The sequence below is a fragment of the Mycobacterium yunnanensis genome (assembly GCF_025823185.1).
Taxonomy (GTDB): Bacteria; Actinomycetota; Actinomycetes; order Mycobacteriales; family Mycobacteriaceae; genus Mycobacterium; species Mycobacterium yunnanensis.
This window is the reverse complement of the sequence record NZ_JACKVK010000008.1, coordinates 1,070,126-1,127,096: the sequence shown is the minus strand read 5'-3', so window position 1 is coordinate 1,127,096 and position 56,971 is coordinate 1,070,126. Positions and strand designations below refer to the sequence as shown.

Below are 56,971 nucleotides of genomic sequence, written 5' to 3'. Positions count from 1 at the left end.
GGTTCGGGCAGGACGTCGGCGACGTCGTCTTCGATGACGGCGGTGGTGGGCCTTTCGAGCATGGGGCGGACGCGAGGAGCATTCAAGGTGGCGGTCATGGCGAACTCCTTCTCGGTTAGGTGGGCTTTTAGAGGGCGAGTTCGACGTCGCCGACGGGAACGGAGACGCAGATCTGCACGTCTTCCTCGTCGGCTGCCGAGACGGCGCCGGTGATGCGGTTCTTGACCGCGCCGCTGGTCTTGCGACGCGTACAGGTGTGGCAGATGCCCATGCGGCATCCGTTTTCCGGCGAGAGACCTGCGGCCTCGGCCTGCTCGAGCAGCGAGCGTCCGTCGTCGATGACCTCGACGTCGCTCTCGGCGAATGACACCGTCCCGCCGGAGGCCTCTTCGGGCACCTCGAACACCGGTGGGACGAAGCTCTCGAAGTTGGCGTCCGGGTAGTACTCGCGGACCGCGTCGACCAGCGCGGGCGGGCCGCAGACGTACACCGCGTCGGGAGCCGGGGTATCGGCCACGTGTGCGCGTCCGAAGTAGCCGGTCACGTCGCCGTCGGTCGCCGACCGCGAGTAGCCGTGGAGAACCCGCACGCCGGTCATCGCGCCCAGCTCCTTGCGATAGCAGGCCTCCTCGGGGGTGCGGGCGTAATGAATGAAGGTGATGTCGGCGTCCGACCCCTCCGCGACGAGCGTGCGCACCATCGACAGCACCGGAGTGATGCCGCTGCCGCCGGAGACGAACAGGACGTTCTTGGGCCGGACGGCCGGGAGCGTGAAGTCGCCGCCAACCCCGTCGAGCCCGACGACCATGCCGGTTCGGGCGTGGCGGAAGAGGTGCTCGGAGACCCGGCCGTCGTCGTGGACGCCGACGGTGAGTTCGATGAGCCGGTCGCCCTCGCGGTTGGCCGGCGAATAGCAGCGGGTCTGCCTGCGTCCGTCCACCTCGACGGTGACGTTGACGTGCTGGCCGGCCCGCAGGGCGGGTCCGGCGGTGAAGGCGGCGTTGGGTTCGAGGGTGAGGGTCACGCTGCGAGGCGTCTGCCGACGGACCGCGACGACCTTGGCGCGGGAGTCCCCCAGCGTCCAGGTGGGCTCGACGAGCTCCGTGTAGCGATCGACGCCGTGCGGTCCGGTGAGCAGGTCCACCAGGGGCGACCGCAGCACTCTGTTCCGCAGGCTCAGCGTCTTCGTTTGAGTGAACATGTGTATACCGTGCGCCACTTCTGCCGCGAGCGTCAATGACTTTGACCAGGTTGTGGTAGGTTTCACAACGGTGAACGAACGTACGCCCAGTTCACGATCCTCCCGTTCGGGACGGTCGGGATCCTCCCGTTCCTCCCGCGACCCGCGGTCTCGTGAGGAACGCAAGGAGGAGACCAGGCGGGCAATCGTGGCCGGCGCCCTGCGACTGCTCGAAGAACGCAGCTTTAGCGCGCTGAGCCTGCGCGAGGTGACTCGCGAGGCCGGCATCGTGCCCGCCGCCTTCTACCGGCACTTCGACTCGATGGAAGCCCTTGGCTTGGTGCTGATCGACGAGTCGTTCCGCGCGCTTCGAGACATGTTGCGCGGTGCGAGAGCCGGCAAGCTCGACCCCAGCCGAGTCATCGAGTCGACTGTGGACATCCTCATCGCCGGGGTGAACGAGCGCCGCGAGCACTGGCGCTTCATCGGCCGCGAACGCAACAGCGGCGTCACCGTCCTGCGCTACGCGATTCGCACCGAGATCCGTCTGATCACCTCCGAGCTGGCCATCGACCTGACGCGCTTTCCGGGTCTCAACTCGTGGAGTTCCGAGGACCTCAACATGTTGGCCAGCCTGTTCGTCAACGCGATGATTTCGATCGCAGAGGCCATCGAGGATTCGACGGATGCGAACTCCATGGAGGAGATCCGGCAGACGGCGGTCAAGCAACTGCGGTTGATCATCGTGGGGATCAGCGGATGGCACAGTAGCGACTGATGACCGGGCATCCTGAGGTCGAGCCGTACGCCTCGGGCCTGCTGGAGGTGGGCGACGGCAACCAGATCCATTGGGAGACAGCCGGTAACCCCGACGGAATACCGGCCCTTCTCGTCCACGGCGGTCCGGGATCGGGATGCGTGCCGGGGATGCGTCGGCCGTTCGACCCGGAGGTCTACCGCATCATCGCCTTCGACCAACGCGGATGCGGCCGCAGCACTCCCCACGCCGGTGATGCGGCGGTCGGCTTGGCCCACAACACGACTCATCACCTGGTCGCAGACATGGAACTGCTCAGGGAGCACCTCGGGGTGCGGCGCTGGCTGCTCGCGGGCTGGTCGTGGGGTACGACGCTGTCGCTGGCCTACGCGCAACGACACCCCGACCGCGTCACGGCCCTCGCACTGACGGCCGTCACCACCACGGGGCCAGCCGACGTCGAGTGGATCACGCGGGACGTGGGCCGATTGTTTCCCGAAGCCTGGGCTCGCTTTCGCGATCAAGTGCCCCTAGAGGATCGCGACGGCAGTCTCGCCGACGCCTACGCCCGATTGCTCGCCGACCCCGACCCGGGTGTGCGGGACAAGGCCGCCCGAGATTGGTGCGATTGGGAGGCCAGCCACGTCGACGTCGACGGCACGCGGCCGCCGCCGACCCGGTATGCCGACCCGGTCTACCGAATGTGCTTCGCGCGGTTGGTCACTCACTACTGGCGGCACGCTGCCTGGTTGCCCGACGGGGAGTTGCTGCGCAACGTGGGACGTATCGCCGACCTGCCGGCCGTGCTGATCCACGGTCGGCTGGACCTCAGCTGCCCGTCCGACGTCGCCTGGCGGCTGGCGCAGGGATGGCCGGCCGCGCGACTGCACCTCGTCCATGGGGCGGGCCACAGCTCGGGTGGAGTGATGGCCGATCACCTCGCCGAGTTCCTCGACGAGTTCAGCCGTCGGGCGAGACGAGGAGCCGTTCGGGGTGGTGGAGGTAGTTGACGCGGGCTTGGCCCACGTCGAGTTCCGGCGGTGGGATCCACTGAACCACCCCATCCAGAAGCTCGACCGTCCAGCCGTTTTCGGCCAGGCGATTGTCCCCGCCGCAGGCCAGGGTGACGTCGTCGACGTCGGTCAACCCGTTCTTCGCCCACCCCGTCATGTGGTGTACCTGCGCGCCGTACCCGGGCACGGTGCACCCGGGTTTCGTGCAGCCGCGGTCGCGGGCGTGCAGGACGATCCGCTGCCCCACCGAGGCGAGGCGCTTCGTCCGACCCAGGTACAGGGCTTCGTTGGTGTGCTTGTCGAACACCGCCAGGTAATGATGCGCGTGGGACGCCATCCGGATCAGGTCGGGCATCGGCAACAGTGAACCACCGCCGGTGACCCCGGACCCGGTTCCCGATTCCAGATCCTGCAACGTCGTCGAGACGATGACGGTGACGGGTAACCCGTTCTGCTGACCCAACTCACCCGACGACAGCACCGACCGACCGATCGCGACCAACGCGTCGTGATTGCGCTGGGTCGCCGTGCGGTCGTCGGTGTCGATCTGTTCCTGGGTCGGTGTGCCGGTGGTGCGGGGCTCGTGGTCGGCCGGGTTGCACATCCCGGGGGCCGCGTACTTGGACAGGATCGGTTCGATGGTGGCGCGGGCTTCAGGATCCAACAGCCCGGTGAAAGGGGTCATCCCGTCGGCTTGCTGCTTGCCCAGCCGGAAGAACCGCTTCCTGGCGCGTTCGACGTCGTCGGGTTTGGGGCCGTCCTGGTCGATGGCGGTCATGAGTTTCTTGGCCGTGTTGCCCAGTCCCGTCGGCTTGCTGCTTGCCCAGCCGGAAGAACCGCTTCCTGGCGCGTTCGACGTCGTCGGGTTTGGGGCCGTCCTGGTCGATGGCGGTCATGAGTTTCTTGGCCGTGTTGCCCAGTTCCTCAGGGCCGACGCCGGACCCGATGTGCACCAACGTCTTCTCCGACAGTTCCCGGACCTCGGGATCCACCCACGTCGGGAGCTTGTCGAGGAAGCCTCGGATCACCGACACGTGCTCGGGCCCCAGCACCCCGTGGGCTTGGGCGTCGGCGGTCGGGGCCAGTTTCGGGTCCAGCGGCTGCCCCGTCACGGTCGCCCGCGGGCCGAGATCTTCTGCCTCGTGAAGCCGTCGGCGGACTTCCTTGCCGGAGATGCGAAGTCGCTGGGTCAACACGCTTCCCAACGACTTCGCGCCCAGTTCGGTGGGGCAGGCTTCGCGCTGCAATCGGGCGATCATCCGATGCCCGACCGCGGGCAGCTGCCAGGTCACGGTCTCCAATTCCCCCAACAACTCGACCAGTTCGAGGTGGGTGAACCGATCACAATCCAGGGTGACGAGGTCGGCGACGGCAGCACGGATTCCCGCGACTGCTGCGGTGACCCGATCCGAACTCATACCCGAACACTAGTACGAACCACCGACAAGACAGCCGGCGATGTGACGGCTGAAACCACTGTGTCACAAAGGTTTCACCCAATTCGGAGACCCTAGCGGGGTGTCCCGCCACCGTCGACGATGACCACCGTTCCGGTCATGAAACTGCCTGCGTCCGAGCACAACAGCAGTGCGGCACCGACCAACTCGTCGGGAGTTCCCAACCGCTTCATCAGCGTCCCGCGCGTCATGGCGTCGATCGCCTCCTGCGGATTGTTGCGCATCATGTCGGTGTCGACCGGTCCAGGAGCGATTGCGTTGACCCTGATGCCGTCCCCGACGAAGGCCGCCGCCATCGACCGGGTGTAGGACAACAGCGCCGCCTTGCCCGCGGCGTACATCGACAGGTCCGCCGCGAATCCGAACGCACCCACCGACACCATGTGCAGCACCGCCGCATGCTGGCTGTTCTTCAGGTGCGGCAACGCCTTCTGCGTCAGGAACACTGGCCCGCGGACGTTGACGTCGTTGGACTTGGCCCACGCCTCGGGCGTCATCTCCCCCAGCGGCTGAGCCAACGCGTTGGCGGCGTTGTTCACCAGTACGTCGAGACCGCCGAACTCGGACACCGTGCGCTCCACCACGACCTCGAGCCCCTCGACGTCACCCGCATGGACGGGGACGCCGATCGCCTGTCCGCCGAGGCCTCGCAGATGGGCGGCCGCCTCCTCACAGGCGTCTGCCTTTCGGCTGGCCACCACGACGTTGGCACCGGCGAGCACGAAGCCCTCGGCCAGCGCCAGTCCGATACCCCTCGTGCCACCCGTCACGATCACGGCGCGGCCGGTCATGTCGAATAGTGCGTCGAATGCAGTGCGATCCACGACGGTCAGTAGACCACGTCGCCCCGCAGAGTCCGGGCACTCTCGAACGAACGGTGCACCGCGGTCACCGGATCGACGAACTCCAGCCGCCACGCCAGCAGCTGCAACGGACGCGTGAAGTCGTCTGCCGGAACGTCGACCACCTCGGGGTATAGGGGATCATCGAAGATCGGGACACCCAGCGACGCCATGTGCACGCGCAGTTGGTGAGTGCGTCCCGTGCGCGGCGTCAGCCGATACAGCCCCTCCCCCAGATGCTCCACCAGCGTCTCGGCGTTCGGCTCGCCCGGCTCTTCGAACGCCTGCAACCGACTGCGCTCCTTCACGATTCGGCTCCGAACGGTCCGGGGCAGGTCCAGCGACGGATCGATCGGCGCCCGCGCCAGATAGGTCTTGCCCACCTCACCGCGGGCGAACATCGTCTGGTACGCCCCGCGTACCTCGCGGCGCGCCGTGAACAACAGCACGCCCGCCGTCAGCCGATCCAGCCGGTGGGCGGGCGACAGCTCGGGCAGCTGCAGCGACCGCCGCAGCCGCACCAAAGCGGTCTCGGCGACGTGACCGCCGCGCGGCATGGTGGCCAGGAAGTGCGGCTTGTCGACGACGACGATGTCGTCGTCGCGGTAGAGGATCTCGACGTCGAACGGCACGGGAACCTCGTCGGGCAGATCCCGATAGAGCCACACGTCGGCGTTCGGCGGCAGTATCGTCGTCGCGTCGACGGCCGAACCGTCCGCGCAGACCACCTCTCCGGCAAGCACTTTGGCTGCCGCATTCTCGCCGAACCGGCTGGCGAGCTCCACCAGCACGGCGCCCCCACGCAACCGCACCCGCGTCGGCCCGAGTCCGTCACGGTCCGGCAGCGGCACAGCACCACTCCCCCGGGTCGCTGCGCTCCTGCCCCCAGGACGAATCACGTCAAGGGCACCGGTTCGAGGATCTCGGCCCGCGCCTCGGGCGCGGCGGCACGAAGAGCGTCGGCCGACTGGTCGTCCGGCCGGGTCTGCGACAGCACCTCGGCCTCGACCCGGGCGGTGTACGTGTTCACCTCGCGGTCGACGTCCTCGACACTCCAACCCAGCACGGGCGCAACGACTTCGGCGACCTCGCGGGCACAGTCGACCCCGCGGTGCGGGTACTCGATCGAAATTCGCATGCGGCGCGCCAGGATGTCCTCGAGGTGCAGAGCCCCCTCGGCAGCGGCTGCGTAGTACGCCTCCACCTTGAGGTAGACCGGCGCGTCGGTGATCGGCGTCAACAGATCCGGCCGGCCCTCGGCCATCGCGAGCACCTCGCCGATCAGCGAGCCGTAACGGTCCAGAAGGTGCCGCACGCGGTACGGATGCAGGTCGTAGTGTGCACCGACGTGCTCGGTCTGGTTGATCAGGGCGAAGTACCCGTCGGCACCCATCAGCGGCACCTTCTCGGTGATCGACGGTGCCACGCGCGTGGGGACGAACTCCGCCGCGGCGTCGATGGCGTCCTCCCCCATCACCCGGTAGGTCGTGTACTTTCCGCCGGCGATGGCGACGAGGCCTGGCGACGGCGTGGCCACGGCGTGTTCCCGCGACAGCTTGGAGGTCTCCTCGCTCTCTCCGGCGAGTAGCGGCCGCAGGCCGGCGTATACGCCGTCGATGTCGTCGTGGTTCAACGGAGTTGCGAGCACCGTGTTGACGGTCTCGAGGATGTAGTCGATGTCGGCCTTGGTCGCGGCGGGATGCGCCAGGTCGAGATTCCAATCGGTGTCGGTGGTGCCGATGATCCAGTGCGTGCCCCACGGGATGACGAAGAGCACCGACTTCTCGGTCCGCAGGATGATCGCCACCTCGCTGACGATGCGATCGCGGGGCACCACGACGTGCACGCCCTTCGATGCGCGCACCCGAAAACGACCACGCTGCTTGGAGAGGGCCTGAATCTCGTCGGTCCACACGCCGGTGGCGTTGACCACGACGTGGCCGCGGACCTCGGTCGTGGCCCCGTCCTCGGAGTCGCGCACGCGCACACCGGTCACCCGGTCACCCTCGCGCAACAACGACACCACCTGTGTCGAGGTCCGCACCACCGCGCCGTAATGCGCGGCCGTGCGGGCCACCATCATGGTGTGCCGGGCGTCGTCGACGACGGTGTCGTAGTAGCGGATTCCGCCGATCAGGGAGCTGCGCTTGAGGCCGGGCGCCAGGCGCAGCGCACCCGCCTTGAGCAGATGTTTCTGTGCCGGCACCGATTTGGCGCCGCCCAGTTGGTCGTACAGGAAGATGCCTGCCGCGACGTAGGGCCGCTCCCACAAGCGGTGGGTCAACGGGAACAGGAACGGTAGCGGCTTGACGAGGTGCGGGGCGAGCGTGGTGAGGGACAACTCGCGTTCGTGCAGCGCTTCCCGGACCAGACCGAACTCCAGCTGCTCGAGGTAGCGCAGGCCGCCGTGGAACATCTTCGACGAGCGGCTCGACGTGCCGGAGGCGAAGTCGCGCGCCTCGACCAGTGCCACCTTCAACCCACGGGTGGCGGCGTCCAGGGCCGCCCCGGCGCCGACCACGCCACCGCCGATGACGACGACGTCGAATTGCTCGCTGCCAAGACGTTCCCAGGCCTGAGCGCGCCATTCGGGACCAAGGAGGGTCTGGCCGTTGCCTGGGCCGGGGATGGGGTCGACTACGCCGATGGTTCGCTCACGAGCGTCGCTCACGGCCATGCACCTTCTCGTTACTCGTCGGTAGGGGTACGGCTCCGAGCCTACGTGTGTTCAGTCCAGGTCGTCGTGAGCCATCAACCGGCGGGCCGCCTCGACGGTCGACCCGGACAACGACGGATACACCGACAACGTCTGTGCGAGGTCGGTCACCGATATCCGGTTTTGGACCGCGAGCGCAATCGGCAGGATCAGCTCGGAGGCAATGGGCGCGACGACGACGCCGCCGATGACGACACCGGTGGCCGGGCGGCAGAAGATCTTCACGAAGCCGCGGCGCAGAAGAGACATCTTCGCCCTGGCATTGGTGGTCAGCGGCAACATCAGGGTGCGGGCCGGCACCGTCCCGTTGTCGATCGAGGTCTGCGGAACACCGACCGCGGCGATCTCCGGCCTGGTGAACACCGCGGCGGCGACGGTGCGCAGCCGGATCGGCGAGACGCCCTCGCCGAGTGCGTGGTACATCGCGATGCGGCCCTGCATCGCAGCCACCGAGGCGAGCGGCAGGAGCCCCGTGCAGTCGCCCGCGGCGTAGATGCCGGCCGCCGAGGTTCGCGAGACCCGATCCACCGAGAGGTAGTTGCCCCGGCTCAGCTCGATTCCGACCTTCCCGAGACCGAGGCCCTCGGTGTTGGGCACCGAGCCGACCGTCATCAGGGCGTGGCTGCCCTCGACCGTGCGGCCGTCGGCCATCGCGACCACGACGCCCGACTCGGTACGCGTCACCGAGTCCGCGCGGGCGTTCTTCACCAGCTTCACGCCGCGTTCGTTGAACGCCTCCTCGAGCACGGCGGCGGCGTCGGAGTCCTCGTGCGGCAGGATCTGATCGCGGCTCGCCACGACGGTGACCTTGACACCCAACTCCGTGTAGGCGCTGCAGAACTCGGCCCCCGTGACACCGGAGCCGACGATGACGAGGTGTTCGGGTAGCTCGGAGAGGTCGTAGAGCTGCCGCCAGTTGAGGATTCGTTCGCCGTCGGGGGCGGCGTTGGGCAGCACGCGGGGCCTGGCGCCGGTGGCGATCAGGACGACGTCGGCCTTGAGGACGCCGATCTTGCCGTCGGGGGTGGTGACCTTGACCCGGTGGTGCGCCATACCAGGAAGGTCGTCGACGAGCTCGCCGCGGCCGTGCACGATGGTCACGCCTTCGCGCAGCAGGTTGGAGCCGATGTCGGCGGACTGCGACCGGGCCAGCGTCTTCACCCGGTTGTGAATCTGGGGCAGCGAGATCTTCGCGTCCTCGATCTTGATGTCGAAGCCGAGCCCGTCGGCGCGCCGGAGTTCGGTGCGGACGCCGGTGGAGGCGATGAACGTCTTGGAGGGGACGCAGTCCCACAGCACGCACGCGCCGCCGATGCCGTCGGAGTCGACGATGGTCACCTGCGCCACGTCGGGGCCGCGGCCCGCGGCGACGAGTGCAGCCTCATACCCGGCGGGCCCGCCGCCGATGATCACGATGCGGGTAGCCACGGGACCAACCTAGTCTGCTGTGTCCAACTCAACCCGGTGGTTAGGCGACTGGCCCTAGATGTACCCCTTAGGCTTACCGCCGTGCCGATCTACGCCGCCTACGGATCGAACATGCATCCGGAGCAGATGTTGCAGCGTGCACCCCACTCGCCCATGGCGGGCACGGGGTGGATTCATGGGTGGCGACTCACCTTCGGTGGCGAGGATCTCAGCTGGGAGGGCGCGCTCGCGACCCTGGTGGAGGATCCGCTGTCCAAGGTCTTCGTCGTCCTCTACGACATGACCAAGGAGGACGAGGAGAACCTCGACCGCTGGGAGGGCTCGGAGCTCGGCTTCCACAAGAAGATCCGCTGCCGGGTGGTCCGCGAAACCTCCGACACCAGCACGGATCCGGTGTTGGCCTGGCTGTACGTCGTCGACGCATGGGAGGGCGGGATCCCGTCCGCGCGCTACCTCGGCGTCATGGCGGAGGCGGCCGAAATCGCAGGTGCGCCAACAGAATACGTCCACGATTTGCGCACCAGACCGGCACGCAACATCGGCCCGGGGCCCAGTCTGGGTAGTTAGAGCCCGACGCTCTGCTCGACGATATTGGCGAACACCTGGACACCCACGCCCAGCGCCCTCTCGTCGAGGTCGAACGTCGGCTGGTGCAGGTCGAGTTGCGGGCCGACTCCCGGCCAAACGCCCAGTCGAGCCATCGCGCCGGGGACGTCCTCGAGGTACCAGGAGAAGTCTTCACCACCGCCGGACTGGCGGGTGTCGGTGAGGACGTCGGGGCCGATGGCCTCGATCGCGTGGGTGAAGATCCGGGTGGACACCGACTCGTTGACCACCGGCGGCACACCGCGTCGATAGTGCACGCCGTACTGCACCTGCAGCGGAGCCAGAAGAGACGCCACGATCTCGCGGACGAGTTCCTCCATCGCCACCCACGCTTCGCGGCTCGCGGTGCGAATGGTGCCTGCGATGCTTCCGGTCTGCGGGATGGCGTTGGCGGCGACGCCTGCGTTGACCGCGCCCCACACCATGACGGTGCTGTTGCGTGGGTCGAGCCGCCGGGACAGGATGCCCGGCACGCCCGTGATCAAGGTGCCCAGCGCGTAGACCAGATCACCGGTCAGATGGGGGCGCGAGGTGTGCCCGCCCGGTGAGTGCAACGTGATCTCGACCTGATCGGCCGCCGAGGTGATCGGCCCCGGCCGGATGGCGACCTTGCCGACCTCCAGGCGCGGGTCGCAGTGCAGCGCGAAGATTCGCGACACCCCGTTCAGCGCCCCCGCGGCGATCGCGTCGATGGCGCCGCCGGGCATCAGCTCCTCGGCGGGCTGGAAGAGCAGTCGCACCCCGACGGGCAGTGCCGGCACCGATGCGAGCGCCAGTCCCGCGCCCAGCAGGACGGCGGTGTGGCCGTCGTGACCGCAGGCGTGCGCGACGCCCGGCGTGGACGACGCGAAGGGCAGCCCCGTGCGCTCGGCCATCGGCAAGGCGTCCATGTCGGCGCGTAGCGCAATCCTCGGCCCGTGCTCCTGGCCGAAGTCACACGTCAGGCCGGTACCGCCCGGCAACACCTTCGGGTTGAGTCCGGCATCGGCCAGCCGCGACGCCACGAACTGAGTCGTGTCGAACTCTTGGCGTCCCAGCTCGGGGTGCTGATGGATGTGTCGGCGCCAGGCCACCAGCTGGTCGTAGTTGGCGGCGAGCCACGCGTTGGTCGAATCCTGAACGCTCACAGTCGAACCCGCCTCGTCTTGAGCTCGCCGACCCTGTCGCGCTGAGCAGGTGTCTCGGCAAGCTCGACGACGGTGCGGGCCAGCATGACGGCTCCCTCGATGACGGCCTTGTCGGCGCTCGGTCCCGCGGCCGCCGTCGCGAACCCCTGCTGATGGATGGACGCGCCGTCGGCGTCGATGCCGACGATCGGATGGATGCCGGGCATCACGTGGGTGACGTTGCCCATGTCGGTGCTACCCAGCGGCAACGCCGCCTCGATCTCCGCGGCGACGGGGTTGCGCCCGAGCCGCACCATCTCGGCGCGGAACACGTCGGCGAGCCACCTGTCGGGCGTCAGCTCAAGATAGGAGGGTTCCGTCGCCTCGACGTGATGGCTGCAGCCCGTGGCCTGCGCGCCGGCCAGGAAGCAGTCGGCCATTCTGGCCTCCAGCTCTCGCAGCGAGGTCGAGTCGTTGGCGCGCATCGTGTACTGCATCTCGGTGCGGGCCGGGATCACGTTGGTGGCCTGACCGCCGTCGGTCACGATGCCGTGCGCCATCTGGCCGGGGGCGAACTGCTGGCGCAGCAGCCCGATGGCCACCTGCGACACGGTGATGGCGTCGGCGGCGTTGAGTCCGAGATAGGGGGCGACGGCGGCGTGCGCTTCCCGGCCGACGTACTCCACGGCGACCTGAGACAGCGCAAGCGACCGGGCGCGGGCGATGTCGATCGGTCCTGCGTGCAGCATCACCGTGGCCGCGACGTCGTCGAACACCCCGGCGTCGAGCATCAGGGCCTTGCCGCCACCGGCCTCCTCGGCAGGGGTGCCCAGCAGTACCACGGTCATGTCCAGCTGGTCGGCGACCTCGGCGAGCGCAAGCGCCGTGCCGACTGCGGAGGCCGCGATGATGTTGTGCCCGCAGGCGTGGCCGATGCCGGGAAGCGCATCGTACTCGGCGCAGATGCCGACGACCAGCGAACCGCTGCCGAAGACGGCGCGAAAGGCGGTGTCCAGTCCCCCGGCCGCCCCGGTGACCTCGAAGCCCCGCTCGGCGACCAACGCCTGGGTCTTCGCGCAGCTGCGGTGCTCGTCGAACGCCAACTCCGGTTCGGCGTGAATCGAGTGGGACAGCTCGACGAGGTCGCCACGGCGTCGGCTGACGACGTCCTCGACGATCGTCGACGCTGTGGCGGCGGGCATCGAAGCAGTATCTCACCGGGACCGCCGAGACTGCGCTCACGGTCACGGCTACTCGCACTTCGTCGCAGTGAGTGCAGTCTCGGCGCCGCCGGTACGCTCATCCGGCGTGACCACCGAACCGAGCGAACCGCAGGCCGTCGCCGACGAGGCCGCGGCCGTCCTGCTGAACCGCCTCGGCGTCGACGCGGTCGACGTCGCCGTCGTGCTTGGCTCGGGGTGGGCACCCGCCGCCGCCGCGCTGGGAGAACCGTCGGCCGTCGTGCCGATGGCCGAGCTCCCGGGGTTCACGCCACCGTCGGCCGCCGGACACGGCGGACAGGCGCAGGTCGTGACGGTCGGCGGCAGGCGAGTCTTGGTGCTGCTCGGCCGGATTCACGCCTACGAGGGTCATGACCTGCGTCACGTCGTCCATCCGGTCCGGACGGCGTGCGCGGCCGGCGCACGCAGCGTCGTGCTGACCAACGCCGCCGGCGGGCTCCGCGAGGACTACGCGGTGGGGCAGCCGGTGCTCATCGCCGACCACCTCAACCTGACGGCGCGCTCACCGTTGGTGGGTGCGCAGTTCGTCGACCTGGTCGACGCCTACTCGCCGCGACTTCGGGCGCTGGCCCGCGAGGCCGACTCGACCCTGGCCGAAGGGGTCTACGCCGGCCTGCCCGGCCCGCACTACGAAACGCCTGCCGAGATCCGCATGCTCCGGACGCTCGGCGCCGACCTGGTGGGCATGTCGACCGTGCACGAGACGATCGCCGCGCGCGCAGCCGGGGCCGAGGTGCTGGGGGTCTCGCTGGTGACCAATCTGGCGGCAGGCATGACCGGTGAGCCGCTCAGTCACACCGAGGTGCTCGAGGCGGGACGTCAGTCGGCGACGCGGATGGGTTCCCTGCTCTCGGAGGTGTTGGCGCTCGTCTGACGTCCTCGCGTCAGCGTGGCCAGCCCCCGGGCGATCAGCGGTGCGGCGAACAGCATCAGCAGCACCCGGACCACCTGGGCGGCCACGATGAAGGTGACGTTCGACCCGGTCTCGACGGCCGTGGCCAGCACGGCGTAGATCCCGCCGGGGCTCGTCGACAGATACCCCTCGAGCATGCTGATGCCGGTGACGTGGGCCAGGAGGACGCCAAGGCCCGCGCACGCCACGTTGAGCACGACGATCAGGCTGAGCGCCGCCGGAAGGGCGCGCCCGATCGCGCGCATGGACTCACGGGTGAAGGCGACGCCCGCCTGCCACCCGATCACCGCGTAGCCGAGCTGCACCAGTGCCATCGGCACCGAGAGCCCGAAGGAGGTGCCGGTCAGCTCGAGGGCGATGGTGACGGCCATCGGGCCGAGCAGCCCCGCCCCGGGCATCCGCGCGAGCCGGCCTGCGGTGACGCCGACGAGCACGATGACCACGAGCATCGCTAAGCTCAGATACCAAGGGGCCGTGTCGCTTTGAGTCGGCGCGGCGGCGTGTCCCGACTTTGCGGCGTGGTAGACGAGGGTCACCACGACGGGCATGGACGAGGTGATCAGAGCCACCCGCAGGTACTGCACCACGGCCACGACGCGGTCGTCGCCGCCCAGCTCCCGGGCTATCGCCACCAGACCGGAGGCACCGCCCGCCACCAGGGCGAGCGACCCGGTGAGTGGACTGATGTCGCGATGCAATCCCAGCAGGGCGCCCGCTCCGATGCTGAGCACCAGCGTGGACACCGCGACACCAAGGACGATCGGCCAGTCCGAGCCAAGCGCGGTGAGTGCGTCACGGTGAACCATCGTGCCGATGTAGACGCCGAGCACGCCTTGAGCGGCGACGCCTGCCTTGCGGGGAACGCCTGCCGGTGCGAGGGAGACCAACGCAAGCACGATGCCGACGATCAGCGCGGCGAACAGTGCCGCGGAGGGAACACCGATGAGATCCAGCGGCACGGTAACCGCGACCGTGACCACTACCAGCAGCACCCATTTCCACATAAGACAAGTATGCGCTTGTCTTTTCATGATCTCAAACTGGTACGAATGCAGGTGATGCCAAGGTATAACTTGGTAATGAGCACGACGACGCTGCATCAGAGCACCAGCCCGACGGCCAACGCGACCGAGCTGCGGGAATCGATCATGGCGCTGACCCGTCAGCTGCGAAGGCACCGCAGCGACAACGGCCTCACCCTGAGCCAGCAGCAGGTCCTCGGCGAGGTCAGCCGCGCGGGCGTCACCACCCCGGCCGAACTCGCCGCCCGCATGCACGTCCGGGTCCAGTCGCTGACCGACGGCATCAACCACTTGGAGTCCCGCGGCCTGGTGGCCCGCCGCACCGACGACGACGACCGTCGCCGTCAGCTGATCGAGGTGACCACCGACGGCATGCGCCTGCTCGAACAGGACAGAGCCGAGCGTGACGAGTGGCTCAACTCGGCGATGCGCGAGACGCTGACCGAGTTGGAGTTCAACCTGCTGATGTTGGTGGCTCCGGTGCTGCGCAAACTCGCTGATGGCGATGAGAAGCGGGAGCGCTTGCGCGACGAGCGGTAAGGCACGATGAGCGCATGGCGTCACCGTCCGACGAGACCCCTCCCGAGCGTCTGACCTTCGGCACGGCCGGGCTGCGCGGACCCATGGGGCCGGGACCGGCCGCGATGAACGTGGAGACCGTGACGGCGGCGACGTGGGCGCTGGCGACCGTCCTGCACGACCGCGGCCTTGGCGGCTCGACCATCGTGGTGGGTCGCGACGCCCGCCACCACTCCGACGAATTCGCCTTGGCCGCCGCCGAAGTACTTGCCGCCGAGGGGTTCTCCGTCGTCCTGCTCCCCGATCCGGCCCCGACGCCGGTCGTCGCGTTCGGCGTGCGGCGCTTCACGGCCGCGGCCGGGGTGCAGATCACGGCGTCGCACAATCCGCCGGCGGACAACGGCTACAAGGTCTACCTGGACGGCGGCTTGCAGATCGTCCCGCCGACCGATCGCGAGATCGAGGCGGCCATGACCCGCGCCCCGGCCGACGTCACGCGTACCGAGGTCAGCCCGGCCACCACCGATCTGATCGCCGACTACGTGCGCCGGGCGTCCAGTGTGCGACGCGGCACCGGCAACGTGCGGATCGCCCTGACCCCGATGCACGGCGTCGGCGGCGAACCCGCGCTGATGACGTTGCGGGAGGCGGGTTTCGACGACGTGCACGTCGTCGCCGAGCAGTACTCCCCCGATCCCGACTTTCCGACCGTGCGGTTTCCCAATCCCGCGGAGCCGGGTGCCACCGATCTGCTGTTGGCCCTGGCCGCAGACGTCGACGCCGACGTGGCGATCGCCCTGGACCCCGACGCCGACCGGTGCGCCGTTGGCATTCCCACGGACAGCGGATGGCGGATGCTCTCCGGTGACGAAACGGGTTGGCTGCTCGGCGAATACATGCTCTCCCAGATCGATCCCGGTGAGGTCGCGGCGGCCTGCATGGTTGCCAGCACCGTGGTGTCGTCGCGCATGCTGGCCTCGATCGCGGCCCACCACGGCGCGCGGCACGCCGAGACCCTGACCGGCTTCAAGTGGTTGGCGCGCGCCGACGACGAGCCGGGGTGCACGTTGGTCTACGCGTACGAGGAGGCGATCGGTCACTGCGTCGACCCCGGTGCGGTCCGGGACAAGGACGGCATCAGCGCGGCCGTGCTGGCGTGCGACCTGGTCTCGGTGCTTCACCAGGAAGGTCGTACGGTGCCCGACGCGCTGGACGCGTTGGCCCGCCGGCACGGCGTGCACGCCACCGCGGCGATGTCGGTACCCGCCGATGCGGCCCTCGTCGACCACGTCCGCACCCATCCGCCCACCAGTTTGGCCGGTGAGGCGGTCGACGTCGTCGACCTGCTCGACCGCAGCGGCCTGGAGCGAACGGACGCCCTGATCTACACGGGTGAGTCGGTGCGGGTGGCGGTCCGGCCGTCGGGAACGGAGCCGAAGGTCAAGGCGTACCTGGAGATTCGGCTACCGCCGGGTGACGACGTGGTCGCCGCGCGCGCCGATGCGGCGGGGCGGCTGGACGCCCTGCGCGGTGACGTGGTCGCGCTGCTTCAGCGCGGTCCGAACTGACGATCGCCGGCGTCGCCCAGCCCCGGCATGATGTAGGACACCTCGTTGAGACCGTCGTCGATCGCCGCGGTGTAGAGCTTCAGGTCGGGTGACACCCGCTCCAGTGCCGCGATGCCCTCCGGCGCGCAGACGACGCACACCGCGGTGACGTCGGTCGCGTTGCGGTCGTGCAGCAGACCCAGGGTGTGCGCCATCGAACCCCCGGTGGCCAACATCGGATCGAGCACGAGCACCGGGGTGGAGCTCAGGTCGTCGGGCAGCGACTCCAGGTAGGGCGTCGGCAACGCCGTCTCCTCGTCGCGGGCCATGCCGACGAAGCCCACCTTGGCCTCCGGGATGAGCTGATGGGCCTTCTCGACCATCCCCAGGCCGGCGCGCAGCACCGGCACCAGCAGCGGGGGCGACGCGAGGCGTGAGCCGACGGTCGCGGCCATCGGCGTGCGGATCGGCACGGGCGTCGAGACGGCGTCGCGCGTCGCCTCGTAGACGAGCATCAGGGCGAGATCGCACAGTGCGGCGCGGAACCCGGCGTTGTCGGTGCGCTCGTCGCGCAGCGTGGTCAACCGGGCAGCGGCGAGGGGGTGATCGACAACGCGGACGTCCATTCGGCGAACCCTAGTGGAACCTCGCCGCTCTGGCCGACGTCATACCTCCCGTGATCGCCGACACCTCCGACATCGCGGGGCTCAGCACTGCCCACCGCGCTCACGCCGACGAACTGGCCGCGGTGGCCGCCGACCTGCACGCCACCCGGGTGACCTCCGACGCGTTCGGGACGGTCGGGGCGGACTTCCTCGCCGCGCTCAACGATGCGCTGGCGCAGGAGGCGCGCCTGGCGACCCAGCTCGCCGAGCGGCTGACTGCGGCCACGCACGTCGCCGGCGCGTCGGCGCAGGCCTATTCGACCGCCGAACATCATGCCGGACAATCCATCTCGCGACTCGGGCGGTGACCGGTGGCAAGCGCCCTCGTGGACGGGCTGACGGCACCGCTGCGAGACCTGCAGGCCACGCTTGGCGCCGGCACGCCCGACACCGCGTCGGCACTGGCCGGGGTCCGCAGCGCCTTGGACGACGTGGCCGTCGCCACCTCCCGGTCGGGGCAGGCGACGCGATGGGAGGGTGACGCCGGCACCGCGGCCGCATCGTTTGCCGAAGCGACCGCCGCGACCGTGCAGGCCATGGCGGCGCGGGCCGATCGGCTCGCCGCCGCCTCGGCGAGCGCCGTCGACGCCGTGTCGCGCGCCAGGGCGCGTCTGCAGCAGATCGTCTCCGAGTTCGAGGCCCGTGCCGCAGAGCTGGAGTCACGGCTCGACGAACCAGGGGTCGCCGAGGAACTCGTCGGCGAGGCGCGGCGAGCCCGCGACGACGCCGAGGCCGTCGTCGACGATCTGCGCACCGACCTCGACGGGCACACAGCGGCGGTCGACGCATCCGCCCCACCGTCGGCGCAGCCGTCGGGCATGTCGTCGCCCGCGTCGATGCCGACCATCCCGATGGGCGCCGTTCCCGGCCTCGGCGGACGTGGCGCCGGATCGGGATCCGGTGCGGCCGTGGGCTCGGCGTCCGGTCCCAGATCGGGCGGCCCCAGCGCCGGTGGCCACCTTGCCACCGGCACCGAGGGCCATCGGGCCGGCGGGACGCAACCGCTCCCCGACCCGGGCATGTTCGGCAGCGGCGTGGAAGTCGGCCTCCCCGACGGAAGTACGGCCACCGCACCCAACGAGACTGCCGCCAGCGCCGTCCGCCACGCCCTGACCCAGCTGGGCGTCCCGTACGACTGGGGTGGCACTACGCCGGGCGTCGGCCTCGACTGCAGCGGCCTCACGCAATGGGCCTATCACGAAGCTGGGCTGGACCTTCCGCGATTGGCCCAGGAGCAGGACGTCGGCTCCGCGGTCACCCAGGCCACGGTGCGCCCGGGTGACCTGGCGGTGTGGGACGGCCACGTCGCGATGGTGGTCGGCAACGGCCTCATGGTCGAAGCGGGTGATCCCGTTCAACTCTCCGCCATCCGAATCACCAACGCGGGCCAAGGGTTTCAGGGGTTTTGGCGGCCCACGGCGTGACCGATGGTCAGCGGTGCACGACCACCTTGCCGACCATGCGACCGGACTCGACCAGCCGATGGGCCTCCCGCAGCCCGGCGGCGTCGAAGCCGTGGATCGCCGTCGTCACCGTCGTCTTGAGGTCACCGGCGTCGACCATCTTCGCGGCCTCGGCAAGCAGGCGCCCCTGAAACTCCATGTCGTAACCGAACATCGACCGGGTGAACATCAGCTCCCAGTGCCACGCGATGCTCTTGGCCTTGAGCCCCACCAGGTCGAGGCCCTCGGGTTCGTCGATCGCCGTGACGTGCCCGAACGGCCGCGTGATCTCGGCGTAGGTGGCGACGTTGCCGGCCGAGTGGGGCGAGAACACGAAGTCGACGCCGTTGGGCGCGACGTCGAGGACCTGCTCGCGAAGGTGGTGGTGGTCGACCACTGCGTCGGCGCCCATGGCCTCAGCCCACCGGCGGGAGTCCTCACGGCTGGCGGTGCCGATCACCCGCACGCCCGTACGCCTCTTCGCCAGCTGGATCAGCACCGATCCGACACCGCCTGCCGCTCCCAGCACGAGCAGGTCGCCCGTGGTGTCGGCGTTCATCGCGAACCGCTCGAACAGGGTCTCCCACGCAGTGATGGTGGTCAGCGGGAGCGCCGCGGCGTCGGCGAACCCCAGCGACGTCGGTTTGCGCGAGACGATGCGTTCGTCGACGGCCTGGAATTCGGCGTTGCTGCCCTGGCGGGTGACGTCGCCGGCGTACCAGACCTCGTCCCCCTCGGCGAATGAGGTGACCTCCGATCCGACGGCGTGCACCACCCCGGCCGCGTCGAAACCGAGGATCGTGGGTTCGGCCGACGGGCTCAGGCTCGACCGTCTCTTGACGTCCACCGGGTTGACCGACACGGCCTCAACGCGCACCAGGAGGTCACGCGGCCCGACCTCGGGCACCGGCACCTCGAGGTCTTGCAACGCGTCGGGCGAGTCGATCGGCAAGCTGGCATGGGCGCCCACTGCGGTCATCGTTGCCATGTTTGTGTCGTCCTCTGCTGTGGTCAGGAAGCGTGTGACAAATGAAAGGTTTCAACGCCTCTCGCAGGTTAACGCCGAAGGGCCACTGTCACGCAAGGGCGGTTGCTTCCCTCGAGGGAAGCCTTGCCGGTCGCACCTGGCGAATGGACGCATGCGTCACCCAGGTCAACCGCAGCCGTTACCATCCGTAACGAAAACTGTGCGGGTCAAGGGCTTCAGGAGGACCAATGGCACGGCCATGCCCGAGCGGTCGCCACGATCATCACGACGTCTACTCGGCGACCTGCCCGTGTCGTACGCTGCTCGACCTGCTGGCGAACAAGTGGTCGGCGTTGATCATCGGCCTGCTCGACGAGCAGGGGGCGTTGCGGTTCACCGCCATCCAAGCGGCGCTGCCGGGCATCGGCGCGAAGATGCTCACCCAGACCCTCCGCCGACTCGAGGCCGCGTCGCTGGTGACTCGGACCATCTACGCCGAGGTGCCGCCCCGGGTGGAGTACGAGTTGACCGAGTTGGGCTCCAGCGTCGCCGAACCGCTTGGCGCACTGCGCAGCTGGGCCGAGGACAACGTCGACCGCATCGAGGTGCTCAACGGCGACTGGGCCGTGTAGGGACTGTCAGGGCAGGCGGGGATCGATGAGGGTCACCCCGACCGGGGCGGCGGTGTCCAAGACGGGCAGCAGTCGAGCACCCTCGGTCAGGTCGACGACGCGCTCGACGAGATCTCGTGGTCGAAGGGTGCCCTGCTCGACCAGTCGGAGCATGTCCGGATAGTCGACGCTCGCCATGCCATGACTGCCCAGAACGTCTAGCTCCCAACCGATTACGCGATCCATCGGAACGGCGGGGTGCCCGTCGACGCTTGGCAGTAGACCGACCTGGACGTGCCTGCCGTGGCGTCGCAAGCTGTGGATGGCGTCGGCACAGGTGTCCGGCGACCCCACGGCGTCGACCGCGACGTGGCTGCCACCGCCGGTGAGGTCGTGCACCTGCGCGGCGACGTCGCCCTCGCCCGCCAGCACCGTGTGCGTCGCGCCCAGGCGGCGCGCCAGTTCCAGTGCCGCCGGAGTGCGGTCTACCGCGATGGCGTTCGCGCCGGCGGCCACGGCGATCTGCACGGCGCTCAGACCCACGCCGCCGGCCCCGACGACAGTGACCCACTCGCCCGGGCGCAGGCCGGCGCGGGCGTGCAGCGCCCGGTAGGCGGTCGCGAACCGGCAGCCCAGCGCTGCGGCGGACGCGTCGTCGACCTGGTCGCCGACCGCCACCAGGTTGGTGTCGGCCTCGTGCAGGGCGACGAGCTCGGCGAACGACCCCCAGTGGGTGAAGCCGGGCTGGGTCTGGTCGGGGCACACCTGGGCCTGTCCGCTGCGGCACCACTCGCACGAGCCGCAACCGCACACGAACGGAGTCGTGACGCGGTCGCCCACCGACCACCGCCGCACGTCGGCGCCGGTCTCCACGACCACGCCGACGAGTTCGTGCCCGGGGACGTGCGGCAGCGCGACCCCGTCGTCGTGACCCGCCCAGGCGTGCCAGTCGCTGCGACACAGCCCCGTGGCGTGCACCTCGACGACGACGCCGCCCGGCGACGGAGTCGGGTCGGGCACCGACCGGACGTCCACGGACCCGCCGAACCGATCGAAGACCATTGCGTGCACGACCACATCGTGCCGTGCATGCTGTGGGCATGGCACGTTGGTACCCGCTCGAATCCGCCGACGCACGCACCTTCACCTCGGCGCCGTACGTGTTCCGCTACGTCAGGACGCTCGCCGCGCCGCCGGCGACGGTGTGGGAATCCCTGGCGTCCGACGAGTCGCTGTCGGCGTGGAGTTCGACGGTCAGCGAGATCACCTGGTCCAGTCCCCGGCCGTTTGGCGTGGGCACCACGCGGGAGGTGGTCCTGGCGCCCGGGTTGGCCCGCGTTCGCGAGCGCTTCTTCCGGTGGGATGAGGGGCACGGCTACTCGTTCATCGTCGACGAGGCCAACCTCCCGGTGTTCAAGACCTTCGCCGAGGACTACGTCGTCGAGCCGCACGGGGCCGACGGCGCCACGACGCAATTCACCTGGACCGTCGCGATCGAACCCAAGCGTGCGTTCGCGTTGCCGTTCGCGGCACTGGCCCCCGTGCTCAGGCTGGCGTTCGGCCGGATGGCCGCCGACGGGGAGCGTCACTTCGCCCGCACCGGGTGACGAGGAACTACCCAGACGGCGTCGCCTACGCTGTGCCGCATGGCTGCTGACATCGTGCCCGTGAGGCTCGGCCTGACCAAGGGTGACCTGTACACGCTGTGGGCTCCGTCGTGGCGGGACGCCGACGACGAGTGGCAGGCGTTCCTCGGCAAGGACGACGATCTCTACGGCTTCGAAAGCGTGGCTGACCTGGCGGCCTTCATCAGGACCAACACAGACAACGACCTGACCGACCACCCCGCGTACGCCGCGCTGACCGAGTCGTCGGCCCACCGGCTGGATCCGGGTGAGGACCGTCAGCACGACCTGATCGGCGTGCCGGAGGTGGCCGCGGAGAAGCCCAGCGAGGAATCGGTGGCGACGCTGCTCGGCGCGCTGGCGGTGGTGCAGGCGATCGGCTCGGTCTGCGATCTGCCGGTCGTGTCGAAGTTCTTCAACGGCAACCCCGTCCTGGGGTCCCTTGGCGGCGGCCTCGAGGCATTCGAAGGTCGAGGCGGCCGTAAGCGGTGGGCCGAGATCGAGGGCGTGATCGCCCGCGGGTGGGACGGCGTGGTCGACGCGATCGACGCGATCGTCACGATCCCCGACGTGGACGCCGCGGCGTCGGAGAAGGCCGCTGCCGAACTCGCCGAGCCGGCCCCCGAGCCGGAGGTCGAGGACGAGGCCGTCGACGACGTGGTGATCTCCGACGAGGTCGACACCGACGACGAGGAGGCCGCCCTCGCGGTGCAGGCCACCCAGCAGGTGCTGGGCAGCGACGAGGACTTCTGGGCGCACGTCGGGATCGACCCCGTCCGGCTGCTGACCCGCGGCGGCACGTTCTACACGCTGCGGTGCTATTTGGACGACCAGCCGATCTTCCTCGGCCGCAACGGCCGCATCAGCGTGTTCGGCTCGGAGCGGGCACTGGCGCGCTACCTCGCCGACGAGCACGAGAGCGACCTGTCCGACCTCGCCACCTTCGACGACATCAAGACCGCCGCCACCGACGGCTCGTTGCAGATTCGGGTCACCGACGACAACGTCTACGTGCTGCGGACGCTGTCGGACGACATCGCCGACGGGCCGGAAGCCGTGGACGTCGAACAGCTCGAACTCGCGGTGGAGTTGATCCGCGACGTCGGCGACTACGCCGAGGACAGCACCGTCGAGGACGCCCTCGACACCGATCAACCCTTCGGGCGCTTCGTGGGGCACGTGCTGAACCCCGACGAGGTCGACGAGCCGCCCGCCCCCTACGCCTCGGCCGTCGCCCAGTGGGAGAAGGTCGAGAACTTCGTGGAGTCCCGCCTGCGCGAGGAGTGAGCGCGGGCTTAGAAGTCGGCCGGGTCCGGACGTTCGATCGACCGCGGCGTCAGGCCCAGCCCGCGCACGTGCTCGGCGATCGCGCCGAGGTGGGTCACCCACACGTCGTCCAGCGAGCAGGCATGGGCGATCACGTTCTCCAGCGCCGCCGCGCGTGACGGTCGCCCCGTCAGGAACGGGTGATTGGTCAGGACGAAGCACCCGCCGTCGGGCCGTTGGGCGTCGAACTCCAGGCGCCACATCTCCTCGACCTTGGCGGGGCTCTCGATGAGCCCGGTGCCCGAGAAGTCCGGGATGAAGCAGTACTGCTCCCAATCGTCGAGCGCCCACTGAATCGGGATCTCCACCAGCGAGGTCGCTCCGACGGCCAGCTCGTAGGGGTGATCGGCGTCCATCAGCGAGCTGTCGTAGAAAAAACCCCTGTCCGACAACAGTTTCGGTGAATGCCAGTTGAGCTCCCACATGGGCGCCCGATACCCCACCGGCCTGACGCCGGCGACCTTCTCCAGCGCCTCGAGGCCGCGGTCGAGGATGGCGGCCTCCTCGGCGGCGGACAGACCGGCCATCGCCTCGTGGAGGTAGCCGTGATGGGCGATTTCGTGTCCGCCGTCGACGATGCTGCGGACGACGTCCGGGTAGCGAAGCGCGGTGTAGCCGGGCACGAAGAAGGTCGAGGTGATCTCGTGGCGGGCCAGGATCGCCAAGATGCGCGGGACGCCGACGAGCGGCCCGTAGGCCTGGTGACTGATGGCCGACATCCGGTTCGCGTGAGCGTGGTCGACGGCCAGCATCGCCGACTCCGCGTCGACGTCGAAGCTGAAGGACGCGGCGGACCGGGCTCCTTCGGGCCAGGAGACCGGGGCGGCGGGCACGGTCACGCGGGCCGATTCCTTGCGAGCAACGAGATGAGTTCGTAGGCGAGGTTGGCTGCGACCACACCGGTGATCTCGGCGTGGTCGTAGGCCGGCGACACTTCCACGATGTCCGCGCCCACCAGGTTGGCACCGTCGAGACCGCGAAGGACTTCCAGCAGTTCGCGACTGGTCATGCCCCCGGCCTCCGGCGTGCCCGTCGCGGGTGCGTGGGCGGGGTCGAGCACGTCGACGTCGATCGACACGTAGAGCGGGCGGTCACCGATCGCCGAACGCAACTGGCCGATGACGTCGTCGACCGACCGGCGGACGAAATCCGCGCAGCGCACCACGGTGAAGCCGAAACCCGCGTCCTCGACGAGATCGTCCGGACTGTAGAGCGATCCCCGGATGCCCACGTGCGCACTGTGTCCCGGTACGAACAACCCCTCCTCGGCGGCCCGCCGGAAGGGCGTCCCGTGAGTCATCGGTGCGTTGAAGTAGGTGTCCCAGGTGTCGAGGTGGGCGTCGAAGTGCAGCAGCGCCACCGGGCCGTACCGTCGATGGTGGGCGCGCAGCAGCGGATAGGCGATGGTGTGGTCACCCCCCAGGGTGATCAACTTCGCCCCTGCGTCGATCAATTCGTCTGCGGCGGACTCGATCTCGCGGACGGCGGCGGCGATGTCGAAGGGATTGGCGGGGACGTCCCCGGCGTCGACGACCTGCTGACCGGCGAACGGTGACACGTCGAGCTGCGGGTTGTACGGCTTCAGCAGTCGGGACGCCTGGCGGATGTGCGACGGGCCGAAGCGCGCACCGGGTCGGTACGTCACGCCCGAATCGAACGGGACGCCGAGCACGGCCACGTCGCACCGGGACACGTCCTCGCGGCGCGGCAGACGGGCGAAGGTCGTCAGCCCGGCGTAGCGCGGGCTGACCTGACCGTCGACCGGGCCCGTGATGTCGTCGCTCATACTCGGCACCTCGTCGATCCTCCGTTGACTTGGAGCGTCTGCCCGACCATCGCGCCGACGTCGCCGCGGGCCAGCAGGGACACCGCGCTTGCGATCTCCTCCGGACGGCCGATGCGCCCCAACGGAATTCCCGCTCCATACTGGCGGCGCATCTCGTCGAGTGACGTGCCGGCGGACGCCGCGTCGACCAACAGCTGCGGAGTGTCGACCACCCCCGGGGCGATGGCGTTGACGGTGATGTTCTCCCGGGCCAGTTCCCGGCCCAGCGTCTTGACCAGCGCGATCAGACCCGCCTTGGACGCCGAGTACGCGCTGGCCTCCGGCCACCCGATGACGCCCCACTCGGAGGCGATGACGACGACGTTGCCCCCGCCGGCGCGTCGCATCCCCGGCAGGACGGCTTGGATCAGTCGGAAGGTGCCGGCGAGGTTGACCTCGACCACCCGCCACCAGTCGTCGTCGTCATCAGCATCAGATTGCTCCTCGCGCGAGCGCTCGTCGGCGAATGGTGCCATCGACATGTACGCCGCATTGCACACCAGGATCTCGACGGGACCGTGGTCCTCCTCGATTCCGTCGACCATCGCCGTGACCCCGGACCCGCTGATGTCGCCGACCGCGGGGAAGCCGCCGGTGGCCTCGACCACCTCGGTCAGCGCGGGGGTCGACGCGAGGTCGTTGACGGCGACCTGTGCGCCGTCGGCGGCCAGCCGCCGGGCGACGGCCGCGCCGATGCCCTGGGCGGCCCCGGTGACCAGTGCCAGGCGACCTGCCAATGGTGCGTCGGTCATCAGATCACCGCCCCACCGTTGGGCGAGACGATCTCACCGGTGCAGAAGGAGGCGTCGTCGCCCACCAGGAACTCCACGACTCGCGCGACCTCCGCGGGGGTGGTCAGCCGCCGGTTGGGCAGCGTCGCGAGGTAGTCCGGCGCCCGCCATGGCGAATCGGCCGCCAGCAGCGGGGTGTCGGTCGGGCCGGGCGCGACGGCGTTGACCCGCACACCGCGGCCCGCGAACTCCGCGGCCAGGCTGCGCACCAGGCCGATGACGGCGCCCTTGGCCGCCGCGTAGTGCGCGTCGCCGTCACCGCCGCCGATGGCGAGCTCGGAGGTCACCGCGACGATGGCGCCGGACCCGCGTCGCACCATCGACGGAAGCACTGCCCGCGCCGTGTTGCGAAGGCCGCCGAGGTGCACGCGCAACATCCGGTGCAGCGCGTCGGCGGTGATGTCCGACACCGGGGTGATCTCGTAGTGCCCCGCCGCGTTTACGAGCGCGTCGACCTCCCCGACGTCGTCGACGATTCGTTCGACGGCGGCTCGCACGTCGGCGGGATCGGCCACGTCCACGACGTGGTCGGCGCCCGGGGTTCGGTCGACGCCGACGACGGTCCACCCGCCCTCACGCAGAAGGTCGCTGACGGCGGCGCCGATGCCGGAGGCCGAACCGGTCACGATCGCGGTGCGGGACATCAGTTCTCCGTCTCGTGGCCGAGTCGCTCACCGATCGGCGCGTCGATGCCACGGCGGACGGTGAGGTAGATCGCGACGCCGACGACGGCCAGCACCGCGGTGGTCAGCACGCTAGCCCAGTTGATGAACCATGGCTGACCCGGCTGAGTACGCGGCCACGCCACGTTGACGGTCTCGAAGATGATCCACAGCGACGCCAGATAGGTGACGGGAGCGCCCCACTTGCCAAGATTGAACGGACCAGGCCGCCACGTGCCGGTCAACCGGGCGATCGCCGCGCCGACCACCGGCACCCCGAACGCGATGTAGAAGCCGATGATGTTGAAGTTGACGAGGATGTTGTAGAACTGCGAACCGGCCAACAGGATGAACACCACGGCCACGATCGCGGTCAGCGCAATCGCGTTGACGGGCAAGCGTTCCGGGCCGGCGAGCTTGCCGAGCACCTTCGACCCCGGCAGGCTCCGGTCGCGGGCGGCGCCCCAGATGCAGCGTGACACCGCGGCCTGAACGGCCAGGAAGCTGGAGATGAACCCGATGACGAACATCGCGAGCAGCGGCTTGGTGACGCCGGCGCCAAGATGGGTCGTCAGCGTCTCCGACACGACGTCGCCGGATTGCGCGGCCACCACCTCGTCGAGGTTGGGGATCGCCAAGATCAGTGCGGCACTGGAGAACATCACCACCAGCCCGACCATGAGCAGACCGAAGATGATGGCCTTGGGCACGTTGCGCTCGGGATCGTCGACCTCCTCGGCGACGGACCCGGCCGCCTCGAATCCCAGGAACGACCATCCGACGTAGGCGATGGCGAGCAGCATCGGCCCGGACGTCCACGTCGCGGCGTCGGGGATGCTCGCGCTGGAGAACAGCGCCGAGAACGGGTTCTCGCGGTAGAACACCAGCAGCACGACGCCAAGCCCGACCGAGCCGACGACCTCACACGTGATGCTGGCGATCACCATCACCTTGAGCACTTGCCGACCCACGATGTTGACCCCGGTGCCGAGCAGGATGATGACGACGGCCACCGTCGCGGTCGCCCACCGCGACGGCTCCGTGACACCGAAGATTTGGAGCAGGAACCCGCTCGCGGCGTACGACAACGTGCCAAGGGCGATCGTCAGCCCCCACATGTAGGCCCACGCGGCGACCCAGCCCCACGTGGTGCCCTGGACGTGCCGCGACCACTGGTAGACGCTGCCGGCGTACGGAAACCGTGAGGCCAGTTCGCCGAACACCCCGGCCACCAACAACTGTCCGACCAGCACGATGGGAAACGCCCAAAAGAACTTCGGCCCGGCGGCGAACAACCCGAGAGTGAAGATCGCGTAGACCGCCGCGATGGGTGACACGTCGGCGAAGGCCAAGGCCAGCGCGGAGCGGAAGCTGAAGCCACGGCTCAACGTCGCCGGCGAATCGGCGGCGCGGGCCGTGGACTGGGGGGTGCTGTCGGTCATCGCGTCTCCTCGAGAACAGTTGCAGCGACCCTTCCCCGGTGGAGGCCGAATGGGAACCCGACGATCGTCTGAGATCAATGCCTCGTCTCCGATGATCGTCTAAGTTCACCGTGAGTGTCCTGCGACGGAGAGAGGGGTGGTTGGTGGCATTCCTGCTGGCGGATCTCGTCGACACACCCCATCTGCGACTGACCGTCCGGGCCGGTGCCCGCGGCTTGGACCGACCGGTGTTCTGGGCTCAGACGTCCGATCTCGACGAACCGTGGTCGTGGCTGGCCGGCGGGGAACTGTTGATGAAGAACGGCCGCACGCTGCCCGACTCCGCAACCGGCCAGGCGGCGCTGATCCGCAGCCTCGCCGAGAACGGCATCTGCGGCGTGGTCATCGGGCTCGACGCCAGCAGTCCCCGCCTGGCGCCGTCCGCCGTCGCGCTGGCCGACGAGCTGGGGTTCCCCGTCCTTCAGGTGCCGTACTCGGTCGGCTTCGCGGCCATCGGACGGGCCGTCGCCGGCGGCGCCGGAAGTGACGACAGCAGAAGGATTGCCGTCACCGAGCGGGTGTACCAGGTGATCCGCCAGTCGGTGGGGCGGTCCGGCGCCGAGAACGCACTGCGCCAGCTCGGCCGTGAGGTCGCCTGCCGCCTTGCCGTCCTCGACGCCGCCACCGGTGAGGTGGCCCTCGACTCGTCGGACCCGGTGCCCGAGGGGCTTCGCCAGGCGCTCACCGCGGAGATCAGCGCGCGAGGCGGGGCCGTTCCCGGCGTGCTGCACGTACTCGTCGACGAGACACGCGCATTGGCCGTCGAGGTGCCCGACGAGGAGCCGACGGTATTGGTGGCCTACGACTTCCGCGCGTCGCCACCCGACGTCGTCCAGCTGCAGCACCTGGCGTCGGCGATGGCCGTGCTCCTCGCCCAGCAGAACGTGCGACGCGAGCACGACCGCCGCATCGGCGCGGAGGTGCTGGCGTCGTTGTGCGACGGGCGGCTCACCGGAGCGGAGTCCGCCCGACTGCTCACCGACCGGGGTCTGCAGCCGGGCGGCTCGGTGCTGGCGGCCGTCTCGGGCGGATCACCCACCGCGGAACGGCATCTGCACGTGAGCCTCGGACGACGCCAAGTGCCCCACCTCCTGCTGCGGCGCGGAGCGGCCCTCTACGCGCTGGTGTCCGTCGGCGAGGGACCACTGGCCACGCTGCGGCACCGCGTCGGCGAGGCGGCCGCCATCGGAGTGAGCGACGTCCTCGGTCACCCCCGTCGAGGGCCTGCTGCCGCACGCGAGGCCCTGTGGGCGATGCGGGCCGCCGAGAGCACGGCCGACCGCACCGCGCACTACGGCGACGCAACCATGCTCTCGGTGCTGCGCGACACCGAGGAGGCTCAGGTCGTGGTCGACCGCGTCCTGGGCAGCCTGATGACCTACGACGCCACCCACTCGAGCGACATGGTCGCGACGCTGGACGCCTACCTGCGGTGCGACCGGTCCTGGGTGCGGACGGCCTCGGCGACGGGATTGCACCGGCAGACGGTGGTCTACCGCATGCAACGGGTGGAGGACATCACGGGCCGCCGCCTCGCCGACACCGCCACGATCGCCGAGTTCTGGCTGGCGTTGCGCGCCAAGGACTTGCTCAGCCCCGCGGGTTCGGCGTCGGCGATGAGTTTTCCGTCCGGCTCCGGTCGACACCGGCATGACCACCACTGACGGCCTCGTCTCCCGCTCCCTGGACGTACCCGGCGCTCGCCTGCACTACGAGGTCCGCGGCCGTGGACCGCTGCTATTCGTCATCGGGTCCCCCATGGCTGCCGCAGAATTCGGCCCGCTGGCCCGTGCCATGGCCACCGATCGGACCGTCGTCACCTACGACCCCCGGGGTTTCGGGAGCAGCCCGGTCGACGACCCCGACGGACCGTCCAACCCCGAACTGCGCGCGGACGACGTGGCGGCGATCCTCGACGCGCTCGGCTCGCCGTCGGCCGACGTCTTCGGCTCCAGGGGTGGCGCGGTGACCGGACTGGCGATGGTCACCCGTCACCCCGGCCGGATCGGTACGCTGGTGGCCCACGAACCGCCCCTGCTGGAACTGCTGCCCGACGCCGATCGACAGCGGGCTGCCACCGAGGACATCGTGGCGACGTTCCGTACCGAGGGATTGCACGCGGCGTGGATGAAGTTCATGGTCAACGCGGGCTTCGACGTGTCGGCCCACGGTTCGGAGTCCGACGGCCCCGTCGAGCCGCAGGGCGAACCGGTCGACCCCGAGCAGGCGACGGCCGAGGGCGCCCGCTTCTTCCTGCACGATCTGGCCCCGACCACGCAATACGTTCCGGACTTCGAGGCGCTGCGCGCGTCGCCCACCCGGATCGTGATCGGCCTGGGCGCCGAGTCGGGTCACCTGCTGACGCAGCGGACTTCGGTCGCGGTGGCCGATCGACTGGGCGTGCCGACCACCGATTTTCCGGGCGACCACGGCGGGTTCATGGACCCCACGAACGGCTTCGCCGCGCGCCTGCGCGAGGTCCTCGCGTGATTTCGGCGTGATCACCGGCGGTCAGCGCCGGTGATCACGCCGAAATCCCTAGCCGACGAGGACGGCGTACCGCGGTTTGATGACGTCGTCGATCAACTCGAGGCGCTCCCGGAACGGGATGAACGACGACTTCATCGCGTTGATGGTGAACCGCTCCAGATCGCTCCAGCCGTAGCCGAAGGCGTCGACCAGACGCAGCATCTCCTGGCTCATCGTGGTGTCGCTCATCAAACGGTTGTCGGTGTTGACCGTCACCCGGAAGCGCAACCGGGCCAGCAACGCGAAGGGGTGCGCGGCGATGCTGGCCACCGCGCCGGTCTGGACGTTCGACGACGGGCACAGTTCGAGCGGAATTCGCTTGTCGCGCAACAGGGACGCCAGCCGGCCGAGGGTTGCGTCGGAGTCGTCGTGGACGGTGATGTCGTCGACGATGCGCACGCCGTGGCCCAGCCGATCAGCACCGCAGAACGCGATCGCCTCCTGGATGGACGGCAGGCCGAAGGCCTCGCCGGCGTGAATGGTGAACCGGGCGTTGTTGTTCCGCATGTACTCGAAGGCGTCGAGGTGGCGCGTGGGCGGATAACCGGCCTCGGCGCCGGCGATGTCGAACCCCACGACTCCCTTGTCGCGGAACCGTACGGCGAGTTCGGCGATCTCCCGCGAACGGGCGGCGTGCCTCATCGCGGTCACCAGGCAGCGCACCGTGATCGTCTTGCCGTTCGCGGCCGCCGCCTTCTCACCGTCGGCGAAACCGGCCAGCACCGCGTCCACGACCGCGTCCAGCGAGAGACCGCCGTCGATGTGCAGTTCGGGGGCGAACCGGATCTCGGCGTAGACCACCGAGTCGGCCGCCAGGTCTTCGACGCACTCGAGGGCCACGCGGTGCAGCGCCTCCGGGGTCTGCATGACCCCGACCGTGTGCGCGAAGGGCTCCAGGTACCGGACCAGCGAGCCGCTGTGGGCCGCGGTGCGGAAGAAGGTGGCCAGCTCGTCGACGTCGGTGGTGGGCAGCCCGTCGTAGCCGAACTCGGCGGCCAACTCCACCACCGTCGCCGGCCGCAGACCACCGTCGAGGTGATCGTGCAGCAGGGCCTTGGGCGCTCGTTGGATGTTCTCGAGCGTCAACGGCGTGGTCATGGGTTACCTCCTCGGGTGATCCTGTCGATGATCAAGGGGCGCACCTCGGGTGCCTCGGCGCCGACGCTCCAGCCGCCGTCGAGTTCGGCCAGCGCACCGGAGAAGCGTTCCGGGGTGTCGGTGTACAGCGTGAAGAGCGGCTCACCCGCGACGACGGGATCACCGGGCCTGCGGTGCATCCGCACGCCAGCGCCGAACTGCACCCGGCCGCCCGGAGTCGAGCGGCCCGCACCGAGCCGCCACACCGCGAGTCCCACCGCCATTGCGTCGATGTCGCCCATCGTGCCACCCCGGGGTGCGGTCACCGTCTCGGTGTGCGCGCCGATCGGAAGCGGTACCGACAGGTCGCCGCCCTGAGCCTCGACGAGGTCGCGGAAGCGGTCCATCGCGGTGCCGTCACGCAACGTCTGCGCGGGGTCAACCCCGTCGGCGCCGACCGCGTCGAGCATCTCGCGCGCCAACGTCACCGTGATCTCGACGACGTCCTCGGGGCCGCCGCCGGCCAGCACGTCGAGGGATTCGGCGACCTCGACGGCGTTGCCGACGGTCAGGCCCAACGGCCGGTCCATGTCGGTCAGCACCGCGCGGGTGTCGACGCCGCTGGCCCATCCGAGTTCGACCATCGTCGCGGCCAGTCGACGGGCCTCGTCCTCGGAGGTGAGGAAGGCGCCCCGCCCGACCTTGGTGTCCAGCACCAGAGCCTGGGCGCCCTCGGCGAGCTTCTTGCTCATCACCGAGCTCGCAATCAGCGGCAGCGACTCGGTGGTGGCCGTGACGTCGCGCAGGGCGTAGATCTTGCGGTCGGCGGGCGCGAGGTCCCCCGCGGCGAAGATCGCCGCGCCGAGATCTTGAAGCTGTTGGCGGATCCGGTCTTTGGACAGCTCGGCGGTGAAGCCTGAGATCGCCTCCAGCTTGTCGAGGGTGCCGCCGGTGTGGCCGAGCCCCCGTCCGGCCGCCTGCGGCACCGCCGCGCCACAAGCCATCACGACGGGCACCAGCGGAATGGTGATCTTGTCGCCGACCCCTCCGGTGGAGTGCTTGTCGACGAGCCGCAGCGGCTTGCCGTCGCGGCGAAGGTCGCCGAAGTCGAAGCGATCGCCGGAGTCGATCATCGCCGCGGTCCAGCGGGCGATCTCCCCCGGGGTCATCCCGCGCAGGAAGATGGCCATGAGCAATGCCGACATCTGCTCGTCGGCCACCACGCCGCTGGTGTAGTTCTCGATCACCCAGTCGATGGCGGCGTCGGAGAGCACGCCGCCGTCGCGCTTGGTACGAATGACGGTCGGGGCGTCGAAGTCGAACTCCGTCATCGTGATCGCACCCGCTCGAGGTCGTCGGGACCAAAGGCGTCGGGCAGCAGATCGCTCAGCGGCCGGGGTCCGGCGGGGTGGTCGACGAGCATCCCTGGCCCGCCGTGCTCGAGCAGCAACTGCCTGCACCGCCCGCAGGGCATCAACAGGTTGCCGACGGCGTCGACGCAGACGAGTGCGGCCAGCCTGCCCCCGCCGGTGGAATGCAGTGCGCAGACCACCGAACACTCGGCGCAAAGTCCTAACCCATATGAGACATTTTCCACATTGCATCCGGCGAGGATTCGGCCGTCGGTGGTCACCGCCGACGCCCCGACCGGGAAGCCCGAATAGGGCGCATACGCCCCACCGGAAACCTCGATCGCCTTGTCGCGCAACGTCTTCCAGTCCACGTCAGCCATCGAGACCAGCCCGTCGCCGCATTTCTGAATGCATTTAGTAGCTCCAGTTCTACCGCTGCGAATTCGATTAGGTCACCCTAATTTCCATGGTATTAGGGCAATCAACGGTCTCACGCCGGTTCTTTACATGCTGTAACTGGCATTAGAGTCACGAACAGGTATGGGGCAACGAATTGGCAGCATCGAACCGCCGTCTCCCAGACCGTCCACCGAAGGTGTTGGAGGCGCGGAAGTGAGTACTCGAACATGACGCAGACAACAGCGGATTCCGCGACACCCGCACCGCGGTCGTCGCCGACGAAACGCCGCACCCTCTATCGCGGAGACCCCGGCATGTGGTCGTGGGTACTGCACCGCGTGACGGGCGCGACGATCTTCTTCTTCCTCTTCGTGCACGTGCTCGACACGGCGCTCGTGCGGGTCAGCCCCGAGGCATACAACGCGATCATCGACACCTACAAGACGCCGATCATCGGCCTCATGGAGATGGGTCTGGTCGTGGCGGTTCTCTACCACGCGCTCAACGGCATCCGAATCATCCTGATCGACTTCTGGCAGCACGGTCCGAAGTACCAGCGCCTGATGCTCTGGATCGTCCTCGGCGTGTGGATCAGCGTATTCATCGCGGCCCTCGGAGTGATGGGCATGCACATGGCGGAGCGTTTCCTATGAGTCCTTCTCGCGAGAACCCGTACGACCACGTCTCCGAACGCGGCGGCCCGGCTCCGGTCATGCAGCGCAGCTACGACCGGCCGCCCGGCCTGGACAACCCCCGCGCGCCCCGCGGCCGCAGCGCCATGCCGAACTTCGAGAAGTACGCCTGGTTGTTCATGCGCTTCTCCGGCGTCGTCCTCGTCGTGCTGGCGCTCGGGCATCTCTTCATCGGTCTGATTTGGGATGGTGGCGTCTACCGGATCGACTTCAACTACGTCGCACAGCGCTGGGCCTCGCCGTTCTGGCAGACCTGGGACCTGCTGCTGCTGTGGCTGGCCCAGCTGCACGGCGGCAACGGCATGCGCACGATCATCAACGACTACGCCCGCAAGGACACGACCAAGTTCTGGCTCAACACCCTGCTTGGCCTGTCGGTGCTCTTCACGCTGGTGCTCGGCACGTACGTGCTGTTGACGTTCGACGCAAACATTTCCTGAGCCAAAGGGAGTTCACACCATGTTGATCGAACACCGATACGACGTCGTCATCGTCGGCGCGGGCGGCGCAGGCATGCGCGCGGCCGTCGAAGCAGGACCTCGCGTGCGCACCGCCGTGCTGACCAAGCTGTACCCGACCCGCAGCCACACCGGCGCCGCCCAGGGCGGCATGTGCGCCGCGCTGGCCAACGTCGAGGACGACAACTGGGAGTGGCACACCTTCGACACCGTCAAGGGCGGCGACTACCTCGCCGACCAGGACGCCGTCGAGATCATGTGCAAGGAAGCCATCGACGCGGTCTACGACCTCGAGAAGATGGGCATGCCGTTCAACCGGACGCCCGAGGGTCGCATCGACCAGCGCCGCTTCGGTGGGCACACCCGTGACCACGGCAAGGCCCCCGTCCGCCGCGCCTGTTACGCCGCCGACCGCACCGGCCACATGATCCTTCAGACGCTGTACCAAAACTGCGTCAAGCACGACGTCGAATTCTTCAACGAGTTCTACGCGCTCGACCTCATCATGTCCGACACCCCCGGCGGACCCGTCGCCACCGGCATCGTGGCCTACGAACTGGCCAGCGGCGACATCCACGTCTTCCACGCCAAGGCGATCGTGTTCGCCACCGGCGGGTCGGGCCGGATGTACAAGACCACGTCGAACGCCCACACCCTGACCGGCGACGGGCTCGGCATCATCTTCCGCAAGGGACTTCCCTTGGAAGACATGGAGTTTCACCAGTTCCACCCGACCGGCCTTGCCGGGCTCGGAATCTTGATCTCCGAGGCGGTGCGCGGTGAGGGCGGTCGGTTGCTCAACGCCGACGGCGAACGCTTCATGGAGCGCTACGCCCCGACGATCGTCGACCTCGCGCCCCGCGACATCGTGGCCCGGTCGATGGTGCTCGAGGTGCTCGAGGGCCGCGGCGCCGGCCCCAACAAGGACTACGTCTACATCGACGTTCGCCACCTAGGCGCCGACGTCTTGGAGGCGAAGCTCCCCGACATCACCGAGTTCGCCCGCACCTACCTGGGCGTCGACCCCGTCACCGAGCTGGTGCCCGTCTACCCGACGTGCCACTACGTGATGGGCGGCATCCCGACCACGGTGAACGGCCAGGTGCTGCGCGACAACGACTCGATCGTGCCCGGGCTGTATGCCGCGGGTGAGTGCGCCTGCGTGTCGGTGCACGGGTCCAACCGTCTGGGCACCAACTCGCTGCTGGACATCAACGTGTTCGGCCGGCGGGCGGGCATCGCCGCGGCCAGCTACGCGCTGGGCCACGACTTCGTCGACATGCCGCAGACCCCGGCGAGCATGGTGACCGACTGGGTCGGTGACATCCTCTCCGAGCACGGCAACGAGCGGGTGGCCGACATCCGTGGCGCCCTGCAGCAGTCGATGGACAACAACGCCGCGGTGTTCCGCACCGAGGAGACCCTCAAGCAGGCGCTGACCGACATTCACGGTCTCAAGGAGCGCTACTCCCGAATCACGGTGCAGGATAAGGGCAAGCGGTACAACAGCGACCTCCTCGAGGCCATCGAGCTCGGCTTCCTGCTGGAGCTGGCCGAGGTCACCGTCGTCGGTGCGCTCAACCGCAAGGAATCCCGCGGCGGGCACGCGCGTGAGGACTACCCCAACCGCGACGACACCAACTACATGCGTCACACCATGGCCTACAAGCAGGGCACCGACCTGCTCAGCGACATCCGGTTGGACTACAAGCCGGTGGTGCAGACGCGTTACGAGCCGATGGAACGGAAGTACTGATGAGCGCACCTGTTCTGGACAAGCAAGAGACGCCACCGGTGCCCGAGGGCGCCGTGATGGTCACGCTCAAGATCGCGCGCTTCAACCCCGACGATCCCGACGGCGCGGGCTTCCAAAGCTTCCGCGTGCCGTGCCTGCCGACCGACCGGCTGCTCAACCTGCTGCACTACGCGAAGTGGTACCTCGACGGCACGCTGACCTTCCGTCGGTCGTGCGCGCACGGCGTGTGCGGGTCCGACGCGATGCGCATCAACGGGGTGAACCGGTTGGCGTGCAAGGTGCTGATGCGCGACATGCTGCCGAAGAAGCCGGGCAAGCAGCTGACCATCACGATCGAGCCGATTCGCGGACTGCCCGTCGAGAAAGACCTCGTCGTGGACATGGAGCCGTTCTTCGACGCGTTCCGCGCAGTGAAGCCGTTCCTCATCACCAGCGGCAACGAGCCGACGCGCGAGCGCATTCAAAGCCAGACCGACCGCGCCCGCTACGACGACACCACCAAGTGCATCCTCTGCGCGTGCTGCACGACGAGCTGCCCGGTGTTCTGGAACGAGGGCTCCTACTTCGGGCCCGCCGCGATCGTGAACGCCCACCGGTTCATCTTCGACAGCCGCGACGAGGCTGCCGCCGAACGCCTCGACATCCTCAACGAGGTCGACGGGGTGTGGCGGTGCCGGACCACCTTCAACTGCACCGAGGCCTGCCCGCGTGGCATCCAGGTGACCAAGGCGATCCAAGAGGTCAAGCGCGCGTTGATGTTCGCTCGCTAGTCGCCCCACGGGGTGCGTGTCACACATTGGCGGGCCGTCTCGTCTAGATGGCATGACCGATCAACGCCCCCGCATCGCTCCCCTGCCGCCGACGAAGGCCTCGCTGACCGCGCGGCTGATGTACCGCTACGCCAAACGCCGCTTCGGCGAGGTGCCGGTGCCGTTCGCCGTGGGTGCGCACCACATGCCGCTGCTCGTCGCGAACGCCGTGCACGAAACGCTGCTGGAGCGCGGGTCACGGGAACTGCCGGCCGCCGTTCGGGAACTCGCGGTGTATTGGACGGCGCGCACCGTCGGCTGTTCGTGGTGCGTCGACTTCGGCGCGATGCTGATCCGGATGAACGGACTCGACGTCGAGCGACTGAAGCACGTCGACGACTACGCGACGTCGCCGCTCTTCTCCGACGACGAACGCGCCGCGATCGCCTACGCCGACGCGATGAGCACCGATCCGCACCTCGTCACCGACGAGCACGTCGCCGACTTGCGCCGGCGGTTCGGCGACGCCGGCGTGATGGAGCTGACCTATCAGATCGGCGTCGAGAACATGCGCGCCCGGATGAACACGGCACTGGGCATCACCGAGCAGGGCTTCAGCTCCGGGGACGCTTGCCGGGTCCCGTGGGCGGACCCGTCGGGTGTGCAGTGAGATCGCGATGGGGGCGAATTCCTCGATCCCACAGCACACGCGACGGAGTCACGGGCGCAGCGGCGAGGCGGTGAACTTGTCCGGGTTGGCGACGTCCCAGATCGCGACCACCTTGCCGTCGCGCACGGTGAGCGCCTGAACGTGGGGCTGCATCGCGGGCCCGTCGGCGTCGGCCTCGAAGCCTACGGTGAGCACCCCGAGTTCGCCGTTGACCAACGCCAACTCCGCGGAGGACAGGAACCTGGCGCCGTACCGCGCGGCGAGCCCGAAGATGAAGCGGGCCACCTTGTCCGGGCCGTGGATGACGCGGGCTGCGGTGGGCGCCTTGCGGTTCGAGTCGCCGGTGAACGTCACCTCGGGGTGCAGCAGGGCCACCACGGCGGCCATGTCGCCGGCAGCCATCGCGGCCGTCAACTGCCCGACGACCTCGTCGTGGGACGGGTCCCTCGGGGGCACCTCGGCGTCGGCGATGGTGCGGCGCGCCCGGGACGCGAGTTGGCGGGCCGACGCCGCGCTGACGCCTAGGACGTCGGCGATCTCGCCGAATGGCACGGCGAATCCGTCGTGCAGCACGAAGGCGACGCGCTGATCAGGGGTGAGCCGCTCGAGCACGACCATCGCGACGAAGCGGGCGTCCTCGTCGGCGACGACGGCGGCCAGCGGGTCCGATCGATCCAGCGCCGTCACCACCGGTTCCGGCAACCACTCGCCGTAATAGGTCTCCCGACGGTGCGCTGCCGACCGCAGCCGGTCGAGACCGATCCGGCTGACGACCGTCACCAGCCACGCCCTCGGGTCGAGGATGCCGTCGCGGCGCGGTCCGAGGGCGTCCCATCGCAGCCACGCGTCCTGGACCGCGTCCTCGGCGTCGGCGAAGGTTCCGGTAAGCCGGTAGGCGACCGCGAGCAGGTGCGAACGCAGGTGTTCGAAGTCCTCGCTCCACTGCGCGGTGGTCACCCGCTCAGCCTAGTGAGGCCGGCGGCGAACCTTACGCCGCAATTCGTTGCACGAGGACATCGAAACGACGAATTAGTCACTGTGAACAATCTGTGGAGACTAATTTCGTCGTCGTCGAGCGCACGGACGACTGAAACCGTATTCTCCAACGGTTCGCCTTGAACACGACGAGGGAGATGCGATGACGACGGTCGACACGGGCAGTTCGGGGACCGGCGGAACGGTCGACAGCAAGGGTCTCAAGGGCGGCTCGCTCGGACTCCTCTCCAGCGTCGTGGTCGGCATGGCGTCGACCGCACCCGCCTACAGCCTTGCAGCAGTGCTCGGCCTCATCGTCGCCAGTGGCGCGGGAGTCAAGGCGGCGTCGATCGTCCTGTTGGCGTTCGTACCCATCTATCTGATCGCGGTGGCCTATCAAGAGCTCAACAAGGCCGAACCCGACTGCGGCACCACTTTCACCTGGGCGTCGAGGGCGTTCGGTCCCCTGATCGGATGGATGGGCGGCTGGGGCATCATCGCCGCCGACGTCATCGTGATGGCCAATCTGGCTCAGATCGCCGGGGCGTACTCCTTCACCTTCGTCGGGGACCTCGGCTGGTCGGCCGCGGCCGACCTCGCCAACAGCACGCTGTGGTCGACCGTGGCCGGCGTCATCTGGATCGCCGTCATGACCTACATCTGCTACCGCGGCATCGAGGTGTCGGCCCGCCTGCAGTACTTCCTGCTCGGCTTCGAAGTGATCATCCTCGTCGTCATCTCCGTCTACGCCCTGATCAAGGTCTACACGAGCCACGCGCTGCCCGAGTCGATTCACCCGTCGCTGTCCTGGTTCTGGCCGGGCGGACTGGACTTCGGCACGGTGATCGCCCCGGCCATCCTGATCGCCATCTTCATCTACTGGGGCTGGGACACCGCGGTGGCTTGCAACGAGGAGTCCGACGACCCCGGCACCACCCCCGGCAAGGCCGCGGTGCTCTCGACGTTCCTGCTGCTGGCCACCTACGCCATCGTGACCGTGGCCGCCGTCGCCTTCGCCGGGGTCGGGGAAACCGATGCGGGACTGGGCAATCCGGACAACTCGGCCGACGTGTTCGCCGCGATCGGCCCAGCCCTGTTCGGCGACAGCGTCATTGGCCACATCGGGCTGCTCGCCCTCTCGGCGACGATTCTGACCTCGGCCTCGGCGTCCACCCAGACGACGATCCTGCCGACCGCCAGAACCACCCTGTCGATGGGTGTCTACAAGGCATTGCCGACGTCGTTCGCCAAGATCCACCGCACGTACCTGACCCCGACGGTCTCCACGATCGTGATGGGTGCGGTGTCGATCTTCTTCTACGTGCTGTTCACCCTCATCAGCAGCAGCCTCCTGCTGGCGCTGATCGGCTCGGTGGGTCTGATGATCGCCTTCTACTACGGCATGACCGGGTACGCGTGCGTGTGGTACTACCGCAAGACGCTGACCACCTCGGTGCGTGACTTCATGATGCGCGGCGTGGTCCCGCTGCTCGGCGCGGTCATGCTGACCGTCGTGTTCGGCTACGGCCTGATCTCCTACGCCAAGCCCGACTACCTCGTCGACGACGACGGGAACGACGTGACGATCCTCGGCTTTGGCGCGGTGGCCGTGGTCGGCATCGGCGCCCTCGTCCTCGGGGTGGTCATGATGTTCGTGTGGTGGGCGATGTCGCCGAGCTTCTTTCAGGGTCGAACCCTTCCCCGCCGTGCCGATCTGCTCCTCGAGCCCGCCGTCGGATCCGTGGCGCACTTCGGTCTGCCGGACTCCGGTGAGATGCCGACGGTCATCTCACCGGATCTGTCGAATCTGCCGCGGGGCGAGCGTGCCGTCGACCCGTCGACTGGTGAGGAGTTCAGCGGGAAGGGCTGACTCCCTGTCCCCTGCGAGCCGATGGGCCTGCGCGCCTGCCGGGCATGCGCTACATTCGCGGGGCTAGGACGCGGGAGCTCGGAGACACCGGGCTGAGAGGGTGGCTGTCGAGCCACCGACCGCTTGAACCTGACCGGGTAATGCCGGCGTAGGGAGAGTGAGCTTCGATGTCGGTCGTCGTACGCCGTATTCGTCCATCCAGCCTGCGTGGGTCCGCCGGTGAGGTCCCGCCCACCCTGGTCGAACCCGCACCACGCGTGCTCGGCGTCTTCGATCAGTTGGGCCTGTGGGGCAACCTCGGGGTCAGCCTGCTCGGATTCACCGGCGCGGCAGTGGTTCTGCAGCCAGGCGGACCCGGGACGCCGCAGCTGTCATTGACGGCGGCGCTGCTCGCCACCGTCGTCGGCACGGTGCTCGGCGCCGCCGCGATCGCGGCCTCGGCGATCCCGGGAGCCCAAACCGGCGCGCCGGCAATGGTTCTGCTGCGCGGTCTGCTTGGCGCGCGGGTGTCCTACCTGCCGACGGTGCTCAACGTCGTACAGATGGTCGGGTGGGGCACCTTCGAGTTGGTCACGATCTCCACGGCGGCCGCCACCGTCCTGCCCGCGGTACCGCAGTGGACGTTCGTCGTGGTGGGTGGCGTCATCACGACCGTGCTGTCGCTGTATCCGCTTGGCGCGGTGCGCGTATTGCGCAAGTACGTGACCGTTGCGGTCGTCGTCGCACTGGCCTACCTGTTCCTTCAGCTCCTGGCCAAGCCGATGCCTCCGCTGACCGAGGGCACGTGGACGGGGTTCAGCGTCGGCGTCGACGTGACCGTGGCCGTGGCGGTGTCCTGGGTGCCGATGGCCGCCGACTACGCCCGCCATTCCCGTAGCTCGGCGGCGGCCTTCACCGGCGCCTTCTTCGGATATGGGCTGACTCAGATCGCCTGTTACGCGCTCGGCCTGCTCGCGCTGGTCACCGTGGCCGCCGACGGCGACCAGATCTTCGCCGCGTTCATCGCCGTCCCGCTGGGTGGGTTGGCCTTCGCCGTGCTCGCCATTCGGGAGATGGACCAGTCGTTCGCCAACGTCTACTCGGCCACCGTGTCGACGCAGAACGTGCGTCCCCGCTGGGACCGCCGGTACGTCGCGGTGGTGGTGGGCGTCCTCATCACGGTGCTGGCACTCGGCGTGAACATCTACGGCTACGCCAGTTTCCTGTCGTTGATCGGTTCGGTGTTCGTGCCGTTGTTCGCGACACTCACCGTCGACTACTACTGCTTCTCGGGCCGGCGAGGATGGGATCTGACGTCGAATTCCGCGTCGCGCTGGCTGATGTTGCTGCCATGGGCGCTGGGCTTCGTGACCTACCAGTTGATCTATCCCGGGCAGGTCGGCTGGTGGGCGCGGGCGTGGGGCGACGTCGCCCAAGCGATCGGCTTCACCGCCCGGCCGTGGATGAGTGCGTCGGTCTTCTCGTTCATCGTGGCGGCCGTGCTGACGTTGGTGGTCGGCGGTGCGTCGCGGTGGTTGACTCGACGTTCGCCGGCCCAGGTCACGTCGGACGCCAATTGTGACCAAACACCCATGTGAGAGATGTCGCGCTGAGCCCACTAGCGGCGAGACCAGGTGTTGCGGGACCATTGCATTATGTATACGAACGCCGCGAGCTACGAGACTCCTTCGTCGGCGCCCATGAACCCCCTCCGATGGTGGGTCACGTGTGCGCTCGGCCGCGGTCCGCTGCTCCGCCGAGCGGATCGTGTGCACGCGTGGGGGCTGGTCATCGGATTCGCCGCGATGATCGCGGCGATCGCGCCGGCAGTGGCGGTGGGTCAGGTTGGCTACACCGCTCGCGCGCAGACCATCGCGGCGGAGGCCGCGACCCGTCATCCGGCCGAGGCCATCGCGATGAGCGACAGCACCGCCGATCCGACGCAGATCGAGTCGGGGTCGACCTCATTCCTCGCCCACGTGCGCTGGACGGCGCGCGACGGCGCCCATGACGATTACACGAAGCTCGAGCAGCCGGTCAAGGCTGGTCAGCCGGTGCGAATTTGGCTCGACGACGCGGGCAAGCCGACCACACCCCCGCTGACCGACGCCGACGCCCGTGTCGTCGCAATGGGCACGGCCGCGATCGTGTGGCTGGGTCTCGCCGCCGTGATCGGCGTGGGCGTCGCCATGCTTCAGATGGCCGTCAACCGTGCGCGCGACCGAAAGTGGGAGCGCGGCCTGCGGGCCTTGGTCGACGACGTCGATGGACCCGCGCCCCATCGGCCCTGACGCACCGCGGCCACGTCGCCGCACCCACGATCCCTGGGGCGTTCCAACAGTTTTCGTATACACATACTGCATACTGTATGTGGATGACGCCGTCCGGCGATCCGCTCCAAGGCCAGGAAGGACCGCGACGAGATGACTGCCCGCGACGACGAACTCACCGTCAAGGCCCCCAAGGAGTGGGCCACCGGGGTGCCCGCAGTGATGCACGCACTGGAGTTCTCCCTCGGGCACACGTCGCTTCGGCGCACGGCGCTGAACTTGCTCACCATCAACCAAGCCACCGGCGTCGACTGCCCGGGCTGCGCGTGGCCGGAGCCGCGCAAGCGCCATTTCAGCGAGTACTGCGAGAACGGCGCCAAGCATGTCAACGACGAGGCCACCACGCGCCGGATCACCCGGGAGTTCTTCCGCGACCACCCCGTCTCCGTCCTGGCGACCAAGTCCGACATGTGGCTCAACGACCAGGGCCGTCTCACCGAACCGATGGTGAAGCGGCCCGGCTCCGACCACTACGAACCCATCGACTGGGACGACGCCTTTGCGATCCTGGCCGACGAGTTGCGCGCCCTGGACTCACCGGATGAATCGCTGTTCTACACCTCGGGCCGGTTGAGCAACGAGGCCGCGTTCCTGCTGCAGCTGTTCGTTCGAAGCCTGGGTACCAACAACCTTCCCGACTGCAGCAACATGTGCCACGAGTCGAGCGGCTCCGGGCTGGGGGAATCACTCGGCATCGGCAAGGGCAGCGTCAGCCTGGAGGACATCGAGGAATCCGACCTCGTCTTCGCCGTCGGCATCAACCCCGGCACCAACATGCCGCGGATGCTGTCCTCGCTGGAGGAAACCAAGCGCAACGGTGGCCACGTCATCGCCGTCAACCCGCTCCCCGAGGCCGGCTTGCTCCGCTTCAAGAACCCGCAGAAGGCCAGGGGCATCGTCGGCCGCGGGACCACGATCGCCGACCAGTTCCTGCACATCAAGCCTGGCGGCGACCTCGCCCTCTTCCAGGCAATCAACGCCCGGTTGCTCGCGGCGGAGGACGCCAACCCGGGCACCGTGCTCGACCACGAGTTCATCGCCAACGACACCACCGGCTTCGCCGAGTTCGCCGAACACACCCGACACGTCGACCGGGACGACGTCCTGTCTGCCACCGGGCTGTCCCTCGAGGACGTCGACCAGGTCGTCGAACGCGTGCTGGCGAGCAAGAAGATCATCGTCTGCTGGGCGATGGGCGTCACGCAGCAGAAGCACGGCGTCGCCACGGTCCGCGAGATCGTCAACTTCCTCATGCTTCGCGGCAACCTGGGCCGCCCGGGCGCGGGCGTGTGCCCCGTCCGTGGGCACAGCAACGTCCAGGGCGACCGAACCATGGGCATCTGGGAGCGGATGCCCGACTCGTTCCTCGACGCACTCGGCCGCGAATTCGAGTTCACCCCACCGCGTCATCACGGGCTGGACGCAGTGGACTCCATCCGTGCCATGCGCGACGGCAAGGCCAAGGTCTTCATGGGCTTCGCGGGGAACTTCGTGCGTGCGACCCCGGACAGCGAGCTCGTGGAGCGGGCGATGCGGCGGTGCCGGCTGACCGCGCACGTGTCGACGAAGCTCAACCTCTCCCACGCCGTGTGCGGGGACACCGCGCTGATCCTTCCGACGCTCGGGCGCAGTGACCGCGACGTCCAGCGCACCGGTGAGCAGTTCGTCACGGTGGAGGACTCGATGAGCATCGTCCACCAATCTCATGGCCGCCTGCAGCCGGCGTCGGAGCACCTGCTCAGCGAGGTGGCCATCGTCTCGCGACTGGCCCGCCGGACCCTTGGCGAGGACTCGACCGTACCGTGGGAGAGCTTCGAGGGTGATTACGACCTGATCCGCGAACGGATTTCGCGTGTCGTACCCGGTTTCGAGGACTTCAACGAGCGGGTCCGCGAGCCGGGCGGCTTCCGGCTGCCCAATCCGGTCAACGAGCATCGCTACCCGACCGCGTCGGGCAAGGCGGTGTTCACCAGCAACACCTTCGATCGCCTTCGAGTACCCGACGGCCATCTCGTCCTGCAGACCATGCGGTCTCACGACCAGTGGAACACGGTGCCCTACGCGCTCGACGACCGCTACCGCGGTATTCACAACGGTCGTCACGTCGTGCTGGTCAACCCGGCCGACATCGACGCATTGGGCCTCACCGACCGCCAGATGGTCGACCTCGTCAGCACCTGGGAGGACGGGATCGAGCGGCGCGCCAAGGACTTCCGCGTGGTGGCGTACCCGTCGGCGCGCGGGTCGGCGGCCTCGTACTATCCCGAGACCAACGTGCTCGTCCCGTTGGACAGCGTCGCCGACGTCAGCAACACCCCCACCTCGAAGGGTGTCTTCGTCCGACTGGTCCCGACGGGAAGCGTGGCCGAGACGACGACCGCATCGATCGAGACTGCCGCGATGGGACGCTGACCGATCAGCCGCGCATCAGCTCGGCGACGTGCGCGCTGACCGACTCCCGCAACCCTTGGAGGTCGTAACCGCCCTCGAGCACCGACACCAACCGACCGTCGCAGTGCCGCTCGGCTGCCACCATCAGCTCGCGCGTCACCCACGCGAAGTCGTCGGCGGTCATGCACAGCGAGCCGAGAGGATCACGCTCATGTGCGTCGAAACCGGCTGACACGATGAGCAATTCGGGCGAGAACGCATCCAGCGCGGGCAAGATCCGGTCGGTGAATGCGGCGCGAAGTTCGGCCCCGCCGTCGCCGGCGGCCAGTGGGGTGTTGACGATGTTTCCCACGCCCGTCTCCCGCACTTCGCCCGTGCCGGGGAACCACGGCATTTGGTGGGTGGAGGCGTAGAGCACGTCGGGATCGGAGTAGAAGATCTCCTGGGTGCCGTTGCCGTGGTGGACGTCGAAGTCCACGATCGCGACCCTGCCCAGACCGTGCTTGAGTTGGGCGTGGCGGGCCCCGATGCCGATGTTGTTGAACAGGCAGAAGCCCATGGCCCGGTCGGTCTCGGCGTGGTGCCCGGGCGGCCGGCAGGCGACGAACGCATTCTGCACGCCCCCCGACGCGACCTGGTCGACGGCCTGGATCGTGCCGCCGACACCCCGCAGGACCACTTCCCAGGTCGAGGGTTCCATCATGGTGTCGCCGCCGTCGAGATAGACGAAGCCCTCTGCGGGCCGCGCGCCCTCCAGCGCGTCGACGTAGGCGTCGGTGTGCACGTAGCGCGTGGCGTCGAGGGCGCCGAGCTGAGCCTCGTCGCGCACCAAGTCGTCGAACCGCGGCTGCCCGAGGGCCGTCTTCACGGTGCGGTAGCGATCGGGCCGCTCGGGATGCCCCGCCGAGGTCTGGTGATTGGCGAACGCGTCGTGGTGGACCAGCAGAGTGGGCACGCCCGGACTCCCGTCGAATAGGTCTTCGTGAAGCGGATATTGTATGCAATACTAGCCGGGCAGCATCTCGAGGTCCATGTCGCGCCAGGCCGGGCACCCGCCCGATCGTCCGACCCGCCGGGTCGGATGTCCGCGCGCCGAGCTCGACACGCGCGCGTAAGTCATTGTCGGACATACTGATTCACCGCAGTTATCAACCGATTCCCAGTCGGTATCGCGAGGCGAGATTTCTTGACAACCAATTCCGGCGGGCGTTCACTCGCATTCGATAGTGAGAACTTCATTCCGCATTACGGAATTCATCACCAGCGCATCGCATAACGAAGGGCACGCCGTCGTGAAGGCCACCTACACCGTCAACTGCTCGATCCTGCTGACCGACCTCCCGCTGTTGGATCGGCCACGCGCCGCCAGGGACGCCGGCTTCACCGCCGTCGAATTCTGGTGGCCGTTCGCCACCCCGACGCCGTCGGAGACGGAGGTCACGGCGTTCATCCGGGCCATTCAGGACGCCGGGGTCACGCTGACCGGACTCAACTTCGCCGCCGGGGACATGCCCGCCGGTGACCGCGGCATCCTGTCGAACCCCCAGCTGCAGAGCGCCTTTCGCGACAACGTCGCCATTGCCGTCGACATCGCCGACACGCTCGGCACCGGAGCCTTCAACGCGCTCTACGGCAACCGCGACGACGCGTTCACCCCGTCCGCCCAAGACGACGTCGCCGCCGACAACCTGGCCTTCGCCGCGGCGGCGGCAGACCGGATTGGTGCGGTCGTACTGGTCGAGCCGGTCAGCGGCGCCCCGCGCTACCCGATCAAGACCGCCGCCGACGCGATCGGCGTCGTCGACCGGGTGAACGCCGAGAGCGGCACCACCAATCTGCGCCTGCTCGCCGACCTCTACCACCTGCACGTCAACGGCGACGACACCTCGGCGGTCATCCGCGAGTACGGCAGCCGGATCGGGCACGTACAGATCGCCGACTCGCCCGGACGTGGCGAGCCGGGCACCGGCGAGGTGGCCCTGGCCCGGCAGGTCCACGAGCTCGCCGACGGCGGCTACGCCGGCTACCTCGGCCTGGAATACAAGGCCACTCGGCCCGACACCTTCGACTGGCTGCCTCGCGAGGAGCGCGGAGCCGACGCAGTGAACATCGACACCCTTTCGCAGCAACAAGAAACGAGGATCTCGTGAGCACCATCGGCTTCATCGGACTGGGCATCATGGGCGGCCCCATGGCGCGGCACCTGGTCGCGGCCGGGCACACCGTCATCGGATACGACCGCTCCCACGAACGCATGCAGGCCCTCGTCGAGGCGGGCGGGTCGTCCGCCGACTCCATCGAGCAGACCGTCAAGAACGCCGACGTGGTTGCCGTCATGGTCCCCGACTCCCCCGACGTCCAGGCCGTCCTGCTTCCCGAGGACGGGGTGTTCGCCAACGCCCAACCCGGCACTATAGTGATCGACTTCTCCTCGATCCGTCCCGACGTCACCGCCGAGTTGGCCAAGACCGCGGCAGAACGCGGTCTGCGCATCGTCGACGCCCCCGTCTCCGGCGGCGAGCCCGGCGCCGTCAACGCCACCCTGTCCATCATGGTGGGAGGCTCCGAAGCCGACTTCGCCTCGGCCAAGCCCATTCTCGACGTCGTCGGAAAGACCATCGCCCACGTCGGCCCCAGTGGTTCGGGGCAGACCGTCAAGGCGGCCAACCAGCTGATCGTGGCGGGCAACATCGAACTGCTGGCCGAGGCCATCACCTTCCTGCGCGCCTACGGCGTGGACATCGACGCCGCCGTCGAGGTGCTCGGTGGCGGCCTGGCGGGATCGGCGGTGCTCAACCAGAAGGCGCCGAAGATGTTGTCGCGCAACTTCGATCCCGGTTTCCGGGTGGCCCTGCACCACAAGGACATGGGCATCGTCACCTCGGCGGCCCGCGAGGCCGGCGTGGTCATCCCGCTGGGCGCCGTCGTGGCGCAGCTGATGGCCTCGGCGATCGCCAACGGCGACGGCGGCCTCGACCACTCCGCGCTGCTGCTTGGCGTGGAGCGGCTGTCCGGCACGAACACCGAGGCGGCGAAGTGACCCGCATGCGCACCGTCGACGCGGCGGTGCGGATCCTCGAGATCGAGGGCGCCACGCAGGCGTTCGGCTTGCCAGGGGCAGCGATCAACCCGTTCTACTCGGCGATGCGTGCCCACGGGGGAATCAAGCACATCCTCGCCAGACACGTCGAAGGCGCCAGCCACATGGCCGAGGGATACACCCGAGCCGCCGCAGGCAACATCGGCATCTGCATCGGTACCTCCGGGCCCGCGGGGACCGACATGATCACCGGCTTGTACTCCGCCTCAGCCGATTCCATTCCCATCCTCGCCATCACCGGCCAGGCGCCCGTCGCCAGGCTGCACAAGGAGGACTTTCAGGCCGTCGACATCGCCGCCATCGCCGCGCCGGTGACCAAGATGGCGATGACGGTCCTGGAACCGGGCCAGGTGCCCGGCGCCTTCGCCAAGGCGTTCCACCTGATGCGCTCCGGTCGACCAGGTCCGGTCCTGATCGACCTGCCCATCGACGTCCAGCTCGCTGAGATCGACTTCGACCCGGAGGCCTATCAGCCGCTGCCCCTGTACAAGCCGGCCGCAACCCGAGGACAGGCCGAGAAGGTCCTGGACATGCTGGTGACGGCGCAGCGGCCACTCATCGTCGCCGGCGGCGGCATCATCAACGCCGACGCCAGTGATCTGCTCGTCGAATTGGCCGAGACGCTCAACATCCCCGTGGTGCCGACCCTGATGGGCTGGGGGACGATTCCCGACGATCACCGGCTGGCGGCCGGAATGGCGGGTCTGCAGACCGCCCATCGCTACGGCAACGCGACCATGCTCGCCTCGGACTTCGTGCTGGGGATCGGCAACCGCTGGGCCAACCGCCACACCGGCGGACTCGACACCTACCGCAAGGGAAGGCGTTTCGTCCACGTGGACGTCGAGGCCACCCAGATCGGCCGGGTCTTCTCCCCCGACCTCGGCATCGTCTCCGACGCCAAGGCCGCACTCGAGCAGCTGGTCGCCGCCGCCAAGGACAGGGGCACCCTGCCGACGTGGAGCAGCTGGGTTCGGGACTGCCAGGAGCGCAAGCGGACGATGCACCGCAAGACGCACTTCGACGACGTGCCGATCAAGCCGCAGCGGGTCTACGAGGAGATGAACCGCGTGTTCGGCCGCGACGCCCGCTATGTCACGGCCATCGGTCTGTCCCAAATCGCCGGCGGCCAGTTCCTCCAGGTCTTCAAACCGCGGAACTGGATCAACTGCGGTCAGGCCGGTCCGCTGGGCTGGACCATTCCCGCCGCACTCGGCGTCGTCACCTCGGATCCGTCGGCCACGGTGGTCGGGCTCTCCGGCGACTACGACTTCCAGTTCCTCATCGAAGAACTCGCCGTCGGCGCCCAGTTCAACCTGCCCTACGTCCACGTCCTGGTGAACAACTCCTACCTGGGTCTGATCCGTCAGGCACAGCGCGGGTTCGACATGGACTACCACGTGTCGTTGGCCTTCGACAACATCAACTCCCAGGAGAACGACACCGAGGCGCCCAAGGGCTACGGCGTCGACCACCTCCGCGTTGCCGAAGGACTGGGCTGCAAGGCCATTCAAGTGGTCGAGCCCGGGGACATCGCCCCGGCCCTCGAGCGGGCGCAGCGCCTGGCTCAGGAACACAAGGTGCCCGTGGTGGTCGAGATCTTCCTGGAGAAGGTCACCAACATCGCGATGGGCACCGAACTCGACAACGTCGTCGAGTTCAACGACCTGGCCGACACCCTCGACGACGCACCATCGGCCGCCGCACTGATGCTCGACTGAGTCGAGGGAGTCATACGACGGGGAGGCGGCTACCCAGCCGCCTCCCCGTCGTATTCTGCGCCCAATTCGCGGGCCACCCGCTCGAGCAATGGCGTCACCGTCGTCGCTGACGCCAGTGTCAGGCGTGACCCCGGTCCCGACACCGAGATGGCCGTGAGGTTGGGGGCATGGGGTACCGGCACCGAGAAGCAGCGGACGCCGAGCTCCTGCTCACCCTCGTCGACGGCGTACCCGCGAACGCGGCTCAGTTCGATGTCGCGCATCAGCGACGGTGCCGTCACATGGGTATTCGCACTCATTGCAGGCATCCCAGTCCGCTTGAGCAGGGCGAGGATCGAGTCATCGGGCATCTGCATGAGCAGCGCCTTGCCGACTCCCGTGCAGTGCAGATGCACGCGCCTGCCGACCTCGGTGAACATGCGCATGGAGTGCGGCGAGGGCACCTGCGCGACGTAGACCGCCATGTCGCCGTCGACGACGGCCATGTTCGCACTCTCCCCCGTCCGTTCCACCAGGCCGGCCAAGTGACGGCGCGACCACGTTCCCACGAGTCGGGCCGCACTCTCGCCGAGCCGAATGAGCCTGGGTCCCAACGCATAGTGTCTGTTGGGCAGTTGTCGAACGTAACCTAGGTCGAGCAACGTCCGCACCAGCCGGTGCACCGTCGGTTGGGGCAGCGTGGCGCGCGCCGCCAGATCGCCGAACGCCATGGCGGGCCCGGCGGCGGCGAGGATCTCCAGCAGTTCGAAGGCTCGCTCGACCGACTGAACTCCGCCGCGTGCCGCCCCGGCCTCCTCTGTCATCGACGAACCTCCGTCCCCGCCTCGGCCAAGCGGTCACTCCGCTCGGCGACACGTTCGTTTCGCATCGTGAAATCGTAGTGACCCTGCACAGTCGACGAAGCGACCGAGGGGATCGCGTCGTGCAGAGATCCCCTCGGCCGCTCGTCGGAGCACGGTCAGTCAGACGCCGCGGCCGGTACCCTCGCCGTCGCCGGCGTCGTGCTCGGCGTCACCGTGGGTTGACCGGTGCGCCCCGGCTGCCTCAGGAAGAGGGCGAGGCCGGCGGAGACCAGTGCGCTGGTGGCCGCCAGCCAATAGGCCCCGCCGTAACCCCAGGCGTCGATCACGCTGGCACCGACACCGATGCCCACCACCGATCCCAGGAGCTTGGAGCTGTAGATCAGGCCGTAGTTGCTGGCATTGTTGTTCTCTCCAAAGTAATCCGGGGTCAGCGAGGCGAACATCGGATAGAAGGCGCCACCGCCGAATCCCACCAGGAACGCAAAGAACAGGAACGCAATCTCGTTGTGCGCCTTACCCGCGTAGAGCAGACCAACCAGCGACACCGCTGACACCAGCAGCACGATCAGCAGCGTCTGCTTGCGGCCGAGCCGGTCGGAGACGAATCCGGTCAGGGTGCGGCCGGTGCCGTTGACCACCGACAGGACACCGGCCGAGGACGCGGCGATCAACGGCCCGAAGCCCAGCTCCTTGGCGAAGGGGACCATGTAGCTGATGCCGAACAGCGAGACACCCGCGCTGATGCCAAGGGACAGCCACATCAGCGGCAGCATGCCGGTCTTGACGGCCTCCATCGGCGTGTACTGCCGCACCGCAGGCGGATTGCGCTTGAGGCTGGCCGCCCCCTTCTTGCTGTTGGCCCATTCCAACGGGTCGACGTCGGCGGGCCACCAGTTCTTCGGTGGGTCCCGGAAGAACATCCCGCACGCCGCGACGACGATCAGCATGTACACGGCGACGAGGTCGAGGACCCAGACGTAGGTGCTCGGGTGCAGCGCGTAGCTGAAGATGAAGATGAACGGAACCGCACCGTAGGCGAACCCGCCGTTGACGAAACCGGTCTTGCCGCCTCGCCGTTCGGGGTACCACTTGCCGACGATGTTGATACAGGTCGCATAGACCAGACCCGCGCCGACGCCTCCGCAGAGCGCGAAGCCGAGGAACGCGAGAACGATGCTGTCCTGGGTGAGGCTGACGAAGCCGACCGCGGACAGCACCGCACCCGCGAGCATGGCGGCGCGCGCGGAGACCACGCCCTTCTCACGCAGCTTTCCTGCCGGGTAGGCGATCAACGCCTGGAAGAAGGCCCAGATGGACAGCAGCCAAAATGTCTCGGACATCGTCCAGCCGTGGGCTTCTCGGACGGCAGCTTGAGCGGCGCCGTACCCGTACTCGTAGACGCTGACTGCCATCATGGCGGCCCAGGGCAACCAGACCATCCAGGCCCGGGATCGGCCCAGCAACTGGTGGTCGGTCTCTCCGATGCGGTAGACGCGGTCGTTCGCGTCAGTGACCTCGCGATGACTTGCGAGTGTTGAGGACATGGTTCATTCTCTTTCTGACGATGGGTTCAGGCTCTCTCCTCGATGCCGTCTCGCGTTGGGTTTTCGCGGCGAACATCTGGGCGGTCCGTTCGCGCACCGCACGGGGGTGGGTCCCCGCACAGGCGGTCCGGCGCGCGCGCCAAAGACACGGCGCAGCGTCGCAACCGTCCTCGACCTCGCGATCGAAGGCTCGTGGCGACTCTCGGCGACCGTTGAAGAAGCACGACGTCTGCCGTGCCTGCTAACGGGTTCAACTCATGGGCATCGTGACCCTTCACTCTCGGGTTCCGTGGACGTGCAGGTGGCGCGGGCGGATGGCCCGCTCGGGACCTAGATGGCCCCGACGCTCTTGAACTGCTCGAGTTGATCTGGTGAGTAGCCGAGCTCCGCACAGATGGAGTCCGTGTGTTCCCCGAGCAACGGGGACCTGACGATCTCGACCGGGGAGTCCGAGAGCCGCAAAGGCGAGCCCACGGTCTTGTACTCACCCCGCTCGGGATGGTCGACGGTGACGATCGAGCCGAGCTCGGCGAGCGTCTCGTCTTCGATGAGCTCCTTGGTCCCGAGCACGGGCCCACACGGGACGCCGAGGGCGTTGAGTGCCGTCAGCGCTTGCCATTTGGTGAGTTCGGTCGACCAGTCCTCGATGAGCGCGAAGACCTTGTCCAACTTGTCGAGCCGGTCCTCGGGCCGCGCCCAGTCGGGATGGTCGGCCAGCTCCGGCCGTCCGATGAGAACCGCCAACGGCGCCCACACCTGGGGTTGGATGATGACGTAGATGTAGTCGTTGGGACCGCCGCCGCTGGTGCGGACGGCCCAGCCGGGCTGCCCGCCGCCGGAGGCGTTGCCTGATCGAGGGACCTCGTCGGAGAAGTGCTCGTTCGGGTACTCCGGAAGGGGGCCGTGCGCGAGCCGCTGTTGATCCCTCAGCTTCACCCGGCACAGGTTGAGGACGGCATCCTGCATCGCCACCTCCACGCGCTGACCCCGACCCGTGTTGGTGCGCTGGTAGAGCGCGGCCAGGATTCCGGTGACCAGATGAATGCCGGTGCCGGAGTCGCCGATCTGCGCCCCGGTGGCCGTCGGCGGCCCGTGCTCGAAACCCGTGGTGGCCATCGACCCACCCATGGCCTGGGCGATGACCTCGTAGGCCTTGAAGTCGAAGTACTTCCCGGGGCCGAACCCCTTGATGGAGGCATAGATCAACGCCGGGTTGATCTCGTGCAGACGCTCCCAGGGGAAGCCGAAGCGGTCGACGACGCCGGGTCCGTAGTTCTCCACCAGGATGTCCACGCGTGACACGAGGTCGACGAAGATCTGCTTGCCCTCGTCACTCTTCATGTTGACGGTGATGCTGCGCTTGTTGCAGTTGAGCATCGCGAAGTAGAGGCTGTCCGCGCCGGGAAGGTCGCGCAGCTGGCTCCGGGTGACGTCTCCGCCCTTGGGCGCCTCCAGCTTGATGACGTCGGCCCCCAACCACGCCAGGAGCTGCGTCGCCGACGGCCCGGACTGCACGTGGGTCATGTCCAGGACACGAACCCCCGACAACGCCTTGCCCGCGGACGACTCGGGCGCACGGGCCGGCCCGTCGGAGACGGTGGTGGTCTGATCCATGGTCGTCATCCCTTCCGCGCGGTGGGCGCGTGAGCGTGAAAGCACCTCGTGCATCCGGTAGGAGTCGGGCGGACGCGCCGTCGGCCACGATTGCATACCGTATGCGTTAGACCAAGAGTGTGTCCCACGTAACAACTTTCTGTCTATAACTTGGGCCGTTTTGCCTCCGCGGGCGGCTGGAGCACCCGTCGCATCCGTGCCCGCCGAGAAGGTCTCGACGCCGGCCCAAGACGGGGTTGCCGCCAGGTTTGGACCGGCGCGAGCTTCAATTACCGCCATTGGCAACGTGTTTCACGATATGAATCATGCGAGCTCATGGCCACTTTCAACCACCGGCGGACGGGCCACCCCTGATTACCAGGAAACTCCCAGGGCAACTCAAGGTTGCGCGAAGAATTGTATGTAGTATACCGTCCGCTGTGACCGTGGTCACTATCCCATTCTCGAGTGATTGGTGTTACACATGTACCTGTATGCAGTATTCAGCAAGCATCGAGCGTGGTCAGTGGTGATCCCGCCGAGTCGGCGGCCGGCCGACCCCACCACTGCCCCGTCATGGAGCCAGGGGGGTCGACCAGCATGACCACAGCTCAGCCGGCGTACCGCGAGGTCGTCGACGACAACGGCCGGGTGTACCGGGTTGGCGAGACCGACCGCGACATCCTGGGGCGGTCCAGGGTATGGATGGTCTGGCTGCCGTGGATCGCGATGATGGCCATCAGCTCGTCCGAGTACGCGTTCACCTCCGCGGAGGACACACTGGTCGGTGCGCACGGCTGGGAGAGCGGCCACATCTTCTGGCTGCTGGGACTGTGGGTCTTCTTCCAGGCAGCGGTCGCGTTCCCGGCAGGCAAGATGCGCGAGAGTGGCGCCCTGTCGGCCAAGGCCGGAATGATGATCGGCGCCTGCGGCTCACTACTGGGCTATCTGTCGCTGGCCTACTCGCCCACCGTCTGGATCGCCTATCTCGGCTTCGGCTTCTTCGGTGGCACCGGCGCCGGCGTGGTCTACGCGACCTGCGTCAACATGGTCGGCAAGTGGTACCCGGAACGCAAGGGCGGCAAGACGGGCTTCGTCAACGGCGGGTTCGCCTACGGTTCGGTGCCCTTCATCTTCTTGTTCACCAGCTACCTCGACGTCAGCAACTACACCTGGCTGCTGACCGTCATCGGGTTCTTCCTCGCCGGCCTGGTGGCGTTCACCGGCATGTTCTTCAAGGATCCGCCGAAGAACTGGTGGCCCGCACACGTCGACCCGCTGACGGCAAGCAATGACCCGCGGATCGCTCGCGCCTTGAAGAAGAACCCACCGGCCAAGAAGCAGTACACCCCAATGGAAGCCGTCAAGACCGGCATCCTGCCGCTGATGTGGTTCGTGCTGCTCTGCACCGCGGGCATCAACATCTTCGGCATCGCCATGCAGGTGCCGTTCGGCAAGGAGATGGGCTTCGCGGGCGGCATCGTGGCACTGGCGATGAGCCTCAAGGCCATCATCAACGGCACTGGCCGCGGTGTCATCGGCTGGATCTCCGACCGCTTCGGACGCCGTGAGACGCTCATCCTAGTCTGCGTCGTACTGGGTCTGTCGCAGTACGCGGTGTTCCTGTCCGGCTCCATCGGCAGCATGCCGCTGTTCCTGATGGCGTCCATGGTGTCCGGTTTCGGCGGCGGCGCGATCTTCCCGCTGTTCGCCGCGATGACCGCCGACTACTTCGGCGAGAACAACAACGCGAGCAACTACGGTCTGGTCTACAGCTCCAAGGTCATCTCCGGCCTGGTGGGCGCGGGCCTCGGTTCCGTGGTCGTCAGCAACTGGGGTTACGGCACCGCGTTCACGATCGCGGGCACGGTGGGCATCGTGTGTGCCTTCCTCTCGCTACTGCTGCGCCAGCCCCAGCTGAAGGGCTCCGAACGAACCACCACGCCGACCGATCGACCGGAGAGCAAGGACCGGGAAGCGACGGCGTCACTCGCGCTGGACTAGCGCCCGGGTGGGTTCCGGGTAGGAAACAGCGCCCCGGGCGCGGCAGAGACGTCAAGGACTCCGCCGCGCCCGGTTTGGCGTCTCGGGGCCGGGGAAATGGTGCCCGAAGGAACCCGGACGATATGTGGCGGCGGTCTCGTCGCCGGTTCTTTGCATACGAAAACCTGTAGTATCAGCACCGCCACGACGGTCAAGGAGTCCCCGCCATGTCACATCCGTTCCCCGCCAGCAAGCGCAAGAACTCCTCGCGACCCGCCGGCCTGAGCGACACCGCCGCGCCACGCGTATTGCGCCCGGCCCCCCTGCGCCAAGCCGTCTACGACGCCATCGTCGAGCTGATCGTGCAGGGCACCCTGGAGCGTGGCCGCCATCTCGTCGAGGCCGAGCTCGCCGAGTACCTCGGGGTCAGCCGGCAGCCGGTACGGGAGGCCCTGCAGCGACTTCAGGCAGACGGGTGGATCGAATTGCGGCCCGCACAGGGCGCATTCGTGCACATTCCCTCCGAAGAGGAGGTCGACCAACTACTCGCCGTGCGAACCGTCCTCGAGACCCACTCGGCGGCGCTGGCCGCCTCGCGGGCCACACCCGCCGACGTCAACCGGTTGTGGGAGTTGCAGCAGGACGGCTTGAATGCGTTGGCCGTCAACGACTCCGAGGGCCTCGTCGCAGCGAACGCAGCCCTGCACGCCGCGATCACGGCCCTCGCGGGCAACAAGGTGCTTGCCGAGCACATCGGTCTCGTCGAACGCAAGTGGCGCTGGTACTACCTGCCCATCGCCCAACCTCGTGGCCAGGACGCCTGGAGCGAACACGCCGAGTTGATCACCGCGATCGCCGCAGGTGACGTCAGCCGGGCCACCGACATCATGCACAGGCACACCGAGCGGACCCGCGAGACCTATCACGCCGAGCGGCTGGCCAAGGCCGAGCAGGACTGACCCCGGGGCTCACCCCGCCGACGACACCGCTGCCTCCGTGGCCATGCTGCCGAGGCGCTGCTCCCCGGAGTAGACGTTCATCGTCGAGCCGCGAAGGAACCCCACCAGCGTCAGACCCATCTCACGCGCGAGGTCGACCGCCAACGACGACGGTGCCGACACCGCCGCCAGCGCGGGAATGCCCGCCATCACTGCCTTTTGGACGAGCTCGAACGACGCTCGACCACTGACCATCAGCGTCATTCCCGACAACGGCAGGAGATCCTGGGCGGCCGCCCAGCCGATCACCTTGTCCACCG

52 protein-coding genes, 2 pseudogenes and 1 riboswitch (1 of these 55 only partly in view) are annotated in these 56,971 nt (G+C 68.3%); of the genes and pseudogenes, 27 read left to right on the top strand and 27 right to left on the bottom strand.

What is annotated here, in order from left to right; translation table 11 throughout:
* Nucleotides 1–127 precede the first annotated feature (127 nt).
* Nucleotides 128–1,201 (bottom strand): ferredoxin reductase, encoded by a 1,074-nt coding sequence (locus tag H7K45_RS15375; RefSeq protein ID WP_263996657.1) that lies wholly within the window; start codon nt 1,199–1,201, stop codon nt 128–130.
* 70 nt (nt 1,202–1,271) lie between these two features.
* Here H7K45_RS15375 and H7K45_RS15370 point away from each other — a divergent pair, with 70 nt between their 5' ends.
* Complete coding sequence (locus H7K45_RS15370) at nt 1,272–1,958, top strand: TetR family transcriptional regulator (RefSeq protein WP_263996656.1); 687 nt, start codon at nt 1,272–1,274, stop codon at nt 1,956–1,958.
* Nucleotides 1,958–2,947: a prolyl aminopeptidase gene (pip, locus tag H7K45_RS15365; protein WP_263996655.1), complete on the top strand. Its 990-nt coding sequence runs from the start codon at nt 1,958–1,960 to the stop codon at nt 2,945–2,947. The genes H7K45_RS15370 and pip overlap by 1 nt, the downstream gene beginning before the upstream one ends.
* Here the strand turns inward: pip and H7K45_RS15360 are convergent.
* From H7K45_RS15360 to H7K45_RS15335, 6 genes and pseudogenes are all read right to left on the bottom strand, one after another.
* Nucleotides 2,898–3,761: pseudogene (locus tag H7K45_RS15360) on the bottom strand (HNH endonuclease signature motif containing protein); the annotation flags it as partial. The gene pip and the pseudogene H7K45_RS15360 overlap by 50 nt on opposite strands.
* Nucleotides 3,762–3,906: 145 nt before the next feature.
* Nucleotides 3,907–4,368, bottom strand: a pseudogene (locus H7K45_RS31780) (DUF222 domain-containing protein); the annotation flags it as partial.
* Between the two features lie 92 nt (nt 4,369–4,460).
* Nucleotides 4,461–5,231 carry an SDR family NAD(P)-dependent oxidoreductase gene (locus H7K45_RS15350; RefSeq protein WP_263996654.1) on the bottom strand — a complete coding sequence of 257 codons (771 nt, stop codon included), beginning with the start codon at nt 5,229–5,231 and terminating at the stop codon, nt 4,461–4,463.
* Nucleotides 5,232–5,236: 5 nt separating this feature from the next.
* Entirely contained in the window at nt 5,237–6,100 is an 864-nt protein-coding gene (locus H7K45_RS15345; RefSeq protein WP_263996652.1) for an RluA family pseudouridine synthase, read from the bottom strand.
* Between the two features lie 44 nt (nt 6,101–6,144).
* Entirely contained in the window at nt 6,145–7,896 is a 1,752-nt protein-coding gene (locus tag H7K45_RS15340; RefSeq protein WP_263997023.1) for a glycerol-3-phosphate dehydrogenase/oxidase, read from the bottom strand.
* Between the two features lie 81 nt (nt 7,897–7,977).
* The gene (locus tag H7K45_RS15335; protein ID WP_263996651.1) at nt 7,978–9,393 is read right to left on the bottom strand and encodes an NAD(P)H-quinone dehydrogenase; all 1,416 of its coding nucleotides are present in this window, start codon (nt 9,391–9,393) and stop codon (nt 7,978–7,980) included.
* 81 nt (nt 9,394–9,474) lie between these two features.
* Between H7K45_RS15335 and H7K45_RS15330 the strand changes: the two genes are divergently transcribed.
* Nucleotides 9,475–9,960 carry a gamma-glutamylcyclotransferase family protein gene (locus H7K45_RS15330; RefSeq protein WP_263996650.1) on the top strand — a complete coding sequence of 162 codons (486 nt, stop codon included), beginning with the start codon at nt 9,475–9,477 and terminating at the stop codon, nt 9,958–9,960.
* Here H7K45_RS15330 and H7K45_RS15325 read toward each other — a convergent pair.
* Nucleotides 9,957–11,126: an amidohydrolase gene (locus tag H7K45_RS15325; protein WP_263996649.1), complete on the bottom strand. Its 1,170-nt coding sequence runs from the start codon at nt 11,124–11,126 to the stop codon at nt 9,957–9,959. The two genes, H7K45_RS15330 and H7K45_RS15325, sit on opposite strands and share 4 nt — an antisense overlap.
* Entirely contained in the window at nt 11,123–12,307 is a 1,185-nt protein-coding gene (locus H7K45_RS15320; protein ID WP_263996647.1) for a M20 family metallopeptidase, read from the bottom strand. The genes H7K45_RS15325 and H7K45_RS15320 overlap by 4 nt, the downstream gene beginning before the upstream one ends.
* A gap of 106 nt (nt 12,308–12,413) precedes the next feature.
* On the opposite strand from H7K45_RS15320, the gene H7K45_RS15315 reads away from it, so the two are divergent.
* On the top strand, nt 12,414–13,220 hold the full coding sequence (locus H7K45_RS15315) for a purine-nucleoside phosphorylase (RefSeq protein WP_263996645.1): 807 nt from the start codon (nt 12,414–12,416) through the stop codon (nt 13,218–13,220).
* Here H7K45_RS15315 and H7K45_RS15310 read toward each other — a convergent pair.
* Nucleotides 13,166–14,263: an AbrB family transcriptional regulator gene (locus tag H7K45_RS15310; protein WP_263996644.1), complete on the bottom strand. Its 1,098-nt coding sequence runs from the start codon at nt 14,261–14,263 to the stop codon at nt 13,166–13,168. The genes H7K45_RS15315 and H7K45_RS15310 overlap by 55 nt on opposite strands.
* Before the next feature lie 75 nt (nt 14,264–14,338).
* On the opposite strand from H7K45_RS15310, the gene H7K45_RS15305 reads away from it, so the two are divergent.
* Together H7K45_RS15305 and H7K45_RS15300 are read left to right on the top strand one after the other, a co-directional pair.
* Nucleotides 14,339–14,821, top strand: coding sequence for a MarR family winged helix-turn-helix transcriptional regulator (locus H7K45_RS15305; RefSeq protein ID WP_263996643.1), 483 nt, complete (start codon nt 14,339–14,341; stop codon nt 14,819–14,821).
* Nucleotides 14,822–14,835: 14 nt separating this feature from the next.
* The gene (locus tag H7K45_RS15300; RefSeq protein ID WP_372512550.1) at nt 14,836–16,368 is read left to right on the top strand and encodes a phospho-sugar mutase; all 1,533 of its coding nucleotides are present in this window, start codon (nt 14,836–14,838) and stop codon (nt 16,366–16,368) included.
* On the opposite strand, the gene upp is transcribed toward H7K45_RS15300, so the two are convergent.
* On the bottom strand, nt 16,350–16,973 hold the full coding sequence (upp, locus tag H7K45_RS15295; protein WP_263996642.1) for a uracil phosphoribosyltransferase: 624 nt from the start codon (nt 16,971–16,973) through the stop codon (nt 16,350–16,352). The genes H7K45_RS15300 and upp overlap by 19 nt on opposite strands.
* Before the next feature lie 50 nt (nt 16,974–17,023).
* On the opposite strand from upp, the gene H7K45_RS15290 reads away from it, so the two are divergent.
* Nucleotides 17,024–17,320, top strand: coding sequence for a type VII secretion target (locus H7K45_RS15290; protein WP_263996641.1), 297 nt, complete (start codon nt 17,024–17,026; stop codon nt 17,318–17,320).
* A 3-nt stretch (nt 17,321–17,323) separates the two neighbouring features.
* The gene (locus tag H7K45_RS15285) at nt 17,324–18,436 is read left to right on the top strand and encodes a C40 family peptidase (protein ID WP_263996640.1); all 1,113 of its coding nucleotides are present in this window, start codon (nt 17,324–17,326) and stop codon (nt 18,434–18,436) included.
* Nucleotides 18,437–18,443: 7 nt separating this feature from the next.
* Here H7K45_RS15285 and H7K45_RS15280 read toward each other — a convergent pair whose 3' ends face one another.
* Nucleotides 18,444–19,442 (bottom strand): zinc-binding alcohol dehydrogenase family protein, encoded by a 999-nt coding sequence (locus H7K45_RS15280; RefSeq protein ID WP_263996639.1) that lies wholly within the window; start codon nt 19,440–19,442, stop codon nt 18,444–18,446.
* A 227-nt stretch (nt 19,443–19,669) separates the two neighbouring features.
* Between H7K45_RS15280 and H7K45_RS15275 the strand changes: the two genes are divergently transcribed.
* Complete coding sequence (locus H7K45_RS15275) at nt 19,670–20,053, top strand: winged helix-turn-helix transcriptional regulator (RefSeq protein WP_263996638.1); 384 nt, start codon at nt 19,670–19,672, stop codon at nt 20,051–20,053.
* Between the two features lie 6 nt (nt 20,054–20,059).
* Here H7K45_RS15275 and H7K45_RS15270 read toward each other — a convergent pair whose 3' ends face one another.
* Entirely contained in the window at nt 20,060–21,094 is a 1,035-nt protein-coding gene (locus H7K45_RS15270; RefSeq protein ID WP_263997020.1) for a zinc-binding dehydrogenase, read from the bottom strand.
* A gap of 38 nt (nt 21,095–21,132) precedes the next feature.
* On the opposite strand from H7K45_RS15270, the gene H7K45_RS15265 reads away from it, so the two are divergent.
* Both H7K45_RS15265 and satS read left to right on the top strand, forming a co-directional pair.
* Nucleotides 21,133–21,639 (top strand): SRPBCC family protein, encoded by a 507-nt coding sequence (locus H7K45_RS15265; RefSeq protein WP_263996637.1) that lies wholly within the window; start codon nt 21,133–21,135, stop codon nt 21,637–21,639.
* 39 nt (nt 21,640–21,678) lie between these two features.
* Nucleotides 21,679–22,944, top strand: a complete 1,266-nt coding sequence (gene satS / locus H7K45_RS15260; RefSeq protein ID WP_263996636.1) for a protein export chaperone SatS — start codon at nt 21,679–21,681, stop codon at nt 22,942–22,944.
* A gap of 8 nt (nt 22,945–22,952) precedes the next feature.
* Here satS and H7K45_RS15255 read toward each other — a convergent pair whose 3' ends face one another.
* From H7K45_RS15255 to H7K45_RS15235, 5 genes are read right to left on the bottom strand one after another with little or no spacing between them, the layout of a single operon-like run.
* On the bottom strand, nt 22,953–23,822 hold the full coding sequence (locus tag H7K45_RS15255; RefSeq protein WP_263996635.1) for a polysaccharide deacetylase family protein: 870 nt from the start codon (nt 23,820–23,822) through the stop codon (nt 22,953–22,955).
* Entirely contained in the window at nt 23,819–24,769 is a 951-nt protein-coding gene (gene speB, locus H7K45_RS15250; RefSeq protein ID WP_263996634.1) for an agmatinase, read from the bottom strand. The genes H7K45_RS15255 and speB overlap by 4 nt, the downstream gene beginning before the upstream one ends.
* The gene (locus tag H7K45_RS15245; protein ID WP_263996633.1) at nt 24,766–25,560 is read right to left on the bottom strand and encodes an SDR family NAD(P)-dependent oxidoreductase; all 795 of its coding nucleotides are present in this window, start codon (nt 25,558–25,560) and stop codon (nt 24,766–24,768) included. Before H7K45_RS15245 ends, speB begins: the two co-directional genes overlap by 4 nt.
* Nucleotides 25,560–26,243, bottom strand: coding sequence for an SDR family NAD(P)-dependent oxidoreductase (locus H7K45_RS15240; RefSeq protein WP_263996632.1), 684 nt, complete (start codon nt 26,241–26,243; stop codon nt 25,560–25,562). Before H7K45_RS15240 ends, H7K45_RS15245 begins: the two co-directional genes overlap by 1 nt.
* Nucleotides 26,243–27,703, bottom strand: a complete 1,461-nt coding sequence (locus tag H7K45_RS15235; protein ID WP_263996631.1) for an APC family permease — start codon at nt 27,701–27,703, stop codon at nt 26,243–26,245. Before H7K45_RS15235 ends, H7K45_RS15240 begins: the two co-directional genes overlap by 1 nt.
* Before the next feature lie 143 nt (nt 27,704–27,846).
* On the opposite strand from H7K45_RS15235, the gene H7K45_RS15230 reads away from it, so the two are divergent.
* Nucleotides 27,847–29,406 (top strand): PucR family transcriptional regulator, encoded by a 1,560-nt coding sequence (locus tag H7K45_RS15230; protein ID WP_263996630.1) that lies wholly within the window; start codon nt 27,847–27,849, stop codon nt 29,404–29,406.
* On the top strand, nt 29,393–30,232 hold the full coding sequence (locus tag H7K45_RS15225; protein ID WP_263996629.1) for an alpha/beta fold hydrolase: 840 nt from the start codon (nt 29,393–29,395) through the stop codon (nt 30,230–30,232). Before H7K45_RS15230 ends, H7K45_RS15225 begins: the two co-directional genes overlap by 14 nt.
* Before the next feature lie 48 nt (nt 30,233–30,280).
* Here H7K45_RS15225 and H7K45_RS15220 read toward each other — a convergent pair whose 3' ends face one another.
* From H7K45_RS15220 to H7K45_RS15210, 3 genes are read right to left on the bottom strand one after another with little or no spacing between them, the layout of a single operon-like run.
* Entirely contained in the window at nt 30,281–31,369 is a 1,089-nt protein-coding gene (locus tag H7K45_RS15220; RefSeq protein WP_263996628.1) for an adenosine deaminase, read from the bottom strand.
* Nucleotides 31,366–32,679: a thymidine phosphorylase gene (locus H7K45_RS15215; protein WP_263996627.1), complete on the bottom strand. Its 1,314-nt coding sequence runs from the start codon at nt 32,677–32,679 to the stop codon at nt 31,366–31,368. Before H7K45_RS15215 ends, H7K45_RS15220 begins: the two co-directional genes overlap by 4 nt.
* Entirely contained in the window at nt 32,676–33,080 is a 405-nt protein-coding gene (locus H7K45_RS15210) for a cytidine deaminase (RefSeq protein ID WP_263996626.1), read from the bottom strand. Before H7K45_RS15210 ends, H7K45_RS15215 begins: the two co-directional genes overlap by 4 nt.
* Nucleotides 33,081–33,326: 246 nt before the next feature.
* On the opposite strand from H7K45_RS15210, the gene sdhC reads away from it, so the two are divergent.
* The 5 genes from sdhC to H7K45_RS15185 are packed head-to-tail and all read left to right on the top strand — an operon-like array spanning nt 33,327 to nt 37,424.
* Nucleotides 33,327–33,752 (top strand): succinate dehydrogenase, cytochrome b556 subunit, encoded by a 426-nt coding sequence (sdhC, locus tag H7K45_RS15205; protein WP_263996625.1) that lies wholly within the window; start codon nt 33,327–33,329, stop codon nt 33,750–33,752.
* On the top strand, nt 33,749–34,231 hold the full coding sequence (locus H7K45_RS15200; protein WP_263996624.1) for a succinate dehydrogenase hydrophobic membrane anchor subunit: 483 nt from the start codon (nt 33,749–33,751) through the stop codon (nt 34,229–34,231). The genes sdhC and H7K45_RS15200 overlap by 4 nt, the downstream gene beginning before the upstream one ends.
* A 19-nt stretch (nt 34,232–34,250) precedes the next feature.
* Nucleotides 34,251–36,005 (top strand): succinate dehydrogenase flavoprotein subunit, encoded by a 1,755-nt coding sequence (gene sdhA, locus H7K45_RS15195; RefSeq protein WP_263996623.1) that lies wholly within the window; start codon nt 34,251–34,253, stop codon nt 36,003–36,005.
* Entirely contained in the window at nt 36,005–36,775 is a 771-nt protein-coding gene (locus tag H7K45_RS15190) for a succinate dehydrogenase iron-sulfur subunit (protein ID WP_263996622.1), read from the top strand. Before sdhA ends, H7K45_RS15190 begins: the two co-directional genes overlap by 1 nt.
* A gap of 52 nt (nt 36,776–36,827) precedes the next feature.
* Complete coding sequence (locus H7K45_RS15185; protein ID WP_263996621.1) at nt 36,828–37,424, top strand: carboxymuconolactone decarboxylase family protein; 597 nt, start codon at nt 36,828–36,830, stop codon at nt 37,422–37,424.
* A 48-nt stretch (nt 37,425–37,472) separates the two neighbouring features.
* On the opposite strand, the gene H7K45_RS15180 is transcribed toward H7K45_RS15185, so the two are convergent.
* Complete coding sequence (locus H7K45_RS15180) at nt 37,473–38,381, bottom strand: sigma-70 family RNA polymerase sigma factor (RefSeq protein ID WP_263996620.1); 909 nt, start codon at nt 38,379–38,381, stop codon at nt 37,473–37,475.
* Between the two features lie 181 nt (nt 38,382–38,562).
* Between H7K45_RS15180 and H7K45_RS15175 the strand changes: the two genes are divergently transcribed.
* The 4 genes from H7K45_RS15175 to H7K45_RS15160 all read left to right on the top strand — a co-directional run bounded on the left by H7K45_RS15175 (nt 38,563) and on the right by H7K45_RS15160 (nt 44,990).
* Nucleotides 38,563–40,269, top strand: coding sequence for an APC family permease (locus H7K45_RS15175; protein ID WP_263996619.1), 1,707 nt, complete (start codon nt 38,563–38,565; stop codon nt 40,267–40,269).
* Nucleotides 40,270–40,316: 47 nt separating this feature from the next.
* Nucleotides 40,317–40,441: riboswitch (TPP riboswitch) on the top strand.
* Nucleotides 40,437–41,846 carry a purine-cytosine permease family protein gene (locus H7K45_RS15170; protein WP_263996618.1) on the top strand — a complete coding sequence of 470 codons (1,410 nt, stop codon included), beginning with the start codon at nt 40,437–40,439 and terminating at the stop codon, nt 41,844–41,846. (Overlaps the previous riboswitch by 5 nt.)
* 102 nt (nt 41,847–41,948) lie before the next feature.
* Nucleotides 41,949–42,539: an Rv1733c family protein gene (locus H7K45_RS15165; RefSeq protein ID WP_263996617.1), complete on the top strand. Its 591-nt coding sequence runs from the start codon at nt 41,949–41,951 to the stop codon at nt 42,537–42,539.
* 132 nt (nt 42,540–42,671) lie between these two features.
* Nucleotides 42,672–44,990 carry an FdhF/YdeP family oxidoreductase gene (locus tag H7K45_RS15160; protein WP_263996616.1) on the top strand — a complete coding sequence of 773 codons (2,319 nt, stop codon included), beginning with the start codon at nt 42,672–42,674 and terminating at the stop codon, nt 44,988–44,990.
* Nucleotides 44,991–44,994: 4 nt separating this feature from the next.
* Here the strand turns inward: H7K45_RS15160 and H7K45_RS15155 are convergent, their stop codons facing one another.
* Complete coding sequence (locus H7K45_RS15155; RefSeq protein ID WP_263996615.1) at nt 44,995–45,924, bottom strand: histone deacetylase family protein; 930 nt, start codon at nt 45,922–45,924, stop codon at nt 44,995–44,997.
* A 337-nt stretch (nt 45,925–46,261) separates the two neighbouring features.
* Between H7K45_RS15155 and H7K45_RS15150 the strand changes: the two genes are divergently transcribed.
* Genes H7K45_RS15150 through gcl form a run of 3 tightly spaced genes read left to right on the top strand, consistent with a single transcriptional unit; the run spans nt 46,262 to nt 49,790 of the window.
* On the top strand, nt 46,262–47,119 hold the full coding sequence (locus H7K45_RS15150; protein ID WP_263996614.1) for a hydroxypyruvate isomerase family protein: 858 nt from the start codon (nt 46,262–46,264) through the stop codon (nt 47,117–47,119).
* A complete protein-coding gene (locus H7K45_RS15145) occupies nt 47,116–48,009 on the top strand; it encodes a 2-hydroxy-3-oxopropionate reductase (RefSeq protein WP_263996613.1) in 894 nt (297 codons plus the stop codon). Before H7K45_RS15150 ends, H7K45_RS15145 begins: the two co-directional genes overlap by 4 nt.
* 5 nt (nt 48,010–48,014) lie before the next feature.
* The gene (gcl, locus tag H7K45_RS15140; protein WP_276069890.1) at nt 48,015–49,790 is read left to right on the top strand and encodes a glyoxylate carboligase; all 1,776 of its coding nucleotides are present in this window, start codon (nt 48,015–48,017) and stop codon (nt 49,788–49,790) included.
* Between the two features lie 29 nt (nt 49,791–49,819).
* Here gcl and H7K45_RS15135 read toward each other — a convergent pair whose 3' ends face one another.
* From H7K45_RS15135 to frc, 3 genes are all read right to left on the bottom strand, one after another.
* Nucleotides 49,820–50,593, bottom strand: coding sequence for an IclR family transcriptional regulator (locus H7K45_RS15135; protein ID WP_263996611.1), 774 nt, complete (start codon nt 50,591–50,593; stop codon nt 49,820–49,822).
* Between the two features lie 155 nt (nt 50,594–50,748).
* Nucleotides 50,749–52,137, bottom strand: coding sequence for an OFA family MFS transporter (locus tag H7K45_RS15130; protein ID WP_263996610.1), 1,389 nt, complete (start codon nt 52,135–52,137; stop codon nt 50,749–50,751).
* Nucleotides 52,138–52,467: 330 nt separating this feature from the next.
* Entirely contained in the window at nt 52,468–53,751 is a 1,284-nt protein-coding gene (frc, locus tag H7K45_RS15125) for a formyl-CoA transferase (RefSeq protein ID WP_263996609.1), read from the bottom strand.
* Between the two features lie 579 nt (nt 53,752–54,330).
* Here frc and H7K45_RS15120 point away from each other — a divergent pair.
* Both H7K45_RS15120 and H7K45_RS15115 read left to right on the top strand, forming a co-directional pair.
* Nucleotides 54,331–55,734 (top strand): OFA family MFS transporter, encoded by a 1,404-nt coding sequence (locus H7K45_RS15120; protein WP_263996608.1) that lies wholly within the window; start codon nt 54,331–54,333, stop codon nt 55,732–55,734.
* Nucleotides 55,735–55,940: 206 nt separating this feature from the next.
* Complete coding sequence (locus H7K45_RS15115) at nt 55,941–56,672, top strand: GntR family transcriptional regulator (RefSeq protein WP_263996607.1); 732 nt, start codon at nt 55,941–55,943, stop codon at nt 56,670–56,672.
* A 9-nt stretch (nt 56,673–56,681) separates the two neighbouring features.
* On the opposite strand, the gene fdhD is transcribed toward H7K45_RS15115, so the two are convergent.
* Nucleotides 56,682–56,971, bottom strand: the final stretch of a protein-coding gene (gene fdhD / locus H7K45_RS15110) for a formate dehydrogenase accessory sulfurtransferase FdhD (protein WP_263996606.1). Its footprint extends 568 nt past the window's final position; the window shows 290 of its 858 coding nt (coding positions 569–858); its start codon lies beyond the right edge, outside the window — the gene reads right to left on this strand; its stop codon occupies nt 56,682–56,684.

What these genes read in the sequence shown, in the direction of transcription:
- H7K45_RS15375 (WP_263996657.1), bottom strand. Translation starts at nt 1,201, where the DNA reads ATGTTCACTCAAACGAAGACGCTGAGCCTGCGGAACAGAGTGCTGCGG.
- pip (WP_263996655.1), top strand. Translation starts at nt 1,958, where the DNA reads ATGACCGGGCATCCTGAGGTCGAGCCGTACGCCTCGGGCCTGCTGGAG.
- H7K45_RS15320 (WP_263996647.1), bottom strand. Translation starts at nt 12,307, where the DNA reads ATGCCCGCCGCCACAGCGTCGACGATCGTCGAGGACGTCGTCAGCCGA.
- H7K45_RS15310 (WP_263996644.1), bottom strand. Translation starts at nt 14,263, where the DNA reads ATGTGGAAATGGGTGCTGCTGGTAGTGGTCACGGTCGCGGTTACCGTG.
- H7K45_RS15305 (WP_263996643.1), top strand. Translation starts at nt 14,339, where the DNA reads ATGAGCACGACGACGCTGCATCAGAGCACCAGCCCGACGGCCAACGCG.
- H7K45_RS15300 (WP_372512550.1), top strand. Translation starts at nt 14,836, where the DNA reads ATGGCGTCACCGTCCGACGAGACCCCTCCCGAGCGTCTGACCTTCGGC.
- upp (WP_263996642.1), bottom strand. Translation starts at nt 16,973, where the DNA reads ATGGACGTCCGCGTTGTCGATCACCCCCTCGCCGCTGCCCGGTTGACC.
- H7K45_RS15280 (WP_263996639.1), bottom strand. Translation starts at nt 19,442, where the DNA reads ATGGCAACGATGACCGCAGTGGGCGCCCATGCCAGCTTGCCGATCGAC.
- H7K45_RS15275 (WP_263996638.1), top strand. Translation starts at nt 19,670, where the DNA reads ATGGCACGGCCATGCCCGAGCGGTCGCCACGATCATCACGACGTCTAC.
- H7K45_RS15270 (WP_263997020.1), bottom strand. Translation starts at nt 21,094, where the DNA reads ATGGTCTTCGATCGGTTCGGCGGGTCCGTGGACGTCCGGTCGGTGCCC.
- H7K45_RS15265 (WP_263996637.1), top strand. Translation starts at nt 21,133, where the DNA reads ATGGCACGTTGGTACCCGCTCGAATCCGCCGACGCACGCACCTTCACC.
- satS (WP_263996636.1), top strand. Translation starts at nt 21,679, where the DNA reads ATGGCTGCTGACATCGTGCCCGTGAGGCTCGGCCTGACCAAGGGTGAC.
- speB (WP_263996634.1), bottom strand. Translation starts at nt 24,769, where the DNA reads ATGAGCGACGACATCACGGGCCCGGTCGACGGTCAGGTCAGCCCGCGC.
- H7K45_RS15245 (WP_263996633.1), bottom strand. Translation starts at nt 25,560, where the DNA reads ATGACCGACGCACCATTGGCAGGTCGCCTGGCACTGGTCACCGGGGCC.
- H7K45_RS15240 (WP_263996632.1), bottom strand. Translation starts at nt 26,243, where the DNA reads ATGTCCCGCACCGCGATCGTGACCGGTTCGGCCTCCGGCATCGGCGCC.
- H7K45_RS15235 (WP_263996631.1), bottom strand. Translation starts at nt 27,703, where the DNA reads ATGACCGACAGCACCCCCCAGTCCACGGCCCGCGCCGCCGATTCGCCG.
- H7K45_RS15225 (WP_263996629.1), top strand. Translation starts at nt 29,393, where the DNA reads ATGACCACCACTGACGGCCTCGTCTCCCGCTCCCTGGACGTACCCGGC.
- H7K45_RS15220 (WP_263996628.1), bottom strand. Translation starts at nt 31,369, where the DNA reads ATGACCACGCCGTTGACGCTCGAGAACATCCAACGAGCGCCCAAGGCC.
- H7K45_RS15215 (WP_263996627.1), bottom strand. Translation starts at nt 32,679, where the DNA reads ATGACGGAGTTCGACTTCGACGCCCCGACCGTCATTCGTACCAAGCGC.
- H7K45_RS15210 (WP_263996626.1), bottom strand. Translation starts at nt 33,080, where the DNA reads ATGGCTGACGTGGACTGGAAGACGTTGCGCGACAAGGCGATCGAGGTT.
- sdhC (WP_263996625.1), top strand. Translation starts at nt 33,327, where the DNA reads ATGACGCAGACAACAGCGGATTCCGCGACACCCGCACCGCGGTCGTCG.
- H7K45_RS15200 (WP_263996624.1), top strand. Translation starts at nt 33,749, where the DNA reads ATGAGTCCTTCTCGCGAGAACCCGTACGACCACGTCTCCGAACGCGGC.
- sdhA (WP_263996623.1), top strand. Translation starts at nt 34,251, where the DNA reads ATGTTGATCGAACACCGATACGACGTCGTCATCGTCGGCGCGGGCGGC.
- H7K45_RS15190 (WP_263996622.1), top strand. Translation starts at nt 36,005, where the DNA reads ATGAGCGCACCTGTTCTGGACAAGCAAGAGACGCCACCGGTGCCCGAG.
- H7K45_RS15185 (WP_263996621.1), top strand. Translation starts at nt 36,828, where the DNA reads ATGACCGATCAACGCCCCCGCATCGCTCCCCTGCCGCCGACGAAGGCC.
- H7K45_RS15175 (WP_263996619.1), top strand. Translation starts at nt 38,563, where the DNA reads ATGACGACGGTCGACACGGGCAGTTCGGGGACCGGCGGAACGGTCGAC.
- H7K45_RS15170 (WP_263996618.1), top strand. Translation starts at nt 40,437, where the DNA reads ATGTCGGTCGTCGTACGCCGTATTCGTCCATCCAGCCTGCGTGGGTCC.
- H7K45_RS15165 (WP_263996617.1), top strand. Translation starts at nt 41,949, where the DNA reads ATGAACCCCCTCCGATGGTGGGTCACGTGTGCGCTCGGCCGCGGTCCG.
- H7K45_RS15160 (WP_263996616.1), top strand. Translation starts at nt 42,672, where the DNA reads ATGACTGCCCGCGACGACGAACTCACCGTCAAGGCCCCCAAGGAGTGG.
- gcl (WP_276069890.1), top strand. Translation starts at nt 48,015, where the DNA reads ATGCGCACCGTCGACGCGGCGGTGCGGATCCTCGAGATCGAGGGCGCC.
- H7K45_RS15135 (WP_263996611.1), bottom strand. Translation starts at nt 50,593, where the DNA reads ATGACAGAGGAGGCCGGGGCGGCACGCGGCGGAGTTCAGTCGGTCGAG.
- H7K45_RS15130 (WP_263996610.1), bottom strand. Translation starts at nt 52,137, where the DNA reads ATGTCCTCAACACTCGCAAGTCATCGCGAGGTCACTGACGCGAACGAC.
- frc (WP_263996609.1), bottom strand. Translation starts at nt 53,751, where the DNA reads ATGGATCAGACCACCACCGTCTCCGACGGGCCGGCCCGTGCGCCCGAG.
- H7K45_RS15120 (WP_263996608.1), top strand. Translation starts at nt 54,331, where the DNA reads ATGACCACAGCTCAGCCGGCGTACCGCGAGGTCGTCGACGACAACGGC.
- H7K45_RS15115 (WP_263996607.1), top strand. Translation starts at nt 55,941, where the DNA reads ATGTCACATCCGTTCCCCGCCAGCAAGCGCAAGAACTCCTCGCGACCC.